Raw genomic sequence first — 57,671 nt, forward strand, 5'->3', positions numbered from 1 at the left:
TCTGTTAATTTATAACGCGTTCCTATACTTCCAACAATTGACCAAACTGTTCCTCCTTGATTGGTGGTGGCATCATAATATTTTATAGGAGTAGAAATCGGAGTATTTAAAGGGCCAAGAGTCGAATAAACCTCAGGATCATAAAAACTAAATTGACCACCCATACTGATAAATGGTGCCCATGCCCCAATAGTAGAAGAAAAATCTCTTATACTTAAAGGAAAAAATTCTAATTGCATCCCAACATTAGTTACAGCCGTACTTCCTCTCATGGCTCTCAACTGATCGGCGAATAACGATGTTCTGCTTTTATCAACCCATTTCCCAAAATGTTGCAATTCAGTTTTATTGTAAGACAATTCACTTCTTAGTTTGAAATGGTCGTTAAAATAAGTTTCAGGGGTATAACAATTACATTCTGCTCTATAGGAGAAATTTAAATAATGTATGATTCCTATTCCATAACCCGTATTACCGGCATTGGTGGCAAAATCATAACGCTGTCCATAATCTGATTGAAAGGCAACCGGACCGACAATCGCACCTATTTCATGGGAAAAACCAAATTGAGCAAAAGTGCTATTCGCAAAGGCAAATAACAACATTGTGGATATGATAAATTTTTTGGGCATTTGCATACTAAAGTGTTCAATTATCGACAAATATATAAAAACATCATTCAGTTATAAAATAAAATAAAAATTTGTTGTCTTCTGTGCGAAAAAAAGCAATAAAAGTTTTAAAACACAACATTTACTACAATCTTCTTTAAAATTCCTTACCATAAACATAAAAATTTTGAGAATTTAAAAAAAAGCACAATCATATTTTTAATAAAATGTATATTTGTGCGATTTTACGAAAACGTTTTCTTAAAAAAATTAAATAGTATATTTTATGTCAAAAAGTATTAACGATTTTATCGAATTGGTGGCTAAAAGAAACGCCAATGAGCCTGAATTTATGCAAGCAGTCAAAGAAGTTGCAGAAACTGTAATTCCTTTTATTGAACAAAATAAAAAATACCAAAACAAAATGCTTTTGGAAAGAATGGTTGAGCCGGAAAGAGTAATTATGTTTCGCGTAACTTGGATTGATGATGCAGGAAATACTCAGGTAAATCGCGGTTACAGAATTCAAATGAACTCTGCTATCGGGCCTTATAAAGGTGGAATTCGATTCCATCCGTCAGTAAATTTAAGTATCCTAAAATTCTTAGCTTTTGAACAAACTTTCAAAAATAGTTTAACTACTTTGCCAATGGGCGGTGGAAAAGGTGGTGCCGATTTTGATCCAAAAGGAAAATCAGACAATGAAATAATGAGATTTTGTCAATCTTTCATGACGGAATTGTCCAAACACATCGGTGCTGATACCGACGTTCCGGCAGGTGATATTGGTGTTGGCGGAAGAGAAGTAGGGTATATGTTCGGACAATATAAAAGATTAAGAAATGAATTCACCGGCGTATTAACCGGAAAAGGAATTTCTTTTGGAGGTTCATTAATTCGTCCGGAAGCAACCGGTTACGGCGATGTATATTTCGCTCAAAACATGTTGGCTACCAAAGGAGATAGTTTCTCCGGAAAAACGGTAGTAGTTTCCGGTTCAGGAAACGTAGCGCAATACGCTATTCAAAAAGCAACCCAATTAGGAGGAAAAGTTGTTACTGCTTCTGACTCTTCAGGATATATTGTAGACGCTGATGGTATTGACGCCGAAAAACTAGCCTACATCATGGAAATCAAAAACGTGAACTACGGAAGAATTTCTGATTATGTGGCCAAATATCCGAACGCTAAATTCGTAGCCGGAAAACGTCCTTGGGAAGTTAAATGTGATATTGCTTTACCTTGCGCAACCCAAAACGAATTAAACGGTGACGAAGCTAAAACATTAGTAGCTAACGGCTGTATTTGTGTGGCCGAAGGGGCAAACATGCCTTCTACGCCAGAAGCGATTGAAGTATTTTTAAATGCCAAAATTCTTTTCGCTCCAGGAAAAGCATCAAACGCCGGTGGTGTGGCAACTTCCGGACTTGAAATGTCGCAAAACTCTTTGCGTTTAAGCTGGACTTCTGAAGAAGTAGACCAACGATTAAAAGATATTATGGCCAACATTCACGCCGCTTGTGTGAAATATGGAACCGATGCTAATGGCTATACCGATTACGTAAAAGGAGCCAATGTTGCCGGTTTCGTAAAAGTGGCTGAAGCTATGTTAGCACAAGGTATCGTATAATTACAACCAACCAAGAACCTGAAAAATGCTCTCTTTTATGAGGGCATTTTTTTTATGGGTAAATACCAAAACAATATTTTTTGCGTTTATACTATATTTGCATGCTAATTGTTCTCAAATGAAAAAAGGCCTACTATTTTTACTACTACTTGTTTTCCAAATTGGCTTTTCTCAACAAAACCAAAATTGGAAAGGCTATTTTTCATACAACCAAATTAAAGCCTTATCTGAATCGACCAATAAAATTTATGCCGCAGCTGAAAATGCCTTGTTTATCAAGAATAATTTATCCAACGATATCCAAACCATTAATTCAGTCGACGGACTTTCGGGTCAAACCATTTCTGCGCTATACCATAGCGATACTTTCAACAAGACTATAGTAGGTTACGAAAACGGATTGATGATCGTCATTAACGAGGCTGACGGAAGTATGTTAAATGTAGTAGACATCATCAACAAAAACATTCCGGCCAATATAAAAAAGATAAACCACTTTATGGAACATGACGGCATAGTTTATGTCTCTTGTGATTTCGGAATTGTACAATACAAATTGGCCACTTTAGAATTTGGCGACACCTATTTTATTGGCCCCAACGGCGCAGAAATAAAAATATTTCAAACGGCTGTTTTTAACGGGGAAATTTACGCAGTCACTCAATTTATTGGTATCAGAAAAGCCTCGTTATCCAATCCAAACCTAAATGATTTTGCTCAATGGGTACTTTTTGACGGCGGTTTTTGGAATGGCTTGGTAAACTTTAATAACCAATTAATAGGGGCTAATTTAGACGGCAATGTTTATAAGTACAACGGTTTTTATTTTGAACCTATTGGTGGTCTAGGGCAAATTGCCAAAGAAATTAGAAGTTATGGTGATTATCTGACCGTTACGGCTACAAATCGCATGCTTGTTTTTAATCAAACGCTTAATCAGGTGGCCAACATACAAAGCGCTCAAGTGACAGCAGCACCGGTAACTTTTACTTGCGGTACAGTAATCAACCAAACTATTTATATAGGAACTGCTGAAAATGGTGTTTTAGCTTCCACCATCACTGCACCAACTACCTTCGACTTTATAATGCCCAATGGCCCCATAAAAAACAATATGTTTGCTATCAATAGCAGTTCAGCTAATTTGTGGGCTGTTTATGGCGGCTATGACATCAGTTATGATCCCTATCGATACATTGGCTTCTCTCTTACGGAATTGGGCATTAGCAAATACAATGAAAATGGATGGTTAAATATTCCCTATTCAGATGTTCTTGAGGCCAAAGCTTTATCAAAGATTACTGTCAACCCAAATGATGAAACCCAAGTATACGTGAGTTCCTACCACAGTGGTCTGCTTAAATTAGAAAATGATGTACCAACCACCCTTTTCGACCACACCAATAGTGGATTAGAATCTTTAGGAACCGGTGTCAATACCAGTGTCAGAATTAACGGTACCGCCTTTGACCGACAAGGAAATCTTTGGGTAACCAATAGTAAGATTAAAAACGGATTAAAAGTACTTAGAACAACTGGCCAATGGCAATCCTATGATATGGATGACATTTTAGACAATTACATCCCAAGTAATTTGAACAAAATTGTAATAGACAATAGTGGTACTAAATGGATAGCTTCTTCACTTGACGGGGTTATGGCATTCAATGAAAATACCAATATTTTCAAAAAAATAACCGATGGTGCCGATACCGGAAACCTTCCTTCCAAAGATGTTCGTGCTATTGCCATAGACAACCGAAACCAAGTATGGATTGGAACCAACAAAGGACTACGAGTATTACCAAGTACCAGCAGCTATAACAACACGGACCAAATGAGAGCCAATGCCATCATTATACTGGAAGATGATTTAGCCCAAGAACTTTTATTCGAACAATTCATTACCGATATAGCCGTGAATGGCTCTAATGAAAAATGGATTTCCACTGCCGATTCCGGCGTGTTTCTTTTTTCCCCTAATGGTCAGGAAACCATCTACCATTTTACTAAAGACAATTCGCCTCTTCCAAGCAATGTGGTTAATGATGTTGAAATCAATGCCGAAACCGGTGAGGTTTTCTTTGCTACTGACAAAGGCTTAGTCTCTTTTCAAGGGACTTCAACTAAACCGGCAGATAACTTACAAGAGGTGTATGTATATCCAAATCCGGTTCGCCCAGAATTCGTCGGAACGGTTAAAATAGCCGGACTGATTTCAAAAGCCAATATCAAAATCACCGACATTGAAGGAAACTTAGTATATGAAACTACTTCTGAAGGCGGAACCGTAGAATGGGACACCACCGCTTTTGGCAAATACAAAGTCGCTTCAGGTGTTTATATGATTTTTATCGCTGCCGAAGATGCTTCGGAAACAGCCGTTAAAAAAGTAATGATAATAAGATAAATTACGAATTATGAATTACGAGTTATTAATTCGTAATTCGTAATTCTAAATTCGTAATTAACTAATGTTAGTCAAAACCAAAGCTATCGTAATTTCATCCCTAAAATATCAGGAAAAAAGCCTGATAGTGAAATGCTTTACGCTGAGTGATGGCTTAAAAAGTTATTTTGTACAAAGCGCCTTTTCGAGTAAAAAATCCAACCAAAAAATTGCTTATTTCCAACCCTTAACGATACTTGAAATTGAAGCCAATCACAAGAACAAAGGCACTTTAGAACATTTTAAAGAAATCAAACTTTCTACCGCTTATCATTCGATAAATACCGATGTTATCAAAAGCACCATTGTCATTTTTCTCTCCGAAATGCTACATCACAGCATCCAAGAAGAAGAGAAAAATGAAAACTTATTTCACTTTTTAGAATCGGCTCTACTTTGGCTCGACAATCACGAAGAAACGTCTAATTTTCATCTGATTTTACTATTGGAAGTAACCAAGTTCTTGGGATTTTATCCCGATATTTCTGAAATTGACGGAAAACATTTCGAAATGAAAGATGGCTTCTTTACCCCTTTTTTAGGAACCGGTTGTCTTAGCGAACACGAAACCCATCTGTTCAAAAAACTAATTGAACTAAAATTTGATAGCAACCAAAAGGTTTTCGCCGGTATCGAACGCCAAATACTGCTCAAAATCCTACTTGATTACTACACGATTCATCTGGACGGTTTCAAAAAACCCAAATCTCTGGAAGTTTTGAAGGAAGTTTTTGCTTAATATTTCAAAAATAAAGGCTGTTTTTAATTATTCATAAAAAACACTTCTCTTCCCTCTTTTTTCTTGCTTCTTTTCTCTCATTTATTCAAAATTCCTTACTTTCGCAACCTGATTTAAGAAAATGACAAAAATGAGTACTAAGTTTACTGAATACAAAGGACTTGACTTGCCTACCGTAGCCTCGGAAGTTCTTGATTTTTGGAAAAAAAATAACGTCTTTGAGCAAAGTGTAACTTCCCGTGAAGGTGCCACGCCTTATGTGTTTTTCGAAGGACCGCCATCCGCAAATGGTTTGCCCGGAATTCACCACGTAATGGCACGTGCGATTAAAGATATTTTTTGTCGTTATAAAACCCAAAAAGGGTTCCAAGTAAAGCGTAAAGCGGGTTGGGACACTCACGGATTGCCTGTTGAATTAGGCACCGAAAAAGAATTAGGCATCACCAAAGAAGACATCGGGAAAACCATTTCCATCGAAGAATACAACGAAGCGTGTAAAAGAACCGTTATGCGCTACACCGATGTTTGGAATGACCTAACCGAAAAAATGGGGTATTGGGTGGATATGGAAGATCCGTATGTGACTTACAAATCCAAATACATGGAAAGCGTTTGGTGGCTATTGAAACAAATCTATGATAAAGGTTTGCTATACAAAGGCTACACCATCCAACCGTATTCTCCAAAAGCGGGAACAGGTTTATCATCACACGAAGTAAACCAACCGGGAAGTTATAGAGATGTAACGGACACCACGGTTGTAGCACAATTCAAAACAAAACCGGAAACATTGCCTTCTTTCCTTCAAGGATTTGGTGATATTCACATACTAGCTTGGACGACCACACCATGGACGTTGCCAAGTAACACCGCGTTGACGGTCGGACCAAAAATCGATTATGTTTTGGTGAAAACGTTTAACCAATACACTTTCGAACCGGTTAACGTGATTTTGGCCAAAAACTTAGTCGGGAAACAATTCGCCGGAAAATTTGTTTTGGCGGAAAGCGATGCTGATTTTGCCAATTACAAAGCAGAAGACAAAAAAATCCCGTACCAAATTTTAACTGAAGCAAAAGGAAAAGATTTAGTCGATATCCGTTACGAACAGTTGATGCCATTGGTATTGCCTTATCAAAATGCTGAAAATGCTTTTAGGGTAATTTTAGGTGATTTCGTAACTACCGAAGACGGAACCGGAATTGTACACACCGCGCCGACTTTTGGTGCCGATGATGCTAAAGTTGCTAAAGAAGCTACACCGGAAGTACCGCCAATGTTGGTTTTAGACGAAATCGGAAATCCTGTACCATTGGTAGATTTACAAGGGAAATTCATCCAAGGTTTGGGCGATTACTCAGGCAAATATGTAAAGAACGAATATTACGATGCTAATGAAGCTCCGGAACGTTCAGCCGATGTGGAAATTGCCATTCAATTGAAAGAAGAAAATAAAGCCTTTAAGGTTGAAAAATACGTTCACAGTTATCCGCACAGTTGGAGAACAGACGAGCCGTTATTATATTATCCGTTAGATTCTTGGTTCATCAAAGTAACCGACGTTAAGGATAGAATGTTTGACTTAAACGATACCATCAACTGGAAGCCAAAAGCCACCGGCGAAGGTCGTTTCGGAAACTGGTTGAAAAATGCCAATGATTGGAACTTGTCGCGTTCCAGATATTGGGGCATTCCGTTGCCAATTTGGAGAACCGAAGACAAACAAGAAGAAGTATTGATTGGTTCGGTGGAAGAACTGTATAACGCCATAGAAAAAGCAATCCAAGCCGGTGTAGAAACCGTAAATCCTTTCAAAGGTTTTGAGGTAGGCAACATGAGCGAGGAAAATTATGATTTGGTGGATTTACACAAAAATGTGGTCGACAATATCACCTTAGTTTCTCCATCAGGCAAACCAATGAAACGAGAAAGCGATTTGATTGATGTTTGGTTCGATTCGGGCGCAATGCCATATGCACAGTGGCATTATCCATTTGAAAACAAAGATAAGATTGACGAAAACAAAGACTTTCCGGCCGATTTCATAGCCGAAGGTGTTGACCAAACCCGTGGTTGGTTCTATACTTTACACGCTATCGGAACGCTGGTTTTTGATAAAATTGCCTATAAAAATGTGGTGTCAAACGGTTTGGTTTTAGACAAAAACGGACAAAAAATGTCCAAACGTTTAGGCAATGCCGTTGATCCATTCACCACATTAGCAGAATACGGTCCGGATGCCACACGTTGGTACATGATTGCCAATGCGAATCCATGGGACAACTTAAAATTTGACATTGAAGGTGTGGCCGAAGTGCGTCGTAAATTCTTCGGAACCCTTTATAATACTTATTCGTTCTTTAGTTTGTATGCGAACATCGACGGATTCAAATACGCGGAAGCAGAAATTCCGTTAAACGAAAGACCGGAAATCGATCGTTGGATTTTATCCGAATTGCATACTTTAATTAAAGTCGTAGATGAAGCTTACGCCGATTACGAACCAACCAGAGCAGCCAGAGCAATTTCTGATTTCGTTCAGGAAAATTTGAGCAACTGGTATGTTCGTTTGTGCCGAAGAAGATTCTGGAAAGGCGAATACGGCACCGATAAAATTGCGGCTTACCAAACGCTTTATACTTGTTTGTTAAACGTAGCCAAACTATCAGCGCCGATTGCTCCGTTCTTTATGGACAAACTTTACAGAGACTTAACGCAGGCTACACATACAGAGGAATTTGAGTCCGTACATTTGGCAAAATTCCCGGTTTCGGTTGAAAACTTTGTTGATAAATCGTTAGAGAGTAAAATGATGAAAGCACAGACGGTTTCTTCATTGGTTTTATCGCTCCGTAAAAAGGAGATGATCAAGGTGCGTCAACCGTTGCAAAAGGTAATGATACCAATACTTGACGAGCATCAACGTGCTGAAATCGAGGCGGTTTCCGACCTGATAAAAGCCGAAGTAAACGTCAAAGAAATCGAACTTTTAGACGATGCCTCAGGCGTTTTGGTGAAGCAAATTAAGCCGAATTTTAAAACACTCGGACCTCGTTTTGGAAAAGACATGGGGCTGATTTCCAAAGAGATACAAAGCTTTACAGCGGAGCAAATCAACGAGCTAGATGCCAAAGGTGAGCTAACGCTTGTTATTTCAGGAAAAAGTATAATTTTATCCTTAGAAGATGTCGAGATTTCTTCGCAAGATATTCCGGGTTGGTTGGTGGCCAATGCCAATGGCATAACTGTTGCTCTGGATATTACGCTAACGGAAGAATTGAAAAATGAAGGTATTGCCAGAGAATTGGTCAACCGAATCCAAAACCTAAGAAAAGACAGTGGATTTGAAGTAACCGATAAAATAAAAGTTCATTTACAACATAATGATATATTGGCGAAAGCCATACAAGAAAACGAAAACTATATCAAATCAGAAACCTTAACCGAAACCTTAGTTTTAGAAAATGAAGTTTCCGATGGTACTGAGATAGAATTCGATGAGATAAAAACACGAATATTAATTTCTAAATAATTAAGAAAGATTATGGTAGAAGAAAAATTAAGATACTCAGATGCTGATTTAGCCGAGTTCAAAGAAATTATTTTAGCGAAAATTGATAAAGCCAAAGCCGATTTAGACTTGATAAAAAGCGCCTATATGAACGATTTAAACAATGGTACCGATGATACGTCGCCAACGTTTAAAGCCTTCGAAGAAGGAAGCGAAACCATGTCTAAAGAAGCAAATTCTCAACTTGCGATTCGTCAGGAGAAGTTTATCCGCGATTTAAAAAATGCGCTTTTCCGTGTGGAAAACAAAACTTATGGTGTTTGCAAAGTAACCGGTAAATTAATTTCTAAAGAAAGGCTAAAAATAGTTCCTCATGCCACTATGAGTATAGAAGCTAAAAATTTACAACGATAATATAGATTGTACTTTACTAAATAAAAAAAGCCTCTCGTTTTTGAAACGAGAGGCTTTTTAATTATAAGTTAATTTCGCTTATTGGTGTTAAAGTGAAATTCGGTCCGTAATTGTATTGTATAATTTGATTATTGCCCACCACAATCAAGTGACTGTCTAACGGAATGATATCTTTTACATTAATCGGATAAGTGTTTTCTAAAGTCAGATTTGCACTATTATTAGCGTTAAAAACTTTCAGTCCATTGTCACCGCAACCGACATACAAAACGCCATTTTTAATCCCTAAACCATAAGGTTCGTCGAGAAAATATGTCGAAAGTAAAGATGGATTGCCAATATCTGTTACATCAATCACATTAATTTGGTCTTCAATAGCGCCACAAGTGGTACCGCCACGAACGGTAATATAAGCTGTATTTCCATAAACCACTACAGGATCACAAGCCGTAGCATGCGAAAATCCGGAGACAAAAAAGGGATTAAATTCATCTTGTGCATCAACAGTATACATTCCGGTTGTAGAGCCAACAAATAATATTTCTTTTTGGATGAATAAAGTCTCAAACACGCCGCCGCCAAACCATTGCGTCATATAAACTTCTTTGTCAAAAAAGGCATTAACAGGATTAGCAATATTGAAAACATTCAATTTATAAGTGTCTATTGTGTAAAGTGCGTTGCCATTGATTTGAAAACGAGCATAAGAACCGCCGGTACCAATATTACCGCCACTTGAACTTTCAAAAGAAGCCAAAGCATCGTTAGAGAAAGTTATAAATTCACCTTCCGGTCTGTTCCTCATTTGAATGTCAAATCCAATAATGATTTCGTCTCCTGTTGGATTTACGGTATAATCATAAAATTCAGCTTCTTGAGGATAAATCGGGGAAAACGCAATACTGTTTTCAATAGTTCTAACCAAAATGATGTTTTGAATATTAGAAATATCAAAAACCAATAAATCCACAAAATTGTCTGCATAAAGATAATTTCCTTTTACCGAAATATCGTGAACGCCTTCCAAATTGATAAAAGCAATATTCACCGGTGAAGCCGGATTGGTGTTGTTAAAAACATGAACCCCAGATTCTTGGGCAATGTAAAAAAGATAGTCCTCGGTTACATAAATTTTTCCGTCAGATTGGGTTTGTCTTGCCGCAGAAACTGAAACATCAGCTCTGATTTGGGCTAAAGATTTTATGGTTGGCACTGCAAATTTTACCAAATCAGAATTGTCATCATTTTCACAAGAGACCGCTAAAATTGCAAAAGCAAAAACGAGGAGTAAATAATTTTTTTTCATAATACTGTTTTTTATTGGTTACTGTTTTCTTGTGGATACACAAAAACAGAATTGGTTGCTTGTCTTGGTAAAATTAACCATTCTTTAGTTACCATTTGTAAAATGTATAGAATGAGATTTATAACTAAGAAAATATTATGTTTTTTGTATAATAATATTGTTATTTTTGCGCCAATAAAACCCGAAAAATGTCATTACGCAATTCCATTTTAATCATCGCTATCATTTTATTGATTGATCAATTTACCAAGATTTATATCAAAACCAATTTTGTTTATGGAGAAGCGGGTCAAATTGATGTTGCCAATTGGTTTAAAATATTGCTGATTGAAAACGAAGGGATGGCATGGGGAACAAAAATACCCGGAGAATACGGCAAACTATTTTTAACGCTTTTCAGAATCTTAGCCGTTTTCGGAATTGGTTATTGGCTTTATGATGCCAGTACCAAACACAGTTCCAGATATTTAATGGTGGCGATTGCTTTGATCTTTGCCGGTGCTGCCGGAAACATTATCGATTCTGTTTTCTACGGGGTTATCTTTGATGATAGCTACGGCCACTTATCAACTATGTTCTCTGACCAACCTTATGGCACTTGGTTTCATGGTAAAGTAGTTGACATGCTTTACTTCCCGATTGTAGAAGGACACTTTCCGGAATGGTTACCTATTTGGGGCGGGCAACCTTTCAAATTCTTTAATGCCATTTTCAACATAGCCGATATGGCAATTTCAACCGGTGTTGGTATTTTAATTGTGTTTAACAAGAAGGCTTTCGCTAAAAAAACGGCTATCGAAAACTATAAAGAGTCATAGGCGTTACGCAATAATCCAAACGAATATCTGTTGGAGAAACATCTTCTATGCTTTCTTCGGGTTCAAAGAATGACAATCCTATTTTGATTACATCTGCTTTGCATTTCGACAAAAAGTTGTCGTAGAAACCTTTCCCATAACCTACACGATTTCCCTTTACATCATAGGTCAAAAGCGGCACAAAAACCACGTCTATTTTTGAAGTCGGCACTTCTAATCCGTCAACGGGTTCATAGATATTATAGTCACTTTTTTGGAACTTAGTGTTGTCCGTAAGCAAATAATGGGTCATTTCGAGGGTTTCAAAATTACTTTTGGCCACTACAATTTCTTTGTCTTTTCCGGCTAAGATTTGCAACACAAACTCGGTGTCGACTTCCTTTTGCTCTTCTATAGTGAGAAACAAATGAAAATAAGTATTATCCCAAATACCTACTTGTAACAAACGATTGGCTATCGCCAAACTTTTATCTTCTATTTGCTCTTCACTAAGTGTGCTGCGCAATTCTTTATACTTTTTGCGTAAGTCTTTTTTAAGCATAATTAATAGCCATCAAATCTTCCATAAAAGTAGTCAAATGTTCTACTTCTACGTGATCCATGAGCACAATTTTGTACCACTTGTTGTTTCCGTCATGTTGTTGTGGTACCAAATCGTATTTCTCGGCAATTTTTTCATGGATGTACTCTGCTTTAATGGTTACAATATTCATAAATGGTTCACGGAAATACTGAATATTCATTGCATCCAATTGGTTGCACAAAAACTGGGTTCGCATTTGCAATACGCTTACTTTTTCAAACCAACCGTTGGGTCCGTAAGTAAATAATATCATCCAAACCGCCACGGCATTGGCTCCACTTCGACTGCCGCATAGGGTTAAATCCATACCTTCAACATACTCCGCTTCTTTGGTTAATACGTTTTCAATATAGCCTTTCCGACAAATAAAAACACCGGTTCCATAAGGTGCTTGCAACATTTTATGCGCATCAATGGTGATAGAACTAATCTTCGGATTGCTGAAATTAATCTCCGATTCTTGGTTACTAAAAGGATAAACAAAACCGCCGTAAGCACCGTCAATATGCAATTTATACTGTAACTGCTGCTTTTCTAAAATTTCGATGTAATCTTTAGGATTGTCTACAGAGCCAAACATCGTTGTTCCCATATTAGCAACTGCAATAAAATATTTCTTGCCTTTTTTTTGCGCATCGATAATGATGAGTTCCAACTGCTTTTTATCAATAGCTCTTGTATCAAAATCAACGGGAATTTTAAGCCAATCAAGTTGTAACAAATTAGACGCTTTGGGAATCGAATAATGCGTGTCTTCTGAGGCTATAATAGCAATTTCTTCTCCCTTGGCATCAAAATTATTCATAAAATAATTGCGGAACATCCAAATGGCTTGGATATTGGCTTCAGTACCACCCGGTGAAATATAACCATCAAAAGAACCGACTTCGGCCTTGAAAATATCAACGGCTATAACGTTTAACACTTCCCGTTCTATATCATGCGTTCCGTTAAAGGCTTTCTCTGAAGTCCCAAAAGTGTGACAACCAATGTTATTCGGATTCGCCACATAAGTTTGCAAAATAGGCGCGTCTTTTAAGAATGGTGCATCATCATTAAAAACTTTGCTGTCCAATTTTGACGCAGGATAACCTAAGGAAATGTCTTTTGAAAAATTGACATTAGCCCGCAATATCTTTTCTATACAATCTTTTCTTCGGTCGTTGGTGAGTTTTTTCCAGAATTTCATCCCTAATATTTTTGTCAAAACTAAAGATTTGACTAGGGAAAAAACATGATAAATGTTAGGCTTTTCCACTCTTGCATTTATGCAGATTTCCGTTAACTTTGTTTTTATGGAAATTCCTTCTATAGAATTACAATTGCAGACCTTGCCCGAGAATCCGGGGGTTTATCAATATTATGATAAAGAAGGAAAAATTCTATACGTTGGTAAAGCCAAAAATCTTAAAAAAAGAGTCACTTCCTACTTCAATAAACTTCATGATAACGCTAAAACGAATGTGTTAGTCAAGAAGATAGTCGAAATTAAACACATTGTCGTTTCCTCTGAAGCCGATGCGCTTTTATTGGAAAACAACCTCATCAAAAAACTACAACCGCGCTACAATGTTTTGCTCAAAGACGACAAAACTTACCCGTGGATTTGCATCAAAAAAGAACCGTTTTCAAGGATATTCCCAACGCGAAGAATGGTGAAAGACGGCTCGGAATATTTTGGTCCGTATACCAATTTCAAGACGGTGAACACCATTTTAGATTTAATAAAAGAGTTATATCCGTTGCGGACTTGCAATTATGATTTGAGCGAAGCCAATATCAAATCGGGCAAATACAAAGTGTGTTTAGAATACCATATTGGGAATTGTAAAGGTCCGTGTGAAGGTTATGAACCTTTAGAACATTACCAAAAGCAAGTAGATGCCATTCGCGAAATCCTAAAAGGTAATTTCAAAGACAGTTTGCGTGATTTTAAAAAACTGATGCAGGAATTGGCTGCCGAAATGAAATTCGAAGCCGCACAGAAAATCAAAGAAAAAATAGAGGTGCTCGAGAATTACCAATCACGCTCCACGATTTTAAATCCGAAAATTTCAAATATAGATGTGTTTTCGATTGTTTCCGATGAAACGATGGCTTATGTCAACTTTCTTCAAATTTCACACGGCGCCATTATTCGCTCCCATACAATGGAAATTAAAAAGAAGCTCGACGAAACCGATGAAGAGTTGTTAGAACTTGCCGTTGTTGAGTTGAGAGAGCGTTTTCATTTAATAACCAAAGAAATTATTTTGCCGTTCGAATTAGACTTTGGTGATAAAATAAAAGTTACTGTACCACAACTCGGCGACAAAAAACAAATCTTAGAACTGTCGCAGCGCAATGCAAAATACCAAAGGCTGGAACAACTCAAACAAATCCAAATTGTAGATCCGGAAAGGCATACGAACCGAATCATGGCACAAATGCAAAAGGATTTACGGCTTTCGACAGAACCTCGACATATAGAATGTTTTGATAATTCCAACATTCAGGGAACCAATCCGGTTTCGGCTTGTGTGGTTTTTAAAGATGGAAAACCCAGCAAAAAAGACTACCGCCATTTCAACATCAAAACCGTCGAAGGTCCGAATGATTTTGCCTCAATGGAGGAAGTCGTTTACCGAAGATACAAACGTTTGCTGGACGAAAACCAACCGTTACCGCAACTCATCATTATTGACGGTGGCAAAGGCCAATTGTCTTCAGCATTAAAAAGTATAGACGATCTAGGATTGCGTGGTAAAATAGCCATCATTGGCATTGCCAAAAGATTGGAAGAGTTGTTTTATCCGGGAGATTCGGTGCCATTATATTTGGACAAAAAATCAGAAACATTGAAAATTATCCAACATTTACGTAACGAAGCACATCGTTTTGGGATTACACACCATCGGGACAAACGCAGTAAATCGGCTTTACAAACGACCATTGAAACCATTCCGGGCATTGGAGAAAAAACCATGTTAACGTTAATAAAACATTTCAAAAGTGTTAAAAGATTAAAATTGGCTACCGAAAAAGAAATATCTGAGGTGGTTGGTGCTTCAAAAGCCAAAAAAATTTCCGAATTTTACAACATTGGTAAATCCTAGTCTCAATTTATGAAAAAAACTATACTGCTTCTTGTTGGACTCTTTCTTCTTCAAGTGGTTGTGGCACAAGATTCCACCAAGACCATAAGACCTAAAATCGGATTAGTACTTAGTGGTGGTGGCGCCAAAGGATTTGCTCACATAGGTGTTTTAAAAGTATTGGAGGAAAACGGCATAAAAATCGATTACATTGGCGGAACCAGCATGGGCGCGGTAGTTGGAGGATTATATGCTTCGGGTTACAGCGCTACACAAATTGATTCCATTTTTTACAATACTGATTTCGATGAATTGCTTCAAGATTATATTCCTCGCTCTTCCAAAAGTTTTTACGAAAAACGAAATGATGAGATGTATGCCATTTCCTTACCGTTTCACAAATTTAAAATCGGAATTCCGATTGCGCTTTCCAAAGGTATGTACAACTACAATTTGTTGTCAAAACTGACTCACAAAGTAAGACATGTTAGGGATTTCAGCAAATTGCCCATTCCTTTTTTGTGTGTGGCCACAGACATTGAAACAGGACAAGCGATAATATTACGGGATGGTTATTTGGCGCAAGCCTTATTAGCCAGTTCGGCTTTCCCTTCATTATTTTCCCCGGTAGAAATAGACGGCAGAATCCTAATTGATGGCGGTGTTGTTAATAATTATCCGGCGGAAGAAGTTCGGAAAATGGGCGCCGATATTATCATTGGCGTTGATGTTCAAGACGATTTAAAAAATCGCGATGCGTTGAAAGACGCTACCCGAATTTTAGTGCAAATCACCAATTTGGATATGATTAAAAGCATGAATGACAAAAAAATGATTACTGATATCTACATCAAACCCGACATCTCGAATTATGGTGTAATTTCGTTTGACCAAGGAAAAGAAATCATCAAACGCGGAGAATTAGCAGCCTTACTCGAGATAGACAAAATAAAACAATTGATTCCTCAAGACAGTAATTACAAATTGAATAATCATACTATAAACAAAGATACATTGTTTATCAAAAGCATCAGCCTCAACAGACTTGACAATTATACCCGAGCCTACATTTTAGGAAAACTGCGTTTTAAAAACGGAAAAAAAATCAGCTATAACGATTTGAAAACGGGTATCAATAATATTAATGCCACGCAAAACTTCAGTAGAATTAGTTACACTATAGAACCCTATCAAGGCGCCGATGAGTTAAAATTGAGCCTGACAGAAAATGCGACCAAAACTTTTTTAAAATTTGGTTTGCATTACGATGGCTTGTATAAAAGTGCCCTTTTGGCTAATATTACTCAGAAAAAATCCCTCTTTAAAAATGATGTTGTTTCCCTAGATGTCGGACTAGGCGATAATATTCGATACAATCTGGATTACTATATTGACAATGGTTTTTATTGGAGTTTTGGTCTCAAGTCGAGATACAATCAATTCAATCGAAATGTCGCTACTGATTTCAGAGATAATCAAATTTTGGACCAATTGGGCTTAAACAGCATCAACATGGATTTCTCAGATTTGACGAATCAAGCCTACATGCAAACGGTTTTTATTCAAAAATTTTTAATTGGTGCCGGAGTAGAATGGAAATATTTGAAAATCAGATCCGATAATTTAAGCGAAGTTAACCCAACCTTTGAAAAAAGTTCTTATGCCAGTGTTTTCGGGTATGTGAAATATGATTCATTTGACAACAAACTTTTCCCTAAAAAAGGGTGGTTTTTTTCTGGTGATATTCAATCATTTTTATATTCATCTGATTATACCGGAGATTTTAATCGGTATTCAATAGCAAAAGGAGAAATTGGAATTGTAAAAACATTTTACAAAAAAGCGACTATCAAATTGCAGTCTGATTTAGGGTTTGTCTTTGGAAATGACAGTGTTCACTTTTTCGACTTTGTATTAGGCGGTTATGGCTATAACACTATCAATAACTTTAAACACTTTTATGGGTATGATTTTTTAAGCCTTTCTGCCGATAGTTATATTAAATCATGCATTACTTTTGATTACGAATTTTTCAAAAAAAACCACATCAACTTTGCAGCCAACTTTGCCAATGTAGAAGATGATTTATTCAGAACCGGCAATTGGCTTTCGAAACCAACTTATAACGGCTACGCAATTGGATATGCTTTAGAATCAGTTATCGGACCAGTGGAAGTAAAATATTCTTGGTCACCGGAGTTGACTAAAGGATTTACATTCATCAGCGTTGGATTTTGGTTCTAAAAATTTATTAAACCGCAAAAAATATATTTTTGCAGTAGATTATACATAAAAAACTATATTTGAAAAACTTTTAACTAAACTAACTATTTATGTCGATTTGGAAAAGAAAACCTATGGCGTTACTATTAGCAGAAGCGTCAGAATCTGAAAAAGGATTAAAAAGAACATTAACCGCATGGTCTTTGGTTGCCTTGGGAATTGGTGCTATTATTGGTGCAGGACTATTCGTTAGAACTGCCACAGCTGCGGCTCAAAATGCCGGACCCTCTGTAACCATTGGTTTTATTGTAGCCGCTATCGGTTGCGCATTAGCCGGATTGTGTTATGCTGAATTGTCGTCTTCTATTCCTATTGCCGGAAGTGCTTATACTTACACTTACGCCACCATGGGTGAATTCCTTGCTTGGATTATCGGATGGGATTTGATTTTAGAATATGCTGTAGGTGCTGCAACTGTTGGTATCGCTTGGAGTGAATATCTCAATAATTTGCTGGTCAATGTGCTCCATGTGAGCCCAATTCCATATGAATTTTGTCATTCACCTTTCCAAACTTCTTTAGATGGCGTTAATGGAATTATCAATTTACCGGCTTTATTCATTGTTGGGGCAATCAGTTTACTTTTAATAAAAGGGACACAGGAATCTGCATTTGTAAACGGAATCATTGTGGTAGTAAAAGTAGCTATTGTAGTAATGATTATTGTTTTTGGTTGGAGTTTCATTAATGATACTAATCATACTCCTTATATTCCTGAAGCAAGCATCTTTACAGATGAGCACGGTATTGGCCATAGTTATGGAGGTATTATGGGAATTCTTGGTGCAGCAGGAACGGTTTTCTTTGCTTTCATCGGATTTGACGCAGTAAGTACAGCAGCTCAAGAAACTAAAAATCCAAAACGAGATATGCCTATTGGTATTTTAGGTTCATTAGCTATTTGTACTGTTTTATACATTTTATTTGCCCACGTTTTAACTGGAGTAGCCACTGTTGAAGATTTTAGAACCGGTGGAAAAGAAGCTTCCGTATCCTTTGCTATTCAAAAATACATGTTTGGTTATGAATGGTTAGCTCAGTTAGTTACAGTAGCTATTTTAGCCGGATTTTCATCCGTGATTTTGGTAATGTTATTAGGTCAATCGAGAGTTTTCTATTCGATGGGTAAAGATGGTTTGTTGCCAAAAGCGTTCAGTGAGGTACATCCAAAATACAAAACACCTTACAAAGCCAACTTAGCAATTTTAGTTATTGTTGGTCTTTTCGCAGCTTTCGTTCCGGGAGATATTGTGGGTGATATGACTAGTATTGGAACTTTATTTGCCTTTATTCTAGTCTGTGTTTCCGTAATTGTTCTCAGAAAAACGGAACCTAATATGAAGCGTGAATTCAAAACACCTTTTGTACCATTGGTACCAATATTAGGAATTGTAGTTTGTTTGGCCATGATTTATGGTTTAGGTTGGACAAACTGGTTGAGATTAGTGGGCTGGTTGGCATTAGGTTTCATAATTTACTTTGGATACAGTAAAAAGAGAAGTAAACTGAACAATCCAGATAATCAGGAATAATTTAATTATATAATAATTATAACTAAAAGGATTAAAGAGTCATACAAAAACTCTTTAATCCTTTTTTGCTTTTATAAAAATTGACAATTATCATTTTCAGCATTTATATTTTTCCGATATTTGTATGGATGAAAAAATGGGATAATTTATTAGCGCATTTAAAATTCCTCATCAAGAGAAATCCTGAGTGAGTTGATTTGATGTGCCCATTAAACAATGTATCAATATCCCAATTGATGCATTTAACATTGTTAATTTAATCATTCGAAACTATGCCATTATATCATAAATTAGGTAATATACCTCCTAAAAGACACACCATATTTCGCAAACCTAACGGCGACTTATATTACGAACAATTATTCGGTACGGTAGGTTTTGACGGTATGTCAACCAATTCTTATCACGAGCATCGACCAACACAAGTCAAGGAAATCAGAAGTCAATACAGTGTTGCACCCAAAATTTCTAAAGCCAATAATATTCAATCGTATCGCCTTCGCGGATTTCAGGTAAACCCGGAAAACGACTTTTTGGAAAGCCGAAAAATTGTCTTAACCAACTCGGATTGCCACATTGTTTTAGCCGCACCCAAAAAATCTACCACTGAGTATTTCTATAAAAATACCGATTCCGATGAAATGCTTTTTATCCACAAAGGTTCCGGAAAATTGAGAACCATGTTGGGCAATATCGATTTCAAATACGGAGATTATTTAATCATTCCTCGTGGAATCATCTACAAAATAGATTTTGATACCGAAGACAATCGTTTGTTCATTGTTGAATCTCACCGACCAATTTATACACCAAAACGTTACAGAAACTGGTTCGGACAATTGTTAGAACATTCTCCTTTTTGCGAACGCGATATCCGTCGACCTTACGAATTAGAAACCCACGACGAAAAGGGGGAGTTTGTAATCAAAGTCAAAAAGAAAGACGAAATGTTTGATATGGTTTATGCCACGCATCCTTTTGATGTCATTGGATATGACGGTTATAATTATCCGTATGCCTTTTCCATCCACGACTTTGAACCGATAACAGGAAGAATTCACCAACCGCCACCAGTGCACCAAACTTTCGAAACCGATGCGTTTGTGGTTTGCTCTTTTGTACCGCGTTTATACGACTATCATCCGGATGCCATTCCGGCACCATACAACCACAGTAATATTGATTCTGATGAAGTATTGTACTATGTAGATGGAGATTTCATGAGCCGAAACGACATCGAAGCCGGACACATTTCACTACATCCTGCAGGAATTCCTCATGGCCCGCATCCGGGAGCTGCTGAGAGAAGTATTGGTAAAAAAGATACCCAAGAGTTGGCGGTAATGGTAGATACTTTCAAACCACTAATGGTAACGGAAGAAGCCATGAAAATTGCCGATGATCAATATTTCCAATCTTGGTTAGAGTAAAAAATTAAACACAACTTTTGGGGAATGACATTCCCTTTTAAACAGATTTCATTATGTCAAAAGAAATAAAATCCGTTGAATACGGACTCGAAAAAATATTTGAAGGCGCACAAGATTTTTTGCCGCTTTTAGGAACAGATTATGTAGAGTTTTACGTAGGTAATGCCAAACAAGCAGCGCATTTTTACAAAACTGCCTTTGGGTTTCAATCCCATGCCTACGCAGGATTAGAAACCGGAATGAGAGACAGAGCATCTTATGTTTTGAAACAGGACAAAATTCGTTTGGTACTGACCACAGCCTTAAACAGCGATTCGCCTATAGGTGAACACGTGAAAAAACATGGTGATGGTGTAAAAATAATTGCTTTATGGGTAGAAGATGCTCGTGCGGCTTTTGAAGAAACCACAAAACGCGGCGCTAGAGTATTTATGGAACCTACAGTAGAAAAAGACGAACATGGAGAAGTAGTTCGCGCCGGAATTTATACCTATGGCGAAACCGTTCACATGTTTGTAGAACGCAAAAATTACAAAGGTGCATTCTTACCGGGTTACAAAGAATGGAAATCGGATTACAATCCGAAACCGGTTGGTTTAAAATATGTTGACCACATGGTTGGCAATGTCGGTTGGAACGAAATGAATACTTGGGTAAAATGGTACGAAGACGTCATGGGATTTGTAAACTTCCTTTCCTTTGACGACAAACAAATTACCACCGAATATTCCGCCTTGATGTCAAAAGTAATGAGTAACGGTAACGGAAGAATCAAATTCCCAATCAACGAACCGGCCGAAGGAAAAAAACGCTCGCAAATTGAAGAATATTTAGATTTCTATGAAGGCTCAGGCGTGCAACACATTGCTGTGGCCACAGATGATATCATCACTACGGTAGCCGATATGCGCGCCAGAGGAATTGAGTTCTTAACCACGCCACCTCAAGCCTATTACGACGCAATTCCGGAAAGATTGAAAGACCATATGAGCAAATTCAAAGAAGACATCAATGAACTTCAAAAATTAGGAATTATGATTGATGCAGATGAAGAAGGCTATTTGTTGCAAATTTTTACCCGACCGGTAGAAGACCGACCAACGTTATTTTTTGAGATTATTCAAAGAATGGGTGCCAGAGGATTTGGTGCCGGAAATTTCAAAGCTTTGTTTGAATCTATCGAAAGAGAACAAATGTTACGGGGAACTTTATAGCATTAATATTTTTTTTATATTTATAAACGAAAGGAGTTTTTTAAACTCCTTTTTTGTTTAAATATATTTTCTATGCGAATAGTTTGGTTATTACTGTTTTTATCCAAAAGTCTTATGGGTTTTAGCCAGTTGGATTTTGCTTCTATTGACACAAGTTCAATAACCATATGTAAAAATGATTTGAGTATCGAATTCAAGAAAAAATTTGAATCCATAAACAAAAACTTAAACTATCCCAATACCGCCGAAAGAAATATCATCAAAGAAATTTTTGAAAAAACACAAAGTGATTTTCTGGAAAGAATAAGTAATAATGATTTTTTATGCAGCAGCGATTTGAACCTATATCTACAAAGACTGTTAAATGAAATTTTGACAAAAAACAAAATAGACGCAACAGATTATAAAATCCTATTATCAAAAGATTCAGAAGTCAATGCGGCTAATATGGGCAATGGAGTTGTTGTAGTGAATTACGGTATATTTTTAGCCGTTGAAAATGAAGATGAATTAGTATTTGTCATTTCGCATGAAATTGGCCATCAATGTTTGAATCATGTAAAACAATCAATTGAAAAGTATGCCAAGCTCAGTACTTCAAAAGAAATTATAGAAAAAACAAAAGAAATCCAAAAACAAAAATTTGGAAAGGCTTCCAAAGCGAATGATTTACTGAAAAACTTAATGTATCAGAATTACAGCCAACGAAGAAAAAAAGAAATCGCAGCAGATTCACTAGGCTTGACATTGTATCTCAAAACATTTCGCAATCCAAAAGCAAGCATTACCCTTTTGGAAAAACTGAATGTTTCAGACGAAGAGAAAGATTCATTGACGGTTGCCGATTACAAATTGATTTTTGAGCAAAAGGGTTTTAAGATTAAGGAGAAATTTTTTCAGCAGGAAGAAAGTCTTTTTAAACAATATGATGGTGAAAAGCAAATCGAAACAGACTCGCTCAAATCACATCCTGATTGTATTACCCGTATCCAATTAATAAAAAAACAGCTCAACGATACTTTCAAAATAAATGAGACAAAATCAACTGATTTTGATCAAATAAAGAAGAACAGTATCACTCAAAATCTGCTTAATTTATATTTTACAAAGAGTTATGGTCAATCACTTTACGAGACACTCAAATTATATAAGAATGACAAAGAGAATGCTCTCTATAAACACCTTATTTTTCTGAACTTAACCGAGATCCAAAAATCGAAATCCAATTATACCATAAACCGATATGTTCCAAGTTATGACAACAAATACAATACACCAAGTCTCAACAGATTTGTAAGTTTTCTAAACAATATAAAAATATCCGACTTTGATACCATCATAAATAACTTTAAACCATAATATGAAAACCAAACTACTATTTCTTTTACTAATTTCAACATTGGGAATACAGGCTCAGATTACTGATTTGCAGAAAATATCACGTGGGAAACTATATTCATCCGATGTAATTAAAGATTCTAACAACAACATTAAAGGTTATTTTTTTCTTTTTGAAACCGATAAAATTTCTAAAGAAACTTATGAATTAGAATATGTCGTTTTAGATGAAAACCTTACAAAGGTTACAAACGGATTTATTACTGAGATGAAATATGAGAATTGGGCAATGAAAGCGAAATCAATTAAAGTTGAAGTATCACTTTTTGATAATAAAATACTGATTCGATTTAACGATGACTTTGGTCCGAATATGTATGAAGTGTATAAACGATTTCGAATTTTAGATTTAAAAACTAACAAGCTTAGCGAACCTTTTATTTATAATGAGGACAAGATAGTATTAAATCCGCCATTTGACAGAAAACTCAAAAACTATGATGGTAATGAATCACAAAACATGAGTTATTACAACGGCGTTGGATTAATTGTTGATTCCAGATACAACCGAATAACTAAATCCCCTAATAGATACTTAATAAAATTAGACGAGAATTTTAAAGAGGTTTGGAGAACACTCTATGAGGATGAGTCTAACAAGAAAAGAACTAAAGTCATTAACTATTTAAATTCAGATAAAGATGTAATTGTTATGTTCAATCACATCCAAAAAAATTGGATGAAGATGTTAAATGATTTTTCCGTTTTGATTTTTGATTCTAAGAACGGCAAACTGATTACAGAATTTATATTCCCAAATATAAAAGACTTTGCCTATAAAGTAGTCGATGTTAAATTAACGGATAAAGAATTAATTCTGTTAGGGAATTTTTCGGTAAAATCTGAATTCGGGTACACAAATGACACAGACAACACAGGTCTATTTAGTTATAGATTAGACAAGTTTTCGGGAAAAATATTAGACAAGAAATTCCTGTATTGGGAGGATATCGGAACCAAAATGGACATCAACGCACATGGTAAGATTAAAGAGGAAGGTTATATTTTTGTTCACAACATGATTCCCTTAAGCGACGGAAGAATTATTGCCGTTTGCGAAGCTTTTTTACAACAGCCAATTACAACAAACAACATGTATTTTTTAGAACTCTCTAAAGATTTAAAACTGAATCAGGTTTTTGAGGTAGATAAGTTCAAGAATAAATTTCCAGGTACATCAGCTCACTCTAATGACATCAAAAAGAACGGAGGATTTGATTTTATGGATTATCATAATTTAGGAGATGATGAGTTTCTGTTCTTTTTGAATGATAATGAAAAAGGGTCAAGAAACAGAAAGAAAAGTACTTTGTATGGGGTTGTTTCATTTTCAGACGGAAAATTTAAAAGCCAAACGCTTAATTTAAAAACTGAAGTCAGTACAATAAGTGCTTTTCCGTCCAAAAAAGGATATATAACTCTAGTTGAAAATTTTGATCAGGAAGGAAAACCAACAGAAATACGATTAGAAAAAATCAACTACTAATCCTGAAAATTTTAGGATTTAAATCATTTAAACAAAGCATTTGTTAAACATACTTTAAAAAACAACCTTAAAATAGATTGTATTTTATTAAATTATTGTTAAAGTTGATTTTTTGCTTGTAATAATGCAACTGGTTGAATTATCTTTGCAGCATCAAAAAAGAGGGGTGGTTCCCTCAACTTTTGGATAAATTTTCATAATTTATAGTTTTTTGGTTGGTTAATAGCATAAAAACTCAGTCATTAATTTGATTGGGTTTTTTTGTTTTGGTACTTTTGGAACGGATATTGCACTTACAGTATAAAATTCATAAAAAATGAAAAAATACCTATTTTTATTATTGCTCTTTGCCACTGTAAGTTTTGAAGCTCAAAAACCTGAAGCCTATGATACCGGTGAATGGTTCAAGTTCAGAATTCACTACGGCTTCATCAATGCCGGTTTTGCAACCTTGGAAGTAAAAGAAGCGGTGAAAGAAAATAAAAAAGTATATCATGTAATTGGTAAAGGCTATACTGTCGGAATGTCACGTTTCTTCTTCAAAGTTGATGATACTTACGAAAGTTATTTTGATAAAGTTACAAACAAACCCTATCAATTTGTTCGAAAAATTGATGAAGGCGGTTATACCAAAAATCAGGAAGGTTTTTTCAATCAAGCAACCAATAAAGTGTTGGTGAAAAATTATAAAAACAACACCGAAAAAACATTTGCTGTAACCGAAAACGTTCAAGACATCTTGTCAACTTTTTATTACTTGAGAAATCATCCTAATATAGACAAATTAAAAGTTGGTGAATCCATAGTAGTTGATATGTTTTTTGATGATGAAGTTTTTAAATTTAAATTAAAATTCACCGGTAGAGAACAATTAAAAACTAAATTTGGTACCGCTTCAACCATGGTTTTTAGACCATTGGTTCAGTCCGGAAGAGTGTTCAAAGAAGAAGAAAGTTTGACGGTTTGGATATCAGATGACGAAAATAAAATACCTTTGCGAATCAAAGCAAGTTTAGCCGTTGGTTCCATCAAGGCAGATCTAGACGGCTTCAAAGGATTGAAAAGTCCTTTTATGGTTAAATTAAAAAAATAATGAACAACAAAACAACCAACTACAACCCAATCTTAGACGCATTAGAACAAAAGTTTGAAGCTATAAATCAAAAAACAGAAACCCATCTTGAAGGATTACTTTGGTCAAAACCCATTACCTATTGGGATTACATTCAAACCGACGCTTTATTAAATTTGCAAACCCAAAGAACCGTTTTGCCTGACGAAATGGTTTTTATTATGTACCATCAAGTCAACGAATTGTTGTTTAAAATGATCCTTTGGGAAATTGACCAATTGTGTCATACCGAAAAACCCAAAACCGCTTTTTTTACTGAAAAATTGAGAAGAATAAGTCGCTATTTTGATATGTTGACCACTTCTTTCGACATCATGGGCGACGGAATGGAAGTAGAACAATACATGAAATTCAGAAACACTTTGACACCGGCAAGCGGATTTCAAAGCGCACAATACAGAATGATTGAATTCTCCTCAACCGATTTAATCAATTTGATTGATTATCGTTTCAGAGCCAATATTGACCGAAATACACCTTACTCTCATGCTTTTGAACATTTATATTGGCAAGCGGCCGGAAAAGACTATCACACAGGAGAAAAAAGTGCATTATTAATCAATTTTGAAAAAAAATACCGCGAAGAGTTTCTTCGTTATATGGAAGAATACAACACCATCAATATTTGGCAAAAATTCAAACAACTTCCGTTGGAAGATCAACAAGACTCTGCTTTAGTTAATGCTATGCGTCATTACGACTATACCGTTAACATCACTTGGGTAATGGGCCATTTAAATGCTGCCAAAAAATACATCGAAAGCGGTCAAGGTTCAGGCGAAGCCACTGGTGGAAGCGACTGGAAAAAATACATGCATCCCAAATACCAACGCCGAATATTTTTCCCGGAATTGTGGAGCGAGGACGAATTAAAAAATTGGGGCGAAGGATTATAAGCTAGCATGATGTCAAAACTGTTTCGAATAATTTTCTTGGCCTTGGTAGTCACTTCTTTTGTAATCTCTTGTGATAAAACAAAAGAAGAAGAATTTGTCATGGAAAAACCTAAGCCAAAATTGGTTGATTTCGGATTTAATCTAAATGATTTTAATATTGTTAATGACACCGTAAAATCTGGTGATACTTTTGGAAGCATCATTGACAAGCAAAATTTAGGAGATAAAGGCGTTTTCGACATCGCGGCCCAAGTTAAAGACAGTTTTGACGTTAGAAATATTAGAAAGGGAAAGCCATACTCCATTCTTAGAAGTAAAGGCAAAACCAATAAAATTCAATATTTCATCTACCAACCTGATAAAATCAATTATTATATTATTGATTTTAGAGATTCGATAGTGGCTTATAAAAAAACCAGACCATTAACTTTCAAAACCCGAACAATTGCCGGTGCTTTGAATGGTTCTTTATCAGAAACCTTAGCCCAAGAGAATGTTGATCCGGCATTGGCTTCCAAAATTGCCAAAATATACGCTTGGTCTATTGACTTTTTTAAATTGCAAAAAGGAGATAAATTTGGCTTGACCTTTACGGAAAGATACATAAACGATACAGTTTACGACGGTGTTGACAGTTTAAAAGCCTCTTTCTTTGAATACAAAGGCAAAAAAATATACGCCTTTCCTTTTTCTCCTAACGAAAATTCGAAAAAACAAGAATACTACGATGAAGAAGGAAAAACGTTGAAAAATTTCTTCCTGAAAGCACCACTAAAATTTGTGAATATCACTTCCAGATACACCAAAAACCGATTCCATCCTGTACAAAAAAGATGGAAAGCACACAACGGAACTGATTATGCGGCACCAACGGGAACGCCAATCATGTCAACTGCTGCCGGAGTTGTTGAACAATCAGGATATACGGCAGGAAACGGAAATTTTGTCAAAGTAAAACACGACAGAACTTATTCCACCCAATATTTACACATGTCCAAAATTTTAGTCCGTCGCGGCCAAAGAGTAACCCAAGGACAAGTCATTGGTAAAGTCGGAAGCACCGGTTTAGCAACAGGACCACACGTGTGTTATCGTTTCTGGAAAAATGGTGTACAAGTGGATGCTTTGCGCTTAAAACTGCCTACTTCAACGCCTATGGATTCTAAATACAAACAGAAATTCCTGGAAGTCATTACACCGCTTAAAAAAGTATTGGACAGCACGGCTGAAGCCAAATTCAGAAAGTAATTTCAACTTTTTTTGTTACTACAACGTTCGCGTAAAATATTCTCCCTTTTTTTACCAATCAATATTTGTAAATTTGTCGCTCAAATGTAAAAGAATGGCCTTAGCACAAATAAACCCGACAAGCACAAACGCTTGGGAGAAATTAAACCAACATTACGCTCAAATGAAAAACGTTTCCATGAAGGAAATGTTTGCCAAGGATACTGCAAGAGCGTCAAAATTTCATATCCAATGGAATGATTTTTTAGTCGATTATTCTAAAAATATCATCAACCAAGATACTTTAAATTTACTACAGGAGTTGGCCCAAGAAGCCAATCTGAAAGAAGCTATTGCTCAATATTTTAATGGTGATATCATCAACCAAACCGAAAACAGAGCCGTTTTACACACCGCTTTGCGTTCACCGGAAACTGCTAATGTTTTAGTCGATGGAGAAAATGTGATGCCTGAAATTTATGCCGTAAAGAACAAAATCAAAGCCTTCTCAAACGAAGTCATTTCGGGACAAAGAAAAGGTTTCACCGGCAAAGCTTTTACTGATGTAGTGAATATCGGAATTGGTGGTTCAGACCTTGGTCCGGCCATGGTAGTTGAGGCATTACAATTTTATAAAAACCATTTGACGGTTCATTTTGTATCCAATGTGGATGGCGATCACGTGAACGAAGTCATTAAAAAATTAAATCCGGAAACGACCCTTTTTGTAATCGCTTCAAAAACTTTTACTACGCAAGAAACACTTTCCAATGCCGAAACGATTCGCGCTTGGTTTTTGAAATCAGCGAAACAAGAAGATGTGGCCAAACATTTCGTGGCTGTTTCTACCAACATTCAAAAAGTAACCGAATTCGGCATTAATCCCGACAATATTTTCCCCATGTGGGATTGGGTTGGTGGCCGTTTTTCGCTTTGGAGTGCCGTTGGTTTATCCATCAGTTTAGCGGTTGGTTTCGACAATTTTGATGATTTACTGAAAGGTGCGAATGAAATGGACGACCATTTCAAAACCGAATCTTTCGATAAAAATATTCCGGTGGTTTTAGCTTTATTAAGCATTTGGTACAACAACTTTTTTGGGGCTGAAAGCGAAGCTTTGATTCCGTACACGCAGTATTTACAGAAGTTAGCGTCCTACTTGCAACAAGGTATTATGGAAAGCAACGGAAAAAGTGTTGGTCGCGATGGTAAAACGGTCAATTACCAAACCGGCACAATTATTTGGGGCGAACCGGGAACCAATTCCCAACATGCTTTTTTCCAGTTAATACACCAAGGAACTAAAATGATTCCGACGGATTTTATTGGTTACGTTCAACCTTTATATGGCAATCAAGACCATCATGACAAATTAATGTCGAACTTTTTTGCCCAAACTGAAGCTTTGTTAAATGGTAAAACCGAAGCACAAGTCAAAGCGGAGTTTGAAAAACAAAACGTAACCGGAGCAAAAGCCGATTATCTTTTACCGTTTAAAGTTTTTACGGGAAACAAGCCTACAAATACACTTTTAATTGAAAAATTAACCCCAAAATCATTAGGTTCGTTAGTGGCTTTATACGAACATAAAATCTTCGTTCAAGGTATTATTTGGAATATTTTCAGTTATGACCAATGGGGTGTTGAATTGGGAAAACAGTTGGCCAATTCTATTTTAGAAGAGATTTATTCTGGTGACGTAAAACAGCATGACAGTTCAACAACGTTTTTATTAAAACATTTTTTAGACCACAAATAGTTTAAACATAACTTAAAACCTCGCTAATCTGTGTCGTTTTTTTATCCCTTTTCTCTATATTTGTTATTCTAAAAACAAAACTATGTACCACTTCATTCAAAAATTCCATTCGGGTTGGGCTTATCTAGCGTTATTATTATTGGTTGTCGCCGTTGTTAATTCGTTTATTGGAATGTCTTCCAAAAAAGAATTTACCGCCAAAGACCGAAAAATTGCCTTGTTTGGTTTGATTGCAACACACATACAGTTATTAGTTGGGTTGATTCTTTATTTTGTTTCTCCTCTTGGCTCTGCTGTTTTTGGCCAAATGAAAGATGCCGCACTAAGACTTACTTCTTTAGAGCATCCATTAACAAATATTATTGCAATTGTTTTGATTACCGTTGGTTGGTCTAAACACAAAAAAGCATCAACAAGTACAGGAAAATTTAGATCAATCGCCGTTTTTTACGGTTTAGGTTTACTTCTTATCTTGAGTCGAATTCCTTGGAAACTTTGGTTCTAACCCATAAAATTTAAGTCCTGAAAAGGACTTTTTTTATCAAGGTATGGTTTTTGCAAAACCCTTTTATTAATTAAAAAGCTCCTTATGAATACCAAAATAGTCGTCCTTTTTATTTCTATATTAAGCACCATTTTTACTCTTAGTTCTTTTGTTAAAAATCCGCAACAGAAAGAAAAACCCCAACAAGAAAAGGGTAAAGAGAAACCTGCAACAGTTAAAGAGAACAAAGACAAAACTAAAGTGGTTACCGATACGCTAAAAAGTAGAGTTGCTGTTGATTTTCAAGAAACTGACACCCTACAAATTGATCCCAATTCAAAACTAAAAGTTTACAAAAAAAACGCGCACGCTTCCTATTACCACAATAAATTCAACGGGAGAAGAACCGCCAGCGGGAAAAGATTTGACAACAATAAATACACCGCCGCACACAAAAAACTGCCTTTTGGCACCATTGTAAAAGTAACCAACGAAGCCAACGGAAAATCGGTTGTGGTAGAAATTACCGATCGCGGACCATTCTCTAAAGTACGTGAAATTGATTTAAGCCGACGCGCTTTCATGGATATTACTTCCAATAAAAAATCAGGAGTGGTGATTGTAAAAATAGAAGTCGTAGAAGAGAAAAAATAATTACCAAGCAGTAAAAGGCTTTTTACTCAAATAAGCATTATAATACCGTTCATCATTGGTGACTTCTTCGCCAAGCCAAATTGGTTTTTCAAAAGATTCTGATTCTGATTCCAATTCGATTTCAGCCATAATTAAACCTTCGTTCTCCCCGGAAAAGATATCCACTTCATAAACATGATTCCCTACTTTGATTTCGTAGCGAATCTTGTCAATGGTTCCGCTTTCGCAAATAGACAAAAGTGTTTCCGCATCCATTAAACTGATTTCTCTTTCCCATTCCAAGCGAGTGGTACCGTTGGCATTGCTTTTGCCTTTTATCGTAATAAACCCTTTATCGCCTTTAATTCTGACACGAACCGTTCTGTCGGGATTCGAACTTAAATAAGCTTGCACAATTCTTTTTTGCGAAAAAGCCTCGTTTATAAAATCATTCGAAAGCACTAAAAACTTTCGTTCTATTTCTACCATTTTTCTTTTGATATTTAGCGGCAAGTTAAGAAATATATAACTTTGAAATTGTATTTTTACCATAATCTTAATTGTTAAACTATTGTATAGATGAAATTCTACCGTCACAAAAAAAGCATCAATTCTATTGAAAGTCTGTTCGATTTATACTTCGACAACGACGGTTATTTGTCAAATGATATATTGCTTTTTCTGGTCGATTTGACTAACTTTTTTCGGCCAAATAATCCAAAAGCGGAAAGCATTGTCTCTATAGAATCCCTTTTACAATTCTTGCAAAACAATCCTCAGAAAAATAAATTAGTTAAAGACCATTTAGCCGATTTGCTCCAGCAAAGAAAGTTCAGCCGAATGTTATCAGATGCCGGAATTTTAAGAGATTCTGATTTTATTTATGAAGTAAGACAGCGATTATTTGCCAAGATTTTGCCTTTTCAACCCGAAAAAGACACTTTAGAATTTGTTTTGAATCAGGTGTTTTTCAAAAGCTCTGACCCCATTTGGATTTCCCGAATTCCATTTGAAGAATTACAAAAACTCTATGAGATTATTGGTTTTGAAGACATTTATAATACCATTCAAGAAAAAACCATCCTTTCTGAAGTGATGAATGCTATGGGTTTGATTTCTCAAAGAATGAGCGGTCGTGCCATGGAAAACGATGTCATCAAAATGGTGCCCGAATACGACGATTTGAGAAGTCCGTTTGTGGCTTTTGAAAACGAACTGAACTTCATCCAAAACAGAATCAGACAAGGAGAATTGCATTTTATCTCCGCTGAAGATATCAATTATAAGCAACTGATGATTCTTCATAAACAATGCGAAGAGTATGTTGACAAAGCTTTTGCTAACAGCTCCAAATTTGGTATTTCACTAAAAGTAAACCAAAGTTTGCTCCGCATCAGGCAACAACTACACCGGATCAAAGTTTTAATTTCAACTTTAGTAGTCAATAAAAATATCGACAAAAAAAACAATTCTATTCATTTGGCTTTAAGATTAATTAAATACAATTGTTATAAAAATAATGTTCGCCAATTGATTAACGAAAGTACCCAATTGATTTCCTACGAAATTACCCAACATACCGCAAAAACCGGAGAACATTACATAACCGAAAGTAAATCAGAATATTTTTCGATGCTTAAAGCTGCCATTGGTGGTGGATTTATTGTAGGCTTGCTTTGCATATTTAAATTGTTATTGTCTAAAATGGAAGCTAGTGGCTTTGGCCATGCTTTTTATTACAGTCTGAATTATTCTTTAGGTTTTATTGCCATTTATTTGATGGGTTATACTTTGGCTACCAAACAACCGGCAATGACCGCGGCAACCTTAATTAAAGCTTTGGAAAGCGGCATGAAAAAAAATGCCAAAAACGAAAATAAACACAGTTCGTTTGCCCAACTCTTTGCGCGTTTATTCCGATCGCAGTTTATTGCTTTTGTGGGTAATATTTTCATGGCATTCCCGGTGGCTATGCTTGGCATTTGGTTGATTGACTATTGCTTTGACTACAATATTGCCTTTGAAAAATCGGCAAAACTATTGAATGACTTGTCTCCAATAACTTCTGCAGCTCTATTTCATGCGGCGATTGCCGGAGTGTTTTTATTTCTCTCGGGGATTATTTCGGGGAATATTTCCAACCGGAATAAACACAATCAGTTTTATTTCCGAATTAAAGAGCATCCCGTGTTGAAACAAAATTTAGGGATTGTGAGAACTAACGCGATAGCCAAATGGTTTGAAAACAATTGGCCCGGAGTTGTTTCTAATGGTTGGTTTGGTGTCTTTTTAGGCAGCACGGCTTCTATCGGAATTTTTCTTGGCTTAAATCTTGACATTCGGCACATTACTTTTGCCAGTGGTAATTTTGCCTTAGGCTTGTATGGTGCCAATTTCTTTGTGTATTTACCAACCATCATTTGGGGAATCATTGGTATTGGTCTCATCGGATTTGTCAATTTTATCGTGAGTTTCTCGCTTTCTCTCGGCTTGGCTTTTCGCTCTCGAAATATTCCTTTGTTGGAATTGCGTTTCTTGTTTAGCGCTACTTGGGCTTATTTTAAAAAACGTCCGGTTGCTTTTTTCTTTCCGGTAAAAGACAAATAAAGTGGAACCCGAGGTAACTTACCGAAAAATTATACACATCGATATGGATGCCTTTTATGCTTCTGTAGAGCAAATGGACAATCCTGAACTTAAAGGGAAACCATTAGCTGTTGGAGGAAGCGAAGTGCGTGGTGTGGTTTCGGCGGCGAGTTATGAGGCTCGGAAATTTGGCGTTCGTTCTGCCATGAGTGGTATTCAAGCCAAAAGAAATTGTCCCGATTTGATTTTTGTTCGCCCCAGATTTGACCGTTACAAAGAAATCTCCAAACAAATACGAAAGATATTTCACGAGTATACCGATTTGGTGGAACCGTTGTCATTAGACGAAGCCTATCTCGATGTTACCCAAAATAAAAAAGGAAATCCAAGTGCGTCACTCATTGCTCAAGAAATCAGAAAAAGAATATTTGAAGAAGTGGGTTTGACCGCTTCAGCCGGAATTTCAGTCAATAAATTTGTGGCCAAAATTGCCAGCGATTACAACAAACCCAACGGTCAAAAAACGGTCAATCCTGAGGAAGTAGAAACTTTTTTGGAGAATTTAGACATCAAAAAATTCTACGGCATTGGCAAAGTGACGACTGACAGAATGTATCATTTGGGCATTTTTACCGGAAAAGATTTGAAATCAAAATCAAAAGAATTTCTCGAGGAACATTTCAGCAAAAGTGGCTTGCACTTTTACAACATCGTGCGCGGCATTCACAACAGTGCGGTGAAACCGAACCGCATTGCCAAATCGGTTGCGGCCGAACACACTTTTAATGAAAACCTGACTTCGGAAATTTTTATGGTGGAAAAGTTGGAACGTATCGCTGGTGAACTCGAAAACCGATTAAAAAAATACAACATCTCAGGTAAAACCGTGACGCTCAAAATCAAGTACAGCGATTTTACGACCAAAACAAGGAGCAAAACTTTGCCTTACTTTATTTCAGATAAAGGATTGCTTCTGGAAACCGCAAAAGAGCTTTTATTTCAAGAACGGATGAAAGAATCGGTACGACTGCTTGGGATTTCTTTGAATAACTTAAATACGGAAATTAAAAAGACGGTTGTAGTGCAGTTGAAGTTTGAGTTTTGAAATGGCTTATACCATTTTTGCCATTTCATATTCGTTCAACAACTCTTGTACATTCAAATCTAATGTTTTGGCAATCTTAAAAAGAACGGGAACACTTAATTCAACTTTGCCATTTTCGATTTTATTGTAATTGGCTTGTTTCATTTGCAAAACCGAGGCGATGTATTCTTGTGAGTAATTTAATTCTTGGCGTTTACTGCGGATTTTGGATAAGATTTTATCGGTATTCATTTTCAAAAAAAGAATTAGGCAAATTACTTTGCGATTACTAATGAGACTTTTTTTGTGGTATTTGTAAAACGAAAATAGTCAAAAAAAAAAAAACATTTCTTACAATTAACAACAAAAATTTTATTCATTTAAAGAATAATTTTGTAATCATATTATTATGTCGTTTAAAAATATTTAGTTCAATTTTACTGCAACAAAAACTTCTGCAGAAACATCTTTGTTACGAATTGTAAAAATTTTATTAAATTTAAAACGAATTAAAAATGAAAAAATTATTTTTTAGTGCCGTAGCACTAATTGCTTTTAGTAGTGTTTCGATGGCAGAAACAAAAGAGATAATAGTTGGAAATAGCTGTAGACCAGTTTTTGAAGCAACATTTAACAATGCTCTACAAGCCGGGTATACTGCTGATGAAGCATGGGCAATTGCATCATTTGCATATGATTTGTGCGATAAAAATATTATTCTTGCACCATAATTAAAAAATCAAGGAAACACTTTTGTGTTTCCTTGATTTAAATTCATTATTGAAAATTTTATCTTACCTATAATTTCTTTCAACTTACTATTAATTATAGTTGATTGACAAAATTTTACGAACATGAAAACTATATTTGTTTTATTTTTTACGGCAATACTTTCTGCTCAAGTAGATTCAGGAAAAATTGAGTATAAAATATTCATGAGTGATGAAGAAGACAAAACATTACCAAGTGATATAAAAGAGTTTAACAAGTTAGCTATTGAAGGTTCAAAAATGATAAGTTTTAACCTTAATTTTTGTGACAATAAAGCAGAATTTGTTAGCAATAACATCCTTAATAGCAATGGTAATAATAATAATTTAGCTCTAGTATTTAGTGGTTTTTTAGGAAATATTTATACTGATTTTAGTGAGGATTTTTATTACGAAGCTCACAATGATGTTTTAGGAAGTTATACTATAAAGAAGGAATTTAAAAAATTAGATTGGCAATTAACGAAAGAAACCAAAGTTATTGACGGTTTTCTTTGCTATAAAGCAACGTCTAATGAAGTTTTTTCAAATAAATATGGCGAGTTTAAATATCCATTAATTGCATGGTATTCTCCTTCAATCCCAATAAATCTTGGCCCATTAGGAATTTCTGGGTTACCTGGTTTGATTTTGGAGTTTAGCAGAAGAAATGTAGTATTTGGAGCAACAAAGATTTCGATAAACCCTAATCCTAAACCAAATATTCTAAAGCCAAATTTGGATGATTTAAAAACAGAGGAAGAAGTTCAGAAAATGAAATATGATTTTATGAACAGTAAAGACTGATTTTTAATGACCAAATTATTTTTTGCCTTTCTAATTTCTTTTTTCTCTTACTCCCAAACTCACACCATCACCGGTGTGGTTTCGGACACGCTTAATATTCCGCTCGAAAGCGCCAACATCATAGCCAAACCGCTTCAAGAAAATGCCCAACTGAAATTTGCCATAACGGATAATAAAGGGCGTTATCGGTTAGAGTTAGAAGCTAATGTGAAATACGAAATCACGGCTTCTTATATCAGCTTTGTAGAAGAAGTACTTATTTTTGAACCTAATTCAACTATTACCACGCATAATTTCAAACTAAAAGCTACCGGACAAAAACTTAAAGAAATCGTTATTAAGCACGAATACAAACCCATAGTCGTCAAAAAAGACACGCTTACTTATGATGTAAAAGCCTTTGCCAACGGGAATGAAAGGAAGCTGAAAGAAGTATTGGAAAAATTGCCCGGTGTTGATGTCGATAAAAACGGAACTGTAACGGTTCAAGGTAAAAAAGTGACCAAAATGCTCGTAGAGGGCAAATCTTTCTTTGGTGGCGGAAGTAAGTTAGCCGTTGAAAATATTCCCGCCGATGCGTTAGACAAAATAGAAGTCATTGACCATTTTAACGAAGTCGGTTTCATGAAGCAAGTTTCCGATAGCGAAGACTTGGCGATGAATGTCAAACTCAAAGAAGACAAAAAGAAATTCGTCTTTGGCGATGTAGAAGCCGGAGTTGGCAACAACGAATTCAATTTGGTGCACGCCGGATTGTTTTATTACAGTCCAAAAACCAATGTGAGTTTCATAGGCGATATGAATAACATCGGACGAAGCACTTTTACTTTTGAAGATTTAATGCGTTTTGATGGCGGTGTGAGTAGTTTTCTTTCGGGTAGAAAATCATTGTCAAATCTTTATTCTTTTACCAATGACAATACCGATGTGGTGCAAAACAAATCACAATTTGGTGCACTAAATTTTAGTGTTGACGCTACTTCAAAACTTTCCGTTTCCGTTTATAGTGTTTTCTCTAAAATTTTTATGGCATCTAAAACCGAAAGCAAAAATGAATATCTTCAAAATAACGCCATAACCTTTGAAAACAAATCACAGGAAAACGGCAATCAATCGCTTTTAGGCATCGGAAACATCAAACTAGACTATTCACCAAACAAAAACGAAAAATGGTATTACAACGCCCAATATCAATCGAGCACGAATGATATGAACAACACGATAAATTCGGTGACTAATCTTAATTCGAATACTTTTGAAACCATCAGCCAAGCCGATAATGTTTCGGTAAAACAATACATTGAATGGCACAAAAGTTACAACACCAATCACACCACGACTTTTGTAGTTAATCAAGCGTATGAAAATAATACTCCTCAAAATCATTGGTTTACGAATCAGCCTTTTTTATCGGGTTTAATTCCGTTGCAAACCGATGACAGTTATACCATCGAACAAATCAGAAAAATCAAAAACAACAGTGTTGATGCTTTGTTCAAACATTATTGGATTATCAATAACTTCAATCATTTGTATTCGGTTATCGGAAACAATTATGGCTATTCCAACTTTGAAACTTCCGAGAAACAAATTTTAACCGATGGCAGCATCAATGACTTTTCCAATGCAGGTTTTGGCAACGATGTAAACTATAATTTAAACGATACTTATGCCGGATTGGAATACAAATTCAAGATAGGCAAATGGACCAACAAACCAGGATTGTATTTTCATTGGTACCAATTAAAAACAGACCAAATTGACCAAAATTATGCCTTGTCGAAAACACTATTCCAACCGCAATGGAACAGCGAATTTGAGTTCAATAAATCCGAAAGTCTGAATTTCACTTATCGCTTGGTTAATAGTTTTCCTGAAGTAAGTCAGTTGGCTGATTGTTACACTTTACAAAGTTATAATTCGGTTTACAGAGGAAATGCGCTGTTGGAAAATGAACGCTATCATGCTGCCAACTTGAGGTATTCTAAAATGAATATGTATCGCGGTATTATGTGGAATGCTATGGCCAGTTTCAATAAAAAAGTGAGAACAACCCGAAATCAAATCGAATTGGATGGCATCAACCAATACAACACGCCAATTTTAACCGATAATCCTGAAACCAATTATAGATTAAGCGGTTCTGTGAGCAAAAAAATATACCGTTTTAACTTGAAACTAAACACCAATTTGGGTTGGTTTAATTATGTTCAAACTATCAACAACATCACTACAACCAATGACCGAAACAATCAAGATATAGGCATCACCATAAAAACATCTTATAAAGAATGGCCGCTTTTCAGTATTGGTTATACCAAAGGCTTTAGTCAATTTTCGGGTATTACAAAATCCCATTTTGAGTCAGATAAATTCAATTCAGATTTCGAAGTAACTTTCCTAAAAGATTGGATTTATAAAATAGATTATCAAAGTGTAAGAAACACCAATAGTAACAACCAAAGCAACTTCTTTGAAACGGCCAATACTTCGCTTCGCCATCAAAAAAAGAACAGTCCGTTTGGATTTGAACTTACCGTCAACAACTTACTTAATATTAAAGCTAAAAACGATTATTCCTTTTCAGACTATATGATTAGCGAACGACGAACGTTTGTTTTGCCTAGAATGATTTTATTTTCTGTTAGTTATAAGCTGTAAAAAAACCAGTCTCGTTCCAAAAAAAGAGACTGGTTTTTGTATTAATATAAGTTGAGAATTAATCTCTGCTTGACAATTTAGATAACAATCTTAAGAATTCGATGTACAACCAAACTAGAGTAATCATCAATCCCATAGCACCGTACCATTCCATGTATTTGGGCATTTTTTGTTCAACTCCTTTTTCGATTTGGTCGAAGTCTAAGAATAAATTCAGCGCGGCAATCACAATTACAAATACACTAATTCCGATGCTGATCATAGAATTGCCGTGGTGAACCGGTGTAAAACTGGTAAACATCGACAACAACCATGAAATTAAATAATAAGTCGCTATGGCTAAAGTCGCTGCAACTACAACTGATCTGAATTTATCATTTACTTTTACTATACCGTATTTGTATAAACCGAAACAAACCATAAACGTAACAAACGTACAACTCACCGCTTGAATCACAATTCCGGGATACATCACTTCAAAAATAGCGGATATACCACCGATGAAAAGACCTTCAAATATGGCATAACCCGGCGCTAAATAAGTTGAATATTGCGGCTTAAAGGTAGCAATCAAGACTAAAACTAATCCAACAATAGCACCGCCAATCGTTAACACGATAGGATTTTGACCATCAAAAGTCATCATCCAAGTAACCGCAGCACTGGCAATTAATAAAATCAGCATTAGGAAACTTTTGTTAATGGTTCCCGAAACAGTCATCGTTTGGCTGTAATCAATAACTGTTGCTTCGTGCACTACTTCATTGGCACGAGAAGTATTTGAAAAAGTTTTGTTTTTAAAAAACGGATTGTTTGAATTCATTTTGTTTGTATTTAAAGAGAAATAATGTCTAAAAATAATAAAATTATTCTATTTCAGAAACTCTCAAAGTGTTTACCATTCCTTTATCGGCTACCGGCATGGCAGCTAAGTTGATTAGCATATCGCCTTTTTTTACATACCCTTTTTCTTTGGCAATATTATTTACGTCACCTACGGTATCATCAGTACTTACAAACTTATCGTAAAAAAAGGCATTCACACCCCAAAGTAAATTCAATTGGGTCAAGATTCTTTTATTGGAAGTATACACCAAAATATGTGCTTTTGGTCTCCAAGCTGAGATTTGGAAAGCCGTATAACCGCTATTGGTCAAAGTTGAAATCGCTTTTGCTTTGATGTCATTAGCCATAGTGGCCGCATGATAACAAATGGATTTTGTGATAAAACGTTTAGTTCTAACGTGAGGCGGATTTTGAGGTACGTTAATTAGTGGTGAATCTTCAACCGCTTCAATAATTTGAGTCATTTTTTCAATTACCTCAACCGGATAATTACCCACCGAAGTTTCTCCTGAAAGCATTACCGCGTCGGCACCATCCATAACCGAATTCGCAACGTCATTTACTTCTGCACGTGTTGGCGTTAAGCTGGTAATCATCGTTTCCATCATTTGTGTAGCTACAATTACCGGAATTCTGGCTGTTTTCGCTCGGTGGATTAATTTCTTTTGAATTAATGGCACTTCATGAGCCGGAATTTCAACACCAAGATCACCACGAGCTACCATTAAACCATCACAGAAAGCAACGATTTTATCAATGTTTTCAACCGCTTCCGGTTTTTCAATTTTGGCTACAATTGGAATTTTATATTTAGAATTTTTGGCTATTAAGTCTTGCAATTCTTCTAAATCGGCTGGTGTTCTTACGAAAGAAAGTGCAATCCAATCCACTTCTTGTTCGATGGCGAAAAGTGCATCTTTGATGTCTTTTTTGGTCAATGCAGGTAAAGACACTTTAGTATTAGGAAGGTTTACTCCTTTTTTTGATTTCAATGGCCCGCCTTGAATTACTTTACAAACCACTTCGGTAGTTCCATTGGTTTCCAAAGCTTCGAACATTAATTTTCCGTCGTCTAAAAGAATTTTTTCGCCCGGATTAACATCTCTTGGAAATTCTTTATAATTCATATAAACGCGTTCCTTAGTTCCCGGAACATCTTCGGCGGTTTGAAAAGTGATAATATCTCCCGGATTTACCACTACATCTTCTTTCATCACTCCTACGCGAAGTTTTGGCCCTTGTAAATCGGCTAAAATTGCGGTGGTATACCCAAACTCATCATTTAATTCTCTGATGATATCGATTCTTTCTTTTACATCGGTATAATCGGCATGAGAAAAATTGATACGGAATACATTCACTCCGGCATCAATCATTTTTTTAATCACTTCTTTCGAACTACATGCAGGACCTAATGTGGCTACAATTTTAGTTTTTTTTCTTGTTGGCATTTTAATTAAAAAATTAAATTATTTTTTGACTTTATTTTTTCAACTTCTACAGCGTAAACCGTGCTTACTCTGTCTATTTTTTTAAGGTTATTGATGATTTTTGAGACATCAATAGCGACTTCATCGTTTTCAATTTTTAAAAAGTAATCTACTTTTTTAAACTCGGGAATCAGATAGATTTTTGGCGAAAACACATTACTACTGTTGGCAAACAACCCTTGATTATTTTCAGAAGAAAGAATCGCATCATTTTGGTTTTGTACCAAATTCCAAGCGATGTCTTTATCATCTTCAAAAATAAATCTCGTAAATTGGGTTTCTCCGTCTTTATTGCTGATATGAATGTTGCAGTTGCTTTTTTTGAGATTGATAGGTAAATTTTGATTGATATAATACGCCAATCGATAGTCCTCTAAAGGCGAATGAATAGCGATTAATTGATAATCTATCTCGTCAAACTCTCCAATATGCAATTTGTGAACATACATAACTATTGCAATTTAAGTTGTAAATATAGTATATCTGAGACAGATTATAACCAACTCAATATTGAGTTAACGTTATTTTATGAACGAAAACGTTATAGTTTTTTGAGAATCTGTATTATTTTTTGTTAATTTTTTCCTGAAATGCAAAATAGGCTCTTTGAGACGCCTTTTCTTCTGCTTTCTTTTTCGAAGTAGCTCTGGCTTTGGCGATGACTTTATCGTCAATACTCAATTTTACACCAAAGTATTTTTGCCCATCAATACCGTTGTCATCAAAGACATCATAATGAAAGGTTTTCTTTTCTTTTTGACACCATTCAATTAGCAAACTTTTGTAACTGATGACTTTACCTTCTAATTTAGCAATGTCAACATAAGGAATAATGACGCTTCTTTGAATAAATTTTTGACAAAATTCATAGCCTTTATCTAAAAAAATAGCCCCAACTAAAGCTTCAAAAATATTCCCGTGAATGTTTTCCCCGAAATGTTGTGTTGGCACTTTACTTTCTACAAATCGGATTAGATTTAAGTCTCTTCCCAATTCGTTTAAGTGTTCTCGACTGACAATTTTAGAACGCATTTTAGTCAAATAACCTTCATCTCCTGCCGGTGCTTCGTTGTATAAATAAGCTGCAATTACGGCGCTTAACATAGCATCACCAAGAAATTCTAAGCGTTCATAATTCATCGGATTGCCTTTCAAATCCATTCGGTTGGTCGAACGATGCGTAAAGGCTTTTTCATAGTAGGTAATGGTTTGGGGCTTAAAACCTATTACTTTTTGAATTTCATTAAAAAAAATCCCGTCCTCTGACGAACGGGAATTTTTAAATATATTTTTTAGAATTTTCATCTAATGTTAGTCTTCGATTTTTTTGAATAAAACGCAAGCGTTGTGTCCGCCAAAACCAAAAGTATTACTCATCGCCACTTTCACTTCTCTTTTTTGGGCTTTGTTTAAAGTCAGGTTCAAAGAAGGATCAATGTTTTCATCCACAACCGTATGGTTAATCGTTGGAGGAACAATTCCGTGTTTCATAGCCAAAATTGAGGCAATCGCTTCAATCGCACCGGCAGCTCCAAGTAAGTGACCGGTCATCGATTTGGTTGAATTGATGTTAATGTTTTTTGCATGAGCACCAAAAACGGCACTAATTGCTTTTAACTCGGCTACGTCACCAAGAGGAGTTGAAGTTCCGTGGGTATTGATGTGATCCACTTGTTCCGGTTTCATTCCGGCGTCACGCAAAGTATTTTCCATAACCGCAATAACCCCAATTCCTTCCGGATGTGGAGCGGTTAAGTGATAGGCATCTGATGACATTCCACCGCCGCCAACTTCGCAATATATTTTCGCGCCACGGGCTTTTGCGTGTTCATATTCTTCTAAAACCAACGCACCGGCGCCTTCGCCTAAAACGAATCCGTCACGGGTTGCATCAAATGGTCTTGAAGCAGTTTCCGGACTTTCGTTTCTGGTTGATAAGGCTTGCATTGAATTAAATCCGCCCATTCCGGCAATAGTTACAGCCGCTTCTGAACCACCTGAGATGATTACATCACACATGCCTAAACGAATGTAATTGAAAGCATCAATCATAGCGTTGGCTGATGATGCACATGCTGATACAGTAGTATAATTAGGCCCCATAAAACCATTTCTCATAGAAATGTGTGCTGGTGCAATGTCGGCAATCATTTTTGGAATAAAGAAAGGATTGAATCTTGGCGTTCCGTCTCCGGCCGCATAACTCATTACTTCTTCTTGGAAAGTTTCTAATCCACCAATTCCGGCACCCCAAATTACCCCAACTCTGTGTTTGTTCACATTGTCATTGGTAATTCCGGCATCCTTAATCGCTTCTTCACTGGCAGCTACGGCGTATTGTGCAAATTTGTCCATTCTGCGAGCTTCCTTACGGTCCATAAAATCTTCAATGTTGAAGTTTTTGACTTCGCAGGCAAATTTTGTTTTGTGTTTTTCAGTATCGTAATAGGTAATAGGAGCGGCACCACTTTTACCGTTTACCAACGCATTCCAATATTCTTCAATGGAATTACCGATTGGTGTTATTGCACCTAAACCTGTTACTACTACTCGCTTTAATGCCATAATGTATTTTTTACAATTGTATTTAAACAAATAATACCCATGTTTTCTTCAAATTTAATCATTAAAGAGACAAGGGTATTTCAATATTTTGAGATTGAATTTCAATCAAGGTTTATTCTTTTCAGTAAAAATAATAAAAACCCGTGAAAAACAGTTATTCTTCACGGGTGATTTATTTATTATTTTTTTGCTTCTTCGATGTAAGAAATAGCTTGACCTACAGTAGCAATGTTTTCTGCTTGGTCGTCCGGAATTTGAATATCAAATTCTTTTTCGAACTCCATAATAAGCTCAACAGTGTCTAATGAATCAGCGCCTAAATCATTTGTGAAGCTTGCTTCTGTTACAACTTCGTTTTCGTCAACGCCTAATTTGTCTACAATAATCGCTTTTACTCTTGATGCAATGTCTGACATAATTTCTAGATTTTTAATTTAAATTGTTGGCAAAAATAAAAAACTTTATTTTAAAACAACCTTTTTGTTACTAAATGTGACCACGAAAATAAAAAATTTATTTCAGAATCTTACATTATGATGGTTTTAATTCGAGTAATTATTCTTTTTTTTGTGCTACCAAATTTGATTTTCCATGAAAAAAATTCTGCTTTTTGCTTCTGGCACTGGTTCCAATGTGGAGAATATCATACAGTATTTCAAAAACAACGATAATATAAGTATAGTCGGCATCTTCACTAACAATCTACATGCCAAAGTTTTAGAAAAAGCAAAACGCCACAATATTCCTTCATTAGTCTTTAACAAAACGGAGTTAAACGAAGGCTCTGTTTTAGAAAAAATTAATAAACTCCAACCCGATTTAATTGTCTTAGCGGGTTTTCTTTTAAAGTTCCCTGAACAAATAATTAAAGTTTATCCGAATAAAATCATCAACATTCATCCGGCGTTGTTACCTAAATATGGCGGAAAAGGCATGTATGGCATGAATGTACACCAAGCAATCTTAGAAAATAAGGAAAAAGAAACCGGAATCACCATTCATTATGTAAACGAACACTACGATGAAGGTGAGTTCATTTTCCAACAGAACGTAAATATCGAAGAATGCGATTCTCCGGAAGCTATTGCGGTAAAAGTTCAATCATTGGAACATGAACATTTTCCAAAAGTAATTGCCCAACTCCTAACGCCTAACTCCTAACTTTGAACTCACACCAAGTCCATATCTACACTGACGGCGCTGCCAAAGGAAATCCCGGAAACGGCGGTTATGGCGTAGTGATGGAAATGGTGGGCACACCTTATAAAAAAGAATTCTATGAAGGTTTTCGCTATACCACCAATAATAGAATGGAGTTGTTAGCCGTAATCGTTGGTTTGGAAAAACTCAAAAACCCCAACATGAAAGTCTTGGTCGTTTCCGATTCTAAATATGTGGTCGATGCCGTGGAGAAAAAATGGGTTTTCGGTTGGGAAAAGAAAAACTTCACCGGTAAAAAGAATCCCGATTTGTGGTTGCGATTCCTCAAAATATACCGCCAACATCAAGTCGATTTCAAATGGATTAAAGGCCATAACAACCATCCGCAAAACGAACGCTGTGATGAATTAGCGGTTTATGCTTCCGGTTTGCCAACGCTTTCGATAGATGCTTTTTATGAAAAGGAAGAGGGAAAATTGTTCTAAACTTTAAACCTCAAACCATTTTAAACTTTTAAAGTAATAACGTATCTTTGCGCCTTTAATTTGAAACGCAAATAATGAACAAACTTTTAATAGTAGGAACGGTTGCTTTTGACGCTATCGAAACGCCTTTTGGAAAAACAGATAAAATCTTAGGCGGTGCCGGAACTTTCATCGGTTTATCGGCTTCGCATTTTAACTTACAATCGGCAATCGTATCGGTTGTGGGTGATGATTTTCCTCAAGAATATATTGATTTATTGACAGCCAGAAATATCGATGTTTCCGGTTTGGAAATTGTAAAAGGCGGCAAAACGTTCTTTTGGAGCGGTCGTTACCACAACGACATGAACTCAAGAGATACTTTAGCTACTGAATTAAATGTATTAGCTGATTTCAACCCTATTGTTCCGGAGCATTTTAAAAATGCAGATGTAGTGATGTTAGGAAACTTACACCCTATTGTGCAAACCGGTGTTTTAAACCAAATGACCCAAAAACCAAAATTAGTGGTTTTAGATACCATGAACTTTTGGATGGATTGTGCCTTACCTGAATTATTAGACGTTATCAAACGTGTTGACGTTATTACGATTAATGATGAAGAAGCGCGTCAATTGTCAGGTGAATATTCTTTGGTAAAAGCAGCGGCGAAAATCCATACGATGGGACCAAAATATGTAGTGATTAAAAAAGGAGAACACGGTGCCTTAATTTTTCATGACGAACATATCTTCTTTGCTCCGGCATTGCCATTGGCTGATGTATTCGACCCAACAGGTGCAGGAGATACTTTTGCCGGTGGATTTGCAGGATTTATCACCCAACAAGGCGACATCTCATTTGAAACTATGAAAACAGCTATTATTCAAGGATCCAACTTGGCTTCATTCTGCGTAGAACAATTCGGAACCGAAAGAATGCTGTCATTAAAAAAAGAAGAAGTGAACGAGCGCTTGAAACAATTCAAAGCTTTAACACAATTTGAAATAGAATTACAATAACTTTATGCCTCGAAATTTCGGGGCATTTTTTATTCTAAAATAAACGAAACAAACTACTTACAACAACACAACAACAATTATGAGCGACGCCATCAAACACGAATGTGGGATAGCCCTTTTAAGATTAAAAAAACCGTTAGCATTCTACAAAGAAAAATACGGGACGGCTTTTTACGGCATACAAAAAATGTATTTGCTGATGGAAAAGCAACACAACCGCGGTCAAGATGGCGCCGGTTTTGCTTCGATTAAATTTGATGTTGAGGCAGGCGAAAGATACATCAGCCGAGTGCGTTCGAATAAAGCACAGCCTATTCAGGATATTTTTGCACAAATCAACGAGAGAATTAATGAAGAACTAACGTTACATCCGGAATACCATGATAATGTACAATTACAAAAAGACCATATACCTTATATAGGCGAATTGTTTTTAGGACACGTTCGTTACGGAACTTTTGGCAAAAACAGTATCGAAAGCGTTCACCCTTTTTTACGTCAGAACAATTGGATGCACCGAAACCTCATCGTTGCCGGAAATTTCAATATGACTAACGTAACCGAGCTTTTCAATAGTTTGGTAGAATTAGGCCAACATCCAAAAGAAATGGCAGATACAGTAACTGTAATGGAAAAAATTGGGCATTTTCTTGATGATGAAGTGACTGATTTGTACCAAGAATGTAAAAACAACGGTTTGTCTAAACGAGAAGCTTCTCCGGTAATCGCTGAAAAACTAGACCTTGCTAAAATATTAAAACGCGCTTCCAAAGGTTGGGACGGCGGTTATGCCATGGCCGGTTTATTAGGTCACGGCGATAGTTTTGTGTTTCGCGATCCGGCCGGAATTCGTCCGGCGTATTTTTATGAAGATGACGAAATTGTAGTTGTCGCTTCAGAAAGACCGGTGATTCAAACTTCATTTAACGTGCCTTTTGAAAAAGTACAGGAGTTACAACCGGGACACGCTTTAATCATTAAGAAAAACGGAACCGTTTCACAGCAAGAAATCATTACACCAACGGTTAAAAAAGCTTGTTCTTTCGAGCGCATTTATTTTTCTCGCGGTAGCGATGCCGAAATTTATCAAGAGCGAAAAAAATTGGGTAAATTAATTTTGCCTGCGGTTTTAGAATCGATTGAAGATGATACTGACAACACTGTTTTCTCTTTTATACCGAACACAGCCGAAACGTCTTTCTATGGTATGGTGGAAGCGGCGAATGACTTTTTGAACCAAAGAAAAAACCAGTTCATTTTAAACAACCGTAAAACGTTGACCAAAGAAAAACTGGAAGAAATCCTTTCGGTAAAAATCAGAACCGAAAAAATTGCCATTAAAGATGCCAAACTAAGAACTTTCATTACCGAAGATAGCAGTCGCGATGATTTGGTCGCTCATGTTTATGATGTGACTTATGGTGTGATCAAGCCAACAGACAATTTGGTGATTATTGATGATAGTATTGTTCGCGGCACTACTTTGAAAAAGAGCATTTTAAAGATGATGGATCGATTGAATCCAAAAAGAATTGTCGTTGTTTCTTCTGCACCGCAAATTCGTTATCCGGATTGTTATGGTATTGACATGGCCAAACTAGAAGGCTTAATTGCTTTCCAAGCCGCGATTGAATTATTGAAAGAAAGAAATCTGTACAAAATTGTAGACGATGTCTATAAAAAATGCAAATCACAAGAGAAATTAAAAGATGCTGATGTGGTAAATTTTGTAACCGAAATTTATGCCCCGTTCAGCGATACCGAAATATCAAACAAAATAGCGGAGTTATTACATCCGGAAGACATCAATGCCGAAATAAAAATTATTTTCCAAACGGTTGACAATTTACACATCGCATGTCCAAAAAATTTAGGTGATTGGTACTTCACAGGTGACTATCCAACCGCTGGAGGTAACCGTGTTGTAAACAAGGCATTTATGAATTTTTACGAAGGAAAAGATGCGCGTGCTTACTAAAATTTTAACATTTTTTGTCTTTAAACGATTTTTGATGCAGTTCATCTAAATTTTTTGTTTTCAAAATGTTAAACCACTTACATTTGACCTTACCATAGCATTAGTAGGTTAAGTTTATGGTAGATTTGGGGCAAAAAGGGTGAAAAGAAATTTTCACCTTTTTTATTTTCTACCCGCCTGAAAATCACAAAAAAAACAGAATTCACTCTCATTTGCCTATCATTCCAATATAATTCCATAAAAAAAGCATATTATTCTTCAAGATGTTATTAGATTTGTTTTACCATAGTATTTAGTGTAGGTTAAGTTTATGGTAGATTTGGGGCAAACAGGTGGAAGCAATTCCGCCTGTTTATTTTTTATACTGCCGCCAAATAATAAAACCGACTGCTTTCACAATCGGTTTAACTTATCAAAAAGAGTTTTGATTTTATTTTTCTGTAGCGTACAACCTTGCCACTTCTGTCCAATTAATCACATTGAAGAAAGCCTCAATATAATCCGGACGACGGTTTTGATAATTTAAATAATAAGCATGTTCCCAAACATCCATTCCTAAAATCGGGAAACCGCCGCAAGCCGTATCCGGCATTAATGGATTGTCTTGGTTTGGTGTTGAACATACTTCCAGCTTTCCGCCTTTGTGTACACAAAGCCAAGCCCAACCCGAACCAAAACGCGTTGCTCCTGCTTTGGCAAACAAGGCTTTAAACTCTTCAAATGATTTAAAATCTCTTTCTATAGCTTCGGCTAAATCACCGGTTGGCAATCCGCCACCATTTGGTGACATTACTCTCCAAAATAAATTGTGGTTGTAAAATCCGCCACCGTTATTTCTAACGGCTGCGTTTTTCATATCCAAATTGATTAAAATGTTCTCTATTGTTAATCCTTCCAAATCTGTTCCGGCAATCGCTGCGTTTAGATTAGTTGTGTAAGCATTGTGATGTTTTGAATGGTGTATTTCCATCGTTCTGGCATCAATATGTGGTTCTAATGCATCGTATGCATATGGTAATTGCGGTAATTCAAAAGCCATGGTTATTGTATTTAAAGATTAATATTTGCTGTTCAAATTTATAAATTATAAATCGTTTTTACTTATAAAATTCACACAATCATTTATATCATTTCGAAAAAATTACACTTCAACGTATTGCAGTTTTCTTTCTAGTTGATATGATAATAAGACACAAACTAAAATCAAACTGATACTTATGTACCCTAAATAATTGTAATTGTGGATAGAGAATTTTGCGTCGCTATAAGTAATCCAACCGCTCATTAAAGAAGCAAAACCGGTTCCGAGTGATTGCACACAAGAATTTAAACTCATGAAACTACCTCGCGTTTGACTCGTAACCGCTTGGGTAATCATAGCTTGTCCGGGAACGGTTCTTCCGGTGGAAGAACTAAACCAAAATCCGAAAACACCCAACACGATGAAAAGTTGCCAATGCGGCATATTGGTTATCAAAACAACAAAGAATACTGAAACTAATGCTGCCCAAACAAACACTGTTCTTTTACCATAACTGTCGGCTAGTTTTCCAATAATTTGCGCCGAAATCAACGAACAAATTCCGCCAACCAAGTAAATTAAAGGTGTATATTCCTGAGGCACGCCTACATTGTAAACCAAATAAGGATTGATTAATGGTACAATTATAAAATGACCTGTGATAAGCAAGAAACTAAATAACAACGCTGTAATCTGGGCTTGGTTGCTAAAGATATCATAGAAATTTGAAATTCGTTCTTTCAATTTTATAGGATTCGTCAAGTGCGAATTTACATTGGGCACAAATCGAAACAAAAACGGCAATAGTAACACGCCAAAAATAGCAACTACTAAAAACGGATAATACCAATCATATTTATTCGCTAAAAATAATCCAAAAGGAACACCAATTACCGAAGCCAAAGCAAATCCGCCCATTAACATGCCCATCGCTCTGCCGCGACGCTCATACGGAATAACATCCGCAATAATACTTAAGATTTGCGCGCTGATTAAACCACCAAAAAGTCCTGTAAAGGTTCTGGCCAAAATCATCGAATAAGTGCCAAACGCAAAAGCACAAGCAAAAGTGCCGATTAAAAATCCTGAATAGCCAAAAAGCAATAATTTCTTGCGGTCGAATTTATCGGCAAAGAAAATAGCAAAAAAGGCACTCACAAAAGCCGACAAAGAATAACTCGATACAATAATGGAAAACTCAGAAGTGGTCAAATTCCATTTGGGCATCAAAATATTTCCCAAAGGCATCATAATCATGAAATCGAGTATATGGGTGAAATTCAGCAACGCCATAAGCGCTACCAAAATAACTTCGTTTCTTTTCAAAACAATAAATTTTAATTGTGCTACAAAATTACGGATTGAAAAATTCGTTTTTCTTAATAAAGAATTAATTAATTACATTAGTAGCATAAATAAAAACTATAGTACTTCATGTTTAATTTGCAACCCCACAATCTAAAAAACGAGCTTATTAAACTAATTCCTTTGCAGGAAAATGACTTTGAAGTCTTGTATGCTGTAGCTTCTGATCCATTGGTTTGGGAGCAACATCCAAACAAGTTACGTTACCAGCGCGAGGTTTTTCAGAATTATTTTGAAGGAGCAATAGTGTCCAAAGGAGCATTTCTCATTCGAGATACTAAAACTAATGAAGTGGTTGGCAGCAGTAGATATTATGATTATAACGAAATTGAAAATTCAATATTAATCGGCTATACTTTTATCGGGCGAAAATTTTGGGGCAATGGTTATAACAAAGCTTTGAAAAAAATCATGCTCGATTATGCTTTTGACAATGTCGACAAAGTTTATTTTCACATTGGCGCCTTCAATATTCGTTCCCAAAAAGCCATTGAAAAAATCGGTGCCGTAAAAGTGGATGAATTTGAAGTCGAATATTATGGCGAAGACGCTAAGTTGAATTTTGTTTATTTAATCCAAAAAAACTAATGCAAAAAACCGCTTTTTCCATCTACGATGCTTCCGCCGGTTCGGGCAAAACTTATACTTTGGTCAAAGAATACCTCAAAATTATTCTCTTGTCTAAAAAACCCGATGCGTATCGCAATATTTTGGCGATTACGTTTACTAATAAAGCCGTGCACGAAATGAAAAGCCGTGTAGTGGAAAGTTTATCGGAGTTTGCCAAAGAAAAACCATCCGACAAAGCCTTGCAATTGATGCAAGATATTCAAGTTGAAACCGGTTTATCCTTGGGTACGATTACTGAAAAAGCCAAAAGCATTATCAAAAACCTCATTCACAATTATGCTTCGTTTGATATTTCTACGATTGACAAATTCACACACAAAGTCATTCGCGCTTTTGCCCACGATTTGAATTTGCCGATTACATTTGAAGTGTCATTGGATACTGAAAACCTTTTGACCGAAGCCGTCGATGCTATAATTGCTGAGGCAGGAAACGATGAAACGTTAACCAACTTATTGGTCGATTTCACCATGGAAAAAACCGATGACGACAAATCTTGGGACATTTCACGGGAAATCATGGATACCGGAAAACTGATTCTCAACGAAAACAACCGCGAAGAAATCACCCATTTCCAAAACAAAACCATTGCGGAGTTTATCGAAATCAAAAACAAACTAAAGGAACTTTGTGAGCAATTAGAAACCCAAACTGTGGAATTGGCTTCGGAAGCTTTGTTGCTTATAGAAAAAAACGGAATTGACCTCAAGTCCTTTTCTGCCGGACATTTTCCGAATCATCTAGCCAACATCAGAGACAAAAAATTCAATCCGGCGAACAAAACCTATCATGAGTTTGACGACATCAAAATCAACAAAACGGCTTCAGACCGAGCGATTATAGAAAGCATTATTCCCGATTTACTCGAAATATTGGCTTCGATTTATACAAAATTCGAAAAGAAAAATTTCTACGAAGCGTTTTTGAAAAATATCACACCGCTTTCATTGCTGAATACAGTTAGTAATGAATTGGGCAAAATACAAAAAGAGCAAAATATTCTTTCGATTGCGGAATTTAACAAGTTAATCAACGAACAAATACAAAACCAACCGGCACCTTTTATTTACGAGCGTTTGGGTGAAAAATACCGAAACTTCTTTATCGACGAGTTCCAAGACACTTCCGAAATGCAATGGCAAAATTTAATTCCGCTGATTGACAACGCTCTTTCGAGCGAAGATTTGAATGGTGAACAAGGTTCACTAATGATTGTAGGCGATCCAAAACAATCGATTTACCGTTGGCGCGGCGGAAAAGCCGAACAATTTATCGAACTCAGCAAAGACAAAAATCCGTTTGTCAATCCGGACAAAAAGTTATTTTCATTGGGAACCAATTGGAGAAGTTACTCAGAAATCATTGATTTCAACAACAACTTATTTGGTTTTTTATCGAATGAATTTGCACACGAAGATTACAAAGATTTGTACCAAAACCACAGCCATCAACAATTCAACACCAAAACCGGTGGTTATGTCAATATTTCTTTTGTACCAAAAGTCGAAAAAGCAGACTTCGATGAAGAAGAAAATGTAGCCAAAAACGACTTGTATTTACAAGCCACTTTAGCCACAATTGAAAAGGTCAGACAAAACGGTTTCCGCTACAAAGACATCGTAATTTTAACTCGAAAAAAATCACACGGAACCGAAGTCGCCAATTATTTAACCGAAAACGGAATTCCGATTTTGTCTTCGGAAAGTTTGTTGCTCGGCGCTTCATCTGAAGTTCAAGGCGTAATTCACATTTTGCGTTATTTAAAAAACAATAACGATTTACAATCGAAAGCGAATTTCCTTTACTATTTAGCTTCGCAACAAGATCAATTGGCCATTCACGATTTCATTGCCCAAGGCATGGAACAAAAATCGGAACCCGAATTTCAAAAGTGGTTAACGACATTCCAAATTGATTTCTCTTTCCAAAACATCCGCAAAAAATCGCTTTACGAAGCCACCGAAATCATCATTACCAAAGTCATTCCGATGGACAAACGCAATGCAAATATCCAGTTTTTCCTAGATTTGATTTTGGAACACGATTTAAAAAAGCAAGCCGGCATTTCGGATTTTCTTGCTTATTGGGACAATAATTCGGAGAAACTCAGCATTCCGTCACCCGAAGGAAACGATGCGGTTCGAATTATGACCATTCACAAATCGAAAGGTTTAGAGTTTCCGGTGGTGATTTTTCCTTTTGCCGAAGAAGATTACAGCAAAGGACCACGAGAAAAAATGTGGCTCAACGCGGATGAAGCGATTACCGGTTTGCCGAAAGCATTAGTCGATAAAAGCAGCAAAGTAGAAGGTTATGGCGAAGAGGCAAATGTAATTTACCAACAAAAAAAACAGGAAGAATTGCTAGATAACATTAACGTTCTTTATGTGGCTTTGACTCGTGCCGAAGAACAGTTATATATCATTTCGGGCATGCAAACCCCAAGCAAAACTTCGGGTGAATACCCAAACAATATGGCGACGTTTTTTATCAAATTCTTAGAAGATAAAGGGTTTGACGAAAGTAAATTCGACTATTCATTCGGCGAAGCCAAAAAACTATCCGAAACCAAAGATGTTTTAGACGAAACCGAAACCATTCCGCAATTGGCAGCCACTTTGAATCCGAAAAACATCAAAATTGCCCAAAAAGAAAGTCTGATGTGGAACACGCAACAGCAGAAAGCCATTGAATTCGGGAACATTCTTCACGAAATTTTATCTTTCGTCAAAACCAAAGACGATATTGATTTGGCACTAACCAAAGCCATTGAAAACGGATTGATTGTCGCTTCGCAAAAAGACGAAGTCGAGCAAACGATTAAACAAGTGATCAATCATCCCGATTTGGACACTTATTTCGCCATCGACAACAAAATACTAAATGAGAAAACCATCATTCAAAAAGAAGGCAATCTCGTAAAGCCCGACAGAATGGTCATCAACACCAATAAAGAAATCTATTTACTCGATTACAAAACCGGTGCACACCAAGCCAAATACACCACGCAATTAGAAAACTATCAGAACGCCATTGAAAAAATGGGTTTTAAAGTGACTAAAAAAGCCTTGGTTTATATTGGCGAAAGGTTGGAAATAGTAAATTTGTAAACTCTAAAAAGAAAACAGAGAAAAGACGCAAGAAGAAAGACTTTACAACACAAACATAAAACTACAACAACAATCATGTACGGAAAAATTCAACAACACTTACAAAATGAATTAGATACCATTGAACAAAACGGTATTTTCAAAAGAGAACGCATCATCACTTCGCCACAAGGCGCGGAAATTACCGTAAACGGCAAAACGGTTTTGAACTTTTGTGCCAATAATTATCTTGGTTTGTCCTCACATCCTGAAGTAATTCAAGCTGCGAAAGATGCTTTAGATTCCCATGGATTCGGAATGTCATCCGTACGTTTCATTTGCGGAACTCAAGATATTCACAAAACTTTAGAAAAAAAGATAGCCGATTTCTACGGCACGGAAGACACTATTTTATATGCAGCCGCTTTTGATGCAAACGGTGGAGTTTTTGAACCTTTGTTAGGTGAAGAAGACTGTATCATTTCCGATAGTTTGAACCACGCTTCAATTATTGACGGTGTGCGTTTGTGTAAAGCCGCGCGTTACCGTTACGAAAATTCCAATATGGAAGACTTAGAAAACCAATTGAAAAAAGCGGTAGAAGCCGGACATCGTTTCAAATTAATCGTAACTGATGGTGTGTTTTCAATGGACGGTTTGGTAGCGCCATTAGACAAAATCTGTGACTTAGCTGATAAATATGATGCTTTGGTTATGGTTGACGAATGTCACGCTGCCGGTTTTATTGGAGCCACAGGAAAAGGAACAATGGAAGCCAAAGGTGTAATGGGCAGAGTAGATATCATCACCGGAACCTTAGGAAAAGCTCTTGGTGGCGCCATGGGCGGTTATACCACAGCAAAAAAAGAAGTAATTGAAATTTTACGTCAGCGTTCACGACCTTATTTGTTCTCCAACTCTTTGGCTCCGGCTATTGTTGGTGCTTCAATCAAGGTTTTTGAACTTTTGGAAAAAGACACAACCCTCAGAGACAAACTCGAATGGAATACTAACTACTTTAAAGAAGGTATGAAAAAAGCCGGTTTGGATATCATTGATGGTGATTCGGCTATTGTACCGGTTATGTTGTATGATGCCAAATTATCTCAAGTGATGGCCGACGAGTTATTGAAAAAAGGAATCTATGTAATTGGCTTCTTTTTTCCGGTAGTTCCAAGAGATAAAGCCCGAATCAGAGTTCAATTGTCTGCTGCACACACTAAAGAACATCTTGACCAGGCCATTAAAGCCTTTGAAGAAGTGGGAAAGATGTTAAATGTTATATAAAATGTTGCACAATTGATATTATAATTCCAAAATTCTTGAATTTGATTACATAATTTCCACATTTTAACAATAAGATTTTGATATTATATTAATACGTATTACTTTTGCTCTATTATAATTATTATAATTTAATCAAATTAAGTATGAAACATCTTAACAAATTATTCGTTGCAATGCTAATGTTAGCTGGTTTAAGCTCTCAAGCTCAAGACAGCAACAATCCTTGGGCTTTATCGTTTGGGGTTAACGCAGTAGATACAAGAGTAAGTGCTGCATCAAAATTAGAGGATCAGTTCTCTCAGTATTTCAATGCTAATGACAACTGGAATATTCTTCCTTCAATTTCTTATGTAAGCCTATCTAAACATGTAGGAGGTAATTTCTCATTCGGAGTTACTGGATCTATCAACCAAATCAAAAGGTTTGTTTTACCAAGAGTTGGTGAAGGACCATACACAGTAGTTAATCCAGGAGATTTAAACTATTACGGAGTTGATGGGGTAATCAATTACAGCTTAATGAGCTTAATCGGATCTAAAAAATTAGACCCATCTATCCACGCTGGTGGAGGTTACACTTGGATTGGTGATGACATCAGTGCCGGAACTTTAAATGGAGGTTTAGGTTTAACTTACTGGTTTACTGAAACTGTAGGTTTATCTGTTCGTTCAACTTACAAACACTCTTTTGAAGATTTACGTGAGGATATGCCATCACACATGCAACATTTTGCAGGTCTTACATTCAAATTTGGAGGTTCTGACAAAGACGGTGACGGAATTTATGATAAAGATGATGCTTGTCCAGAAGAAGCTGGTTTAAAACAATTCAACGGTTGTCCTGATACTGACGGTGACGGAATTGAAGATAGTAAAGATGCTTGTAAAGATGAAGCTGGTCCTGTTGAATTCAACGGTTGTCCTGATACTGACGGTGACGGAGTGGCTGATAATGTTGACGCTTGTAAAGATGTTGCAGGTTTAGCTGTTTTCGGTGGATGTCCTGATACTGACGGTGACGGAGTTCAAGATAAAGAAGACAAATGTAAAGAGGTTAAAGGTCCTAAAGAAAATGGTGGATGTCCTTGGCCAGATAGAGATGGTGACAAAGTATTAGACAAAGATGACAGATGTCCGGATGTAGCTGGTACTGTGGCAAACAACGGTTGTCCTGAAGTTACTGAAGAAGCTATCAAAAGATTGAACGACTATGCTAAAACTATCTTATTCGATAGTGGTAAAGCTTCATTCCAACAACAAACTTACCCAGTATTACAAGCTATTGTAGCTATCTTGAAAGAGTATCCAAACTCTAACTTCTCAATCGAAGGTCACACGGATAGCGATGGTAAAGATGCTGCTAACCAAACATTATCTGAAAACAGAGCTGCTGCCGTGAAAAACTACTTAGTTGAAAATGGTATTGCTGCTTCTAGATTGTCTTCAGCTGGTTTCGGTGAATCTAAACCAATCGACACTAACAAAACTAAAGCTGGTAAAGCTAACAACAGAAGAGTTGAAGTGAAATTAGTAAAATAATTTCTTTCCAAAATATTTCTAAAAAACGCTCCGAAATTCGGGGCGTTTTTTTATTTTTATAGAATGTCAAAACCCACATTTCTTTACCAACTCGCACAGGAAATTCTAAAAAACCATTCTGATAACTTATTAGACTTAGTGGTAATTTTGCCCAACAAAAGAGCCAAAGTGTTTTTATTGGAGGAATTAAAGAAATCTGTTGCCAATAATGCTTTTGCACCCGAAATCATCAGCATTGAAGACTTCATCCAAGATGTCGCCGGCATTCGGTCAATTGATAATGTTGAATTGCTATTTGAATTCTATGACGTCTATCTTTCGGTTACCGATAAAGACAAACAAGAGTCTTTCGAAACCTTTGCCAATTGGGCCAAAACATTACTTCAAGATTTCAATGAAATAGACCGCTATCTACTGGAACCCGATAAAGTTTTAAAATACCTTGAAAACATCAAGGAAATCGAACATTGGGCTGTTGATATTGAAAAGCGAACCGAACTCATAGAAAACTATCTGATCTTTTGGAAAAAGCTTCCCGAATATTATCAATCACTTTATGATTATCTACTCAACAAAGGTGTTGGTTACCAAGGTTTGATTTATCGCGAAGCCGTGGGGAATTTGGATCACTTTTCAGAAAACAATACTAACCAATTTATATTCGCAGGCTTCAACGCATTAAACCAAGCCGAAGAAAAAATCATCCAACATTTATTGGC

General features: G+C 36.2%; 47 protein-coding genes (2 of these 47 only partly in view). 33 read left to right on the forward strand and 14 right to left on the reverse strand.

Annotation, left to right across the window (positions count from 1 at the left end):
- Window positions 1-632, reverse strand: the 5' portion of a protein-coding gene (locus ICG50_RS00695; protein WP_187658990.1) for a THC0290_0291 family protein. The gene continues 151 nt to the left of window position 1, outside the view; only the first 632 of its 783 coding nucleotides appear in the window; it begins with the start codon at window positions 630-632; its stop codon lies off the left edge, out of view.
- Between the two features lie 265 nt (window positions 633-897).
- Here ICG50_RS00695 and gdhA point away from each other — a divergent pair, with 265 nt between their 5' ends.
- From gdhA to ICG50_RS00720, 5 genes are all read left to right on the forward strand, one after another.
- Window positions 898-2,241 (forward strand): NADP-specific glutamate dehydrogenase, encoded by a 1,344-nt coding sequence (gdhA, locus tag ICG50_RS00700; RefSeq protein WP_187658991.1) that lies wholly within the window; start codon window positions 898-900, stop codon window positions 2,239-2,241.
- A 118-nt stretch (window positions 2,242-2,359) separates the two neighbouring features.
- Window positions 2,360-4,651, forward strand: coding sequence for a type IX secretion system anionic LPS delivery protein PorZ (porZ, locus tag ICG50_RS00705; protein ID WP_187658992.1), 2,292 nt, complete (start codon window positions 2,360-2,362; stop codon window positions 4,649-4,651).
- Window positions 4,652-4,715: 64 nt separating this feature from the next.
- Entirely contained in the window at window positions 4,716-5,429 is a 714-nt protein-coding gene (gene recO / locus ICG50_RS00710) for a DNA repair protein RecO (RefSeq protein ID WP_187658993.1), read from the forward strand.
- 130 nt (window positions 5,430-5,559) lie between these two features.
- Window positions 5,560-8,961: an isoleucine--tRNA ligase gene (gene ileS / locus ICG50_RS00715; RefSeq protein ID WP_187658994.1), complete on the forward strand. Its 3,402-nt coding sequence runs from the start codon at window positions 5,560-5,562 to the stop codon at window positions 8,959-8,961.
- A 12-nt stretch (window positions 8,962-8,973) separates the two neighbouring features.
- Complete coding sequence (locus ICG50_RS00720) at window positions 8,974-9,354, forward strand: TraR/DksA family transcriptional regulator (RefSeq protein ID WP_187658995.1); 381 nt, start codon at window positions 8,974-8,976, stop codon at window positions 9,352-9,354.
- 61 nt (window positions 9,355-9,415) lie between these two features.
- Here the strand turns inward: ICG50_RS00720 and ICG50_RS00725 are convergent, their stop codons facing one another.
- Window positions 9,416-10,660: an LVIVD repeat-containing protein gene (locus ICG50_RS00725; protein WP_187658996.1), complete on the reverse strand. Its 1,245-nt coding sequence runs from the start codon at window positions 10,658-10,660 to the stop codon at window positions 9,416-9,418.
- A gap of 188 nt (window positions 10,661-10,848) precedes the next feature.
- Here ICG50_RS00725 and ICG50_RS00730 point away from each other — a divergent pair, with 188 nt between their 5' ends.
- Window positions 10,849-11,478, forward strand: a complete 630-nt coding sequence (locus ICG50_RS00730; RefSeq protein WP_187658997.1) for a lipoprotein signal peptidase — start codon at window positions 10,849-10,851, stop codon at window positions 11,476-11,478.
- Here ICG50_RS00730 and ICG50_RS00735 read toward each other — a convergent pair.
- Window positions 11,453-12,019 (reverse strand): 5-formyltetrahydrofolate cyclo-ligase, encoded by a 567-nt coding sequence (locus ICG50_RS00735; protein ID WP_187658998.1) that lies wholly within the window; start codon window positions 12,017-12,019, stop codon window positions 11,453-11,455. The two genes, ICG50_RS00730 and ICG50_RS00735, sit on opposite strands and share 26 nt — an antisense overlap.
- The gene (locus tag ICG50_RS00740) at window positions 12,012-13,250 is read right to left on the reverse strand and encodes a pyridoxal-dependent decarboxylase (protein WP_187658999.1); all 1,239 of its coding nucleotides are present in this window, start codon (window positions 13,248-13,250) and stop codon (window positions 12,012-12,014) included. Before ICG50_RS00740 ends, ICG50_RS00735 begins: the two co-directional genes overlap by 8 nt.
- 106 nt (window positions 13,251-13,356) lie before the next feature.
- Here ICG50_RS00740 and uvrC point away from each other — a divergent pair, with 106 nt between their 5' ends.
- The 13 genes from uvrC to ICG50_RS00805 all read left to right on the forward strand — a co-directional run bounded on the left by uvrC (window position 13,357) and on the right by ICG50_RS00805 (window position 30,630).
- Window positions 13,357-15,156, forward strand: a complete 1,800-nt coding sequence (gene uvrC, locus ICG50_RS00745; RefSeq protein WP_187659000.1) for an excinuclease ABC subunit UvrC — start codon at window positions 13,357-13,359, stop codon at window positions 15,154-15,156.
- Between the two features lie 9 nt (window positions 15,157-15,165).
- Window positions 15,166-17,379, forward strand: coding sequence for a patatin-like phospholipase family protein (locus ICG50_RS00750; protein WP_187659001.1), 2,214 nt, complete (start codon window positions 15,166-15,168; stop codon window positions 17,377-17,379).
- Window positions 17,380-17,468: 89 nt separating this feature from the next.
- Window positions 17,469-18,950, forward strand: coding sequence for an amino acid permease (locus ICG50_RS00755; RefSeq protein WP_187659002.1), 1,482 nt, complete (start codon window positions 17,469-17,471; stop codon window positions 18,948-18,950).
- Window positions 18,951-19,222: 272 nt separating this feature from the next.
- Window positions 19,223-20,380, forward strand: a complete 1,158-nt coding sequence (locus ICG50_RS00760) for a homogentisate 1,2-dioxygenase (RefSeq protein WP_187659003.1) — start codon at window positions 19,223-19,225, stop codon at window positions 20,378-20,380.
- 53 nt (window positions 20,381-20,433) lie between these two features.
- Window positions 20,434-21,594, forward strand: a complete 1,161-nt coding sequence (hppD, locus tag ICG50_RS00765) for a 4-hydroxyphenylpyruvate dioxygenase (protein ID WP_187659004.1) — start codon at window positions 20,434-20,436, stop codon at window positions 21,592-21,594.
- A 72-nt stretch (window positions 21,595-21,666) separates the two neighbouring features.
- Window positions 21,667-22,953, forward strand: a complete 1,287-nt coding sequence (locus ICG50_RS00770) for a M48 family metallopeptidase (RefSeq protein ID WP_187659005.1) — start codon at window positions 21,667-21,669, stop codon at window positions 22,951-22,953.
- Between the two features lies 1 nt (window position 22,954).
- Entirely contained in the window at window positions 22,955-24,478 is a 1,524-nt protein-coding gene (locus ICG50_RS00775; protein ID WP_187659006.1) for a DUF6770 family protein, read from the forward strand.
- A 316-nt stretch (window positions 24,479-24,794) separates the two neighbouring features.
- Complete coding sequence (locus ICG50_RS00780; protein ID WP_187659007.1) at window positions 24,795-25,571, forward strand: DUF3108 domain-containing protein; 777 nt, start codon at window positions 24,795-24,797, stop codon at window positions 25,569-25,571.
- Window positions 25,571-26,506: a tryptophan 2,3-dioxygenase family protein gene (locus tag ICG50_RS00785; RefSeq protein ID WP_187659008.1), complete on the forward strand. Its 936-nt coding sequence runs from the start codon at window positions 25,571-25,573 to the stop codon at window positions 26,504-26,506. The genes ICG50_RS00780 and ICG50_RS00785 overlap by 1 nt, the downstream gene beginning before the upstream one ends.
- Before the next feature lie 9 nt (window positions 26,507-26,515).
- Window positions 26,516-27,754: a M23 family metallopeptidase gene (locus tag ICG50_RS00790; RefSeq protein ID WP_187659009.1), complete on the forward strand. Its 1,239-nt coding sequence runs from the start codon at window positions 26,516-26,518 to the stop codon at window positions 27,752-27,754.
- Window positions 27,755-27,848: 94 nt separating this feature from the next.
- Window positions 27,849-29,492: a glucose-6-phosphate isomerase gene (gene pgi / locus ICG50_RS00795; RefSeq protein WP_187659010.1), complete on the forward strand. Its 1,644-nt coding sequence runs from the start codon at window positions 27,849-27,851 to the stop codon at window positions 29,490-29,492.
- An 82-nt stretch (window positions 29,493-29,574) separates the two neighbouring features.
- Window positions 29,575-29,997, forward strand: a complete 423-nt coding sequence (locus tag ICG50_RS00800) for a hypothetical protein (RefSeq protein WP_187659011.1) — start codon at window positions 29,575-29,577, stop codon at window positions 29,995-29,997.
- A gap of 84 nt (window positions 29,998-30,081) precedes the next feature.
- Complete coding sequence (locus tag ICG50_RS00805) at window positions 30,082-30,630, forward strand: septal ring lytic transglycosylase RlpA family protein (RefSeq protein WP_187659012.1); 549 nt, start codon at window positions 30,082-30,084, stop codon at window positions 30,628-30,630.
- Here ICG50_RS00805 and ICG50_RS00810 read toward each other — a convergent pair whose 3' ends face one another.
- On the reverse strand, window positions 30,631-31,098 hold the full coding sequence (locus tag ICG50_RS00810) for a CYTH domain-containing protein (RefSeq protein ID WP_187659013.1): 468 nt from the start codon (window positions 31,096-31,098) through the stop codon (window positions 30,631-30,633). It lies immediately after the preceding gene.
- A 90-nt stretch (window positions 31,099-31,188) separates the two neighbouring features.
- Between ICG50_RS00810 and ICG50_RS00815 the strand changes: the two genes are divergently transcribed.
- The gene (locus tag ICG50_RS00815) at window positions 31,189-33,216 is read left to right on the forward strand and encodes a recombinase (protein ID WP_187659014.1); all 2,028 of its coding nucleotides are present in this window, start codon (window positions 31,189-31,191) and stop codon (window positions 33,214-33,216) included.
- 1 nt (window position 33,217) lies between these two features.
- The gene (dinB, locus tag ICG50_RS00820; protein WP_341431648.1) at window positions 33,218-34,300 is read left to right on the forward strand and encodes a DNA polymerase IV; all 1,083 of its coding nucleotides are present in this window, start codon (window positions 33,218-33,220) and stop codon (window positions 34,298-34,300) included.
- 6 nt (window positions 34,301-34,306) lie between these two features.
- On the opposite strand, the gene ICG50_RS00825 is transcribed toward dinB, so the two are convergent.
- The gene (locus ICG50_RS00825) at window positions 34,307-34,531 is read right to left on the reverse strand and encodes a helix-turn-helix domain-containing protein (protein WP_187659015.1); all 225 of its coding nucleotides are present in this window, start codon (window positions 34,529-34,531) and stop codon (window positions 34,307-34,309) included.
- A gap of 263 nt (window positions 34,532-34,794) precedes the next feature.
- On the opposite strand from ICG50_RS00825, the gene ICG50_RS00830 reads away from it, so the two are divergent.
- From ICG50_RS00830 to ICG50_RS00840, 3 genes are all read left to right on the forward strand, one after another.
- Window positions 34,795-35,010 (forward strand): hypothetical protein, encoded by a 216-nt coding sequence (locus ICG50_RS00830; RefSeq protein WP_187659016.1) that lies wholly within the window; start codon window positions 34,795-34,797, stop codon window positions 35,008-35,010.
- A gap of 123 nt (window positions 35,011-35,133) precedes the next feature.
- On the forward strand, window positions 35,134-35,835 hold the full coding sequence (locus ICG50_RS00835; protein WP_187659017.1) for a GLPGLI family protein: 702 nt from the start codon (window positions 35,134-35,136) through the stop codon (window positions 35,833-35,835).
- A gap of 6 nt (window positions 35,836-35,841) precedes the next feature.
- Window positions 35,842-38,496, forward strand: coding sequence for a TonB-dependent receptor (locus tag ICG50_RS00840; RefSeq protein ID WP_187659018.1), 2,655 nt, complete (start codon window positions 35,842-35,844; stop codon window positions 38,494-38,496).
- Between the two features lie 58 nt (window positions 38,497-38,554).
- Here the strand turns inward: ICG50_RS00840 and ICG50_RS00845 are convergent, their stop codons facing one another.
- The 6 genes from ICG50_RS00845 to ICG50_RS00870 form a co-directional block, all read right to left on the reverse strand.
- Complete coding sequence (locus ICG50_RS00845; RefSeq protein ID WP_187659019.1) at window positions 38,555-39,319, reverse strand: Bax inhibitor-1/YccA family protein; 765 nt, start codon at window positions 39,317-39,319, stop codon at window positions 38,555-38,557.
- A gap of 43 nt (window positions 39,320-39,362) precedes the next feature.
- Entirely contained in the window at window positions 39,363-40,793 is a 1,431-nt protein-coding gene (gene pyk / locus ICG50_RS00850) for a pyruvate kinase (protein WP_187659020.1), read from the reverse strand.
- A 5-nt stretch (window positions 40,794-40,798) separates the two neighbouring features.
- Window positions 40,799-41,281, reverse strand: coding sequence for an IPExxxVDY family protein (locus tag ICG50_RS00855; RefSeq protein ID WP_187659021.1), 483 nt, complete (start codon window positions 41,279-41,281; stop codon window positions 40,799-40,801).
- A 115-nt stretch (window positions 41,282-41,396) separates the two neighbouring features.
- Window positions 41,397-42,137, reverse strand: a complete 741-nt coding sequence (gene rnc, locus ICG50_RS00860; RefSeq protein WP_187659022.1) for a ribonuclease III — start codon at window positions 42,135-42,137, stop codon at window positions 41,397-41,399.
- Between the two features lie 6 nt (window positions 42,138-42,143).
- On the reverse strand, window positions 42,144-43,397 hold the full coding sequence (gene fabF, locus ICG50_RS00865) for a beta-ketoacyl-ACP synthase II (protein WP_187659023.1): 1,254 nt from the start codon (window positions 43,395-43,397) through the stop codon (window positions 42,144-42,146).
- 179 nt (window positions 43,398-43,576) lie between these two features.
- Window positions 43,577-43,813, reverse strand: a complete 237-nt coding sequence (locus ICG50_RS00870) for an acyl carrier protein (RefSeq protein WP_007137004.1) — start codon at window positions 43,811-43,813, stop codon at window positions 43,577-43,579.
- A gap of 175 nt (window positions 43,814-43,988) precedes the next feature.
- Between ICG50_RS00870 and purN the strand changes: the two genes are divergently transcribed.
- The 4 genes from purN to ICG50_RS00890 all read left to right on the forward strand — a co-directional run bounded on the left by purN (window position 43,989) and on the right by ICG50_RS00890 (window position 48,022).
- On the forward strand, window positions 43,989-44,558 hold the full coding sequence (gene purN / locus ICG50_RS00875) for a phosphoribosylglycinamide formyltransferase (RefSeq protein WP_187659024.1): 570 nt from the start codon (window positions 43,989-43,991) through the stop codon (window positions 44,556-44,558).
- A gap of 2 nt (window positions 44,559-44,560) precedes the next feature.
- The gene (gene rnhA, locus ICG50_RS00880) at window positions 44,561-45,043 is read left to right on the forward strand and encodes a ribonuclease HI (RefSeq protein ID WP_187659025.1); all 483 of its coding nucleotides are present in this window, start codon (window positions 44,561-44,563) and stop codon (window positions 45,041-45,043) included.
- Between the two features lie 74 nt (window positions 45,044-45,117).
- Complete coding sequence (locus ICG50_RS00885) at window positions 45,118-46,044, forward strand: PfkB family carbohydrate kinase (RefSeq protein WP_187659026.1); 927 nt, start codon at window positions 45,118-45,120, stop codon at window positions 46,042-46,044.
- A gap of 79 nt (window positions 46,045-46,123) precedes the next feature.
- Window positions 46,124-48,022 (forward strand): amidophosphoribosyltransferase, encoded by a 1,899-nt coding sequence (locus ICG50_RS00890; protein WP_187659027.1) that lies wholly within the window; start codon window positions 46,124-46,126, stop codon window positions 48,020-48,022.
- Between the two features lie 430 nt (window positions 48,023-48,452).
- Here ICG50_RS00890 and ICG50_RS00895 read toward each other — a convergent pair whose 3' ends face one another.
- On the reverse strand, window positions 48,453-49,061 hold the full coding sequence (locus ICG50_RS00895) for a superoxide dismutase (protein WP_187659028.1): 609 nt from the start codon (window positions 49,059-49,061) through the stop codon (window positions 48,453-48,455).
- 102 nt (window positions 49,062-49,163) lie between these two features.
- Entirely contained in the window at window positions 49,164-50,369 is a 1,206-nt protein-coding gene (locus tag ICG50_RS00900) for an MFS transporter (RefSeq protein ID WP_187659029.1), read from the reverse strand.
- A gap of 108 nt (window positions 50,370-50,477) precedes the next feature.
- Between ICG50_RS00900 and ICG50_RS00905 the strand changes: the two genes are divergently transcribed.
- The 5 genes from ICG50_RS00905 to ICG50_RS00925 all read left to right on the forward strand — a co-directional run.
- The gene (locus tag ICG50_RS00905; protein WP_187659030.1) at window positions 50,478-50,996 is read left to right on the forward strand and encodes a GNAT family N-acetyltransferase; all 519 of its coding nucleotides are present in this window, start codon (window positions 50,478-50,480) and stop codon (window positions 50,994-50,996) included.
- Window positions 50,996-54,148: a UvrD-helicase domain-containing protein gene (locus ICG50_RS00910; protein WP_187659031.1), complete on the forward strand. Its 3,153-nt coding sequence runs from the start codon at window positions 50,996-50,998 to the stop codon at window positions 54,146-54,148. The genes ICG50_RS00905 and ICG50_RS00910 overlap by 1 nt, the downstream gene beginning before the upstream one ends.
- A 75-nt stretch (window positions 54,149-54,223) precedes the next feature.
- Window positions 54,224-55,414: a glycine C-acetyltransferase gene (kbl, locus tag ICG50_RS00915; protein WP_187659032.1), complete on the forward strand. Its 1,191-nt coding sequence runs from the start codon at window positions 54,224-54,226 to the stop codon at window positions 55,412-55,414.
- A gap of 143 nt (window positions 55,415-55,557) precedes the next feature.
- Window positions 55,558-56,952 (forward strand): OmpA family protein, encoded by a 1,395-nt coding sequence (locus tag ICG50_RS00920; protein WP_187659033.1) that lies wholly within the window; start codon window positions 55,558-55,560, stop codon window positions 56,950-56,952.
- Window positions 56,953-57,015: 63 nt separating this feature from the next.
- Window positions 57,016-57,671 carry the 5' portion of a PD-(D/E)XK nuclease family protein gene (locus ICG50_RS00925; protein ID WP_187659034.1) on the forward strand. The gene runs 2,104 nt beyond the window's last position, so 656 of the gene's 2,760 nt are visible here — the first part of the coding sequence; the start codon lies at window positions 57,016-57,018; its stop codon lies beyond the right edge, outside the window.

The sequence above is a fragment of the Flavobacterium buctense genome (assembly GCF_014486695.1).
Taxonomy (GTDB): domain Bacteria; phylum Bacteroidota; class Bacteroidia; order Flavobacteriales; family Flavobacteriaceae; genus Flavobacterium; species Flavobacterium buctense.

Bases quoted from the DNA above. Each gene is read 5' to 3' on its own strand.
- ICG50_RS00805 (WP_187659012.1), top strand. From the start codon at position 30,082: ATGAATACCAAAATAGTCGTCCTTTTTATTTCTATATTAAGCACCATT.
- ICG50_RS00725 (WP_187658996.1), bottom strand. From the start codon at position 10,660: ATGAAAAAAAATTATTTACTCCTCGTTTTTGCTTTTGCAATTTTAGCG.
- ICG50_RS00885 (WP_187659026.1), top strand. From the start codon at position 45,118: ATGAACAAACTTTTAATAGTAGGAACGGTTGCTTTTGACGCTATCGAA.
- ICG50_RS00720 (WP_187658995.1), top strand. From the start codon at position 8,974: ATGGTAGAAGAAAAATTAAGATACTCAGATGCTGATTTAGCCGAGTTC.
- recO (WP_187658993.1), top strand. From the start codon at position 4,716: ATGTTAGTCAAAACCAAAGCTATCGTAATTTCATCCCTAAAATATCAG.
- ICG50_RS00735 (WP_187658998.1), bottom strand. From the start codon at position 12,019: ATGCTTAAAAAAGACTTACGCAAAAAGTATAAAGAATTGCGCAGCACA.
- fabF (WP_187659023.1), bottom strand. From the start codon at position 43,397: ATGGCATTAAAGCGAGTAGTAGTAACAGGTTTAGGTGCAATAACACCA.
- ICG50_RS00890 (WP_187659027.1), top strand. From the start codon at position 46,124: ATGAGCGACGCCATCAAACACGAATGTGGGATAGCCCTTTTAAGATTA.
- ICG50_RS00830 (WP_187659016.1), top strand. From the start codon at position 34,795: ATGAAAAAATTATTTTTTAGTGCCGTAGCACTAATTGCTTTTAGTAGT.
- ICG50_RS00780 (WP_187659007.1), top strand. From the start codon at position 24,795: ATGAAAAAATACCTATTTTTATTATTGCTCTTTGCCACTGTAAGTTTT.
- rnc (WP_187659022.1), bottom strand. From the start codon at position 42,137: ATGAAAATTCTAAAAAATATATTTAAAAATTCCCGTTCGTCAGAGGAC.
- pyk (WP_187659020.1), bottom strand. From the start codon at position 40,793: ATGCCAACAAGAAAAAAAACTAAAATTGTAGCCACATTAGGTCCTGCA.
- ileS (WP_187658994.1), top strand. From the start codon at position 5,560: ATGAGTACTAAGTTTACTGAATACAAAGGACTTGACTTGCCTACCGTA.
- ICG50_RS00840 (WP_187659018.1), top strand. From the start codon at position 35,842: ATGACCAAATTATTTTTTGCCTTTCTAATTTCTTTTTTCTCTTACTCC.
- ICG50_RS00810 (WP_187659013.1), bottom strand. From the start codon at position 31,098: ATGGTAGAAATAGAACGAAAGTTTTTAGTGCTTTCGAATGATTTTATA.
- porZ (WP_187658992.1), top strand. From the start codon at position 2,360: ATGAAAAAAGGCCTACTATTTTTACTACTACTTGTTTTCCAAATTGGC.
- ICG50_RS00910 (WP_187659031.1), top strand. From the start codon at position 50,996: ATGCAAAAAACCGCTTTTTCCATCTACGATGCTTCCGCCGGTTCGGGC.
- pgi (WP_187659010.1), top strand. From the start codon at position 27,849: ATGGCCTTAGCACAAATAAACCCGACAAGCACAAACGCTTGGGAGAAA.
- hppD (WP_187659004.1), top strand. From the start codon at position 20,434: ATGTCAAAAGAAATAAAATCCGTTGAATACGGACTCGAAAAAATATTT.
- ICG50_RS00750 (WP_187659001.1), top strand. From the start codon at position 15,166: ATGAAAAAAACTATACTGCTTCTTGTTGGACTCTTTCTTCTTCAAGTG.
- ICG50_RS00770 (WP_187659005.1), top strand. From the start codon at position 21,667: ATGCGAATAGTTTGGTTATTACTGTTTTTATCCAAAAGTCTTATGGGT.
- ICG50_RS00895 (WP_187659028.1), bottom strand. From the start codon at position 49,061: ATGGCTTTTGAATTACCGCAATTACCATATGCATACGATGCATTAGAA.
- ICG50_RS00835 (WP_187659017.1), top strand. From the start codon at position 35,134: ATGAAAACTATATTTGTTTTATTTTTTACGGCAATACTTTCTGCTCAA.
- ICG50_RS00800 (WP_187659011.1), top strand. From the start codon at position 29,575: ATGTACCACTTCATTCAAAAATTCCATTCGGGTTGGGCTTATCTAGCG.
- ICG50_RS00785 (WP_187659008.1), top strand. From the start codon at position 25,571: ATGAACAACAAAACAACCAACTACAACCCAATCTTAGACGCATTAGAA.
- ICG50_RS00845 (WP_187659019.1), bottom strand. From the start codon at position 39,319: ATGAATTCAAACAATCCGTTTTTTAAAAACAAAACTTTTTCAAATACT.
- kbl (WP_187659032.1), top strand. From the start codon at position 54,224: ATGTACGGAAAAATTCAACAACACTTACAAAATGAATTAGATACCATT.
- ICG50_RS00855 (WP_187659021.1), bottom strand. From the start codon at position 41,281: ATGTATGTTCACAAATTGCATATTGGAGAGTTTGACGAGATAGATTAT.
- ICG50_RS00755 (WP_187659002.1), top strand. From the start codon at position 17,469: ATGTCGATTTGGAAAAGAAAACCTATGGCGTTACTATTAGCAGAAGCG.
- ICG50_RS00870 (WP_007137004.1), bottom strand. From the start codon at position 43,813: ATGTCAGACATTGCATCAAGAGTAAAAGCGATTATTGTAGACAAATTA.
- ICG50_RS00790 (WP_187659009.1), top strand. From the start codon at position 26,516: ATGTCAAAACTGTTTCGAATAATTTTCTTGGCCTTGGTAGTCACTTCT.
- ICG50_RS00730 (WP_187658997.1), top strand. From the start codon at position 10,849: ATGTCATTACGCAATTCCATTTTAATCATCGCTATCATTTTATTGATT.
- ICG50_RS00760 (WP_187659003.1), top strand. From the start codon at position 19,223: ATGCCATTATATCATAAATTAGGTAATATACCTCCTAAAAGACACACC.
- uvrC (WP_187659000.1), top strand. From the start codon at position 13,357: ATGGAAATTCCTTCTATAGAATTACAATTGCAGACCTTGCCCGAGAAT.
- ICG50_RS00740 (WP_187658999.1), bottom strand. From the start codon at position 13,250: ATGAAATTCTGGAAAAAACTCACCAACGACCGAAGAAAAGATTGTATA.
- ICG50_RS00825 (WP_187659015.1), bottom strand. From the start codon at position 34,531: ATGAATACCGATAAAATCTTATCCAAAATCCGCAGTAAACGCCAAGAA.
- ICG50_RS00815 (WP_187659014.1), top strand. From the start codon at position 31,189: ATGAAATTCTACCGTCACAAAAAAAGCATCAATTCTATTGAAAGTCTG.
- ICG50_RS00775 (WP_187659006.1), top strand. From the start codon at position 22,955: ATGAAAACCAAACTACTATTTCTTTTACTAATTTCAACATTGGGAATA.
- purN (WP_187659024.1), top strand. From the start codon at position 43,989: ATGAAAAAAATTCTGCTTTTTGCTTCTGGCACTGGTTCCAATGTGGAG.
- ICG50_RS00905 (WP_187659030.1), top strand. From the start codon at position 50,478: ATGTTTAATTTGCAACCCCACAATCTAAAAAACGAGCTTATTAAACTA.
- gdhA (WP_187658991.1), top strand. From the start codon at position 898: ATGTCAAAAAGTATTAACGATTTTATCGAATTGGTGGCTAAAAGAAAC.
- ICG50_RS00920 (WP_187659033.1), top strand. From the start codon at position 55,558: ATGAAACATCTTAACAAATTATTCGTTGCAATGCTAATGTTAGCTGGT.